The 56519-nt window shown below is 64.6% G+C and carries 57 protein-coding genes, 1 tRNA gene and 1 pseudogene (2 of these 59 running past the window's edge); 19 read left to right on the plus strand and 40 right to left on the minus strand.

Annotated features, from left to right (window positions below; all coding sequences use genetic code 11):
* A pseudogene (locus YU3_RS36545) lies at window positions 1-1809 on the plus strand (DNA translocase FtsK) (it extends 640 nt beyond the left edge of the window).
* A gap of 26 nt (window positions 1810-1835) precedes the next feature.
* Here the strand turns inward: YU3_RS36545 and yihA are convergent.
* The 3 genes from yihA to YU3_RS0114295 form a co-directional block, all read right to left on the minus strand.
* Window positions 1836-2477, minus strand: coding sequence for a ribosome biogenesis GTP-binding protein YihA/YsxC (gene yihA, locus YU3_RS0114285; protein ID WP_027166894.1), 642 nt, complete (start codon window positions 2475-2477; stop codon window positions 1836-1838).
* Window positions 2478-2503: 26 nt separating this feature from the next.
* On the minus strand, window positions 2504-3142 hold the full coding sequence (locus YU3_RS0114290) for a CatB-related O-acetyltransferase (RefSeq protein WP_027166895.1): 639 nt from the start codon (window positions 3140-3142) through the stop codon (window positions 2504-2506).
* Between the two features lie 94 nt (window positions 3143-3236).
* Window positions 3237-3551: a hypothetical protein gene (locus YU3_RS0114295; protein ID WP_027166896.1), complete on the minus strand. Its 315-nt coding sequence runs from the start codon at window positions 3549-3551 to the stop codon at window positions 3237-3239.
* Between the two features lie 168 nt (window positions 3552-3719).
* On the opposite strand from YU3_RS0114295, the gene YU3_RS0114300 reads away from it, so the two are divergent.
* From YU3_RS0114300 to YU3_RS0114310, 3 genes are read left to right on the plus strand one after another with little or no spacing between them, the layout of a single operon-like run.
* Window positions 3720-4184: a MarR family transcriptional regulator gene (locus tag YU3_RS0114300; RefSeq protein ID WP_036258500.1), complete on the plus strand. Its 465-nt coding sequence runs from the start codon at window positions 3720-3722 to the stop codon at window positions 4182-4184.
* On the plus strand, window positions 4177-5463 hold the full coding sequence (locus YU3_RS0114305; protein WP_027166898.1) for an HlyD family secretion protein: 1287 nt from the start codon (window positions 4177-4179) through the stop codon (window positions 5461-5463). Before YU3_RS0114300 ends, YU3_RS0114305 begins: the two co-directional genes overlap by 8 nt.
* Window positions 5460-7004, plus strand: a complete 1545-nt coding sequence (locus YU3_RS0114310; RefSeq protein WP_027166899.1) for a DHA2 family efflux MFS transporter permease subunit — start codon at window positions 5460-5462, stop codon at window positions 7002-7004. Before YU3_RS0114305 ends, YU3_RS0114310 begins: the two co-directional genes overlap by 4 nt.
* 468 nt (window positions 7005-7472) lie before the next feature.
* Here YU3_RS0114310 and yidC read toward each other — a convergent pair whose 3' ends face one another.
* Genes yidC through rpmH form a run of 3 tightly spaced genes read right to left on the minus strand, consistent with a single transcriptional unit; the run spans window position 7473 to window position 9820 of the window.
* Window positions 7473-9302 (minus strand): membrane protein insertase YidC, encoded by a 1830-nt coding sequence (gene yidC, locus YU3_RS0114320; RefSeq protein WP_027166900.1) that lies wholly within the window; start codon window positions 9300-9302, stop codon window positions 7473-7475.
* 13 nt (window positions 9303-9315) lie between these two features.
* On the minus strand, window positions 9316-9669 hold the full coding sequence (gene rnpA, locus YU3_RS0114325) for a ribonuclease P protein component (RefSeq protein WP_027166901.1): 354 nt from the start codon (window positions 9667-9669) through the stop codon (window positions 9316-9318).
* A 16-nt stretch (window positions 9670-9685) separates the two neighbouring features.
* Window positions 9686-9820, minus strand: a complete 135-nt coding sequence (gene rpmH / locus YU3_RS39305; protein ID WP_008833937.1) for a 50S ribosomal protein L34 — start codon at window positions 9818-9820, stop codon at window positions 9686-9688.
* A gap of 254 nt (window positions 9821-10074) precedes the next feature.
* On the opposite strand from rpmH, the gene YU3_RS0114330 reads away from it, so the two are divergent.
* The 3 genes from YU3_RS0114330 (at window position 10075) to YU3_RS0114340 (ending at window position 12519) form a co-directional block, all read left to right on the plus strand.
* Window positions 10075-11568, plus strand: coding sequence for a HAMP domain-containing sensor histidine kinase (locus YU3_RS0114330; RefSeq protein WP_027166902.1), 1494 nt, complete (start codon window positions 10075-10077; stop codon window positions 11566-11568).
* 140 nt (window positions 11569-11708) lie between these two features.
* A tRNA-Arg gene (locus tag YU3_RS0114335) sits at window positions 11709-11785 on the plus strand.
* A gap of 203 nt (window positions 11786-11988) precedes the next feature.
* Window positions 11989-12519, plus strand: a complete 531-nt coding sequence (locus tag YU3_RS0114340; RefSeq protein WP_027166903.1) for a dihydrofolate reductase family protein — start codon at window positions 11989-11991, stop codon at window positions 12517-12519.
* Between the two features lie 47 nt (window positions 12520-12566).
* On the opposite strand, the gene YU3_RS0114345 is transcribed toward YU3_RS0114340, so the two are convergent.
* Window positions 12567-13745, minus strand: coding sequence for an MFS transporter (locus YU3_RS0114345; protein ID WP_027166904.1), 1179 nt, complete (start codon window positions 13743-13745; stop codon window positions 12567-12569).
* A 22-nt stretch (window positions 13746-13767) separates the two neighbouring features.
* Entirely contained in the window at window positions 13768-15063 is a 1296-nt protein-coding gene (locus YU3_RS0114350) for an FAD-binding oxidoreductase (RefSeq protein ID WP_245273504.1), read from the minus strand.
* A 206-nt stretch (window positions 15064-15269) separates the two neighbouring features.
* Between YU3_RS0114350 and YU3_RS0114355 the strand changes: the two genes are divergently transcribed.
* The gene (locus YU3_RS0114355; RefSeq protein WP_027166906.1) at window positions 15270-16175 is read left to right on the plus strand and encodes a LysR substrate-binding domain-containing protein; all 906 of its coding nucleotides are present in this window, start codon (window positions 15270-15272) and stop codon (window positions 16173-16175) included.
* Window positions 16176-16242: 67 nt separating this feature from the next.
* Here the strand turns inward: YU3_RS0114355 and YU3_RS0114360 are convergent, their stop codons facing one another.
* From YU3_RS0114360 to YU3_RS0114450, 18 genes are all read right to left on the minus strand, one after another.
* On the minus strand, window positions 16243-16965 hold the full coding sequence (locus tag YU3_RS0114360; RefSeq protein WP_051333944.1) for a DUF899 family protein: 723 nt from the start codon (window positions 16963-16965) through the stop codon (window positions 16243-16245).
* 199 nt (window positions 16966-17164) lie between these two features.
* The gene (locus YU3_RS0114370; protein WP_027166908.1) at window positions 17165-17362 is read right to left on the minus strand and encodes a hypothetical protein; all 198 of its coding nucleotides are present in this window, start codon (window positions 17360-17362) and stop codon (window positions 17165-17167) included.
* Entirely contained in the window at window positions 17363-18562 is a 1200-nt protein-coding gene (locus YU3_RS0114375; protein WP_027166909.1) for a glycoside hydrolase family 172 protein, read from the minus strand.
* A 22-nt stretch (window positions 18563-18584) separates the two neighbouring features.
* Window positions 18585-19418, minus strand: a complete 834-nt coding sequence (locus tag YU3_RS0114380) for a carbohydrate ABC transporter permease (RefSeq protein WP_027166910.1) — start codon at window positions 19416-19418, stop codon at window positions 18585-18587.
* Window positions 19411-20370 (minus strand): sugar ABC transporter permease, encoded by a 960-nt coding sequence (locus YU3_RS0114385; protein WP_245273505.1) that lies wholly within the window; start codon window positions 20368-20370, stop codon window positions 19411-19413. The genes YU3_RS0114380 and YU3_RS0114385 overlap by 8 nt, the downstream gene beginning before the upstream one ends.
* Before the next feature lie 60 nt (window positions 20371-20430).
* Window positions 20431-21777, minus strand: coding sequence for a sugar ABC transporter substrate-binding protein (locus YU3_RS0114390; protein WP_027166912.1), 1347 nt, complete (start codon window positions 21775-21777; stop codon window positions 20431-20433).
* A gap of 74 nt (window positions 21778-21851) precedes the next feature.
* A complete protein-coding gene (locus YU3_RS0114395; RefSeq protein WP_027166913.1) occupies window positions 21852-22856 on the minus strand; it encodes a LacI family DNA-binding transcriptional regulator in 1005 nt (334 codons plus the stop codon).
* 335 nt (window positions 22857-23191) lie between these two features.
* Entirely contained in the window at window positions 23192-23731 is a 540-nt protein-coding gene (locus YU3_RS0114400; RefSeq protein ID WP_027166914.1) for an NADH-quinone oxidoreductase subunit B family protein, read from the minus strand.
* 21 nt (window positions 23732-23752) lie between these two features.
* Complete coding sequence (locus tag YU3_RS0114405) at window positions 23753-25291, minus strand: NADH-quinone oxidoreductase subunit C (protein WP_245273506.1); 1539 nt, start codon at window positions 25289-25291, stop codon at window positions 23753-23755.
* A 5-nt stretch (window positions 25292-25296) separates the two neighbouring features.
* The gene (locus YU3_RS0114410) at window positions 25297-26748 is read right to left on the minus strand and encodes a hydrogenase 4 subunit F (protein ID WP_027166916.1); all 1452 of its coding nucleotides are present in this window, start codon (window positions 26746-26748) and stop codon (window positions 25297-25299) included.
* Window positions 26745-27407: a hydrogenase-4 component E gene (locus YU3_RS0114415; RefSeq protein ID WP_027166917.1), complete on the minus strand. Its 663-nt coding sequence runs from the start codon at window positions 27405-27407 to the stop codon at window positions 26745-26747. The genes YU3_RS0114410 and YU3_RS0114415 overlap by 4 nt, the downstream gene beginning before the upstream one ends.
* On the minus strand, window positions 27407-28363 hold the full coding sequence (locus YU3_RS0114420) for an NADH-quinone oxidoreductase subunit H (RefSeq protein WP_027166918.1): 957 nt from the start codon (window positions 28361-28363) through the stop codon (window positions 27407-27409). The genes YU3_RS0114415 and YU3_RS0114420 overlap by 1 nt, the downstream gene beginning before the upstream one ends.
* Window positions 28354-30369 (minus strand): hydrogenase 4 subunit B, encoded by a 2016-nt coding sequence (gene hyfB / locus YU3_RS0114425; RefSeq protein ID WP_027166919.1) that lies wholly within the window; start codon window positions 30367-30369, stop codon window positions 28354-28356. Before hyfB ends, YU3_RS0114420 begins: the two co-directional genes overlap by 10 nt.
* Complete coding sequence (locus tag YU3_RS0114430; protein ID WP_027166920.1) at window positions 30369-30677, minus strand: helix-turn-helix transcriptional regulator; 309 nt, start codon at window positions 30675-30677, stop codon at window positions 30369-30371. The genes hyfB and YU3_RS0114430 overlap by 1 nt, the downstream gene beginning before the upstream one ends.
* A 152-nt stretch (window positions 30678-30829) precedes the next feature.
* Entirely contained in the window at window positions 30830-31417 is a 588-nt protein-coding gene (locus YU3_RS0114435) for a TMEM175 family protein (RefSeq protein WP_051333945.1), read from the minus strand.
* A gap of 125 nt (window positions 31418-31542) precedes the next feature.
* Window positions 31543-32178, minus strand: coding sequence for a Pr6Pr family membrane protein (locus YU3_RS36550; protein WP_036258571.1), 636 nt, complete (start codon window positions 32176-32178; stop codon window positions 31543-31545).
* A gap of 138 nt (window positions 32179-32316) precedes the next feature.
* Window positions 32317-33213: a sigma-70 family RNA polymerase sigma factor gene (locus YU3_RS0114445; RefSeq protein WP_027166922.1), complete on the minus strand. Its 897-nt coding sequence runs from the start codon at window positions 33211-33213 to the stop codon at window positions 32317-32319.
* A 43-nt stretch (window positions 33214-33256) separates the two neighbouring features.
* Window positions 33257-33577: a hypothetical protein gene (locus tag YU3_RS0114450; protein WP_027166923.1), complete on the minus strand. Its 321-nt coding sequence runs from the start codon at window positions 33575-33577 to the stop codon at window positions 33257-33259.
* 149 nt (window positions 33578-33726) lie between these two features.
* On the opposite strand from YU3_RS0114450, the gene YU3_RS0114455 reads away from it, so the two are divergent.
* The gene (locus tag YU3_RS0114455; protein ID WP_027166924.1) at window positions 33727-34092 is read left to right on the plus strand and encodes a VOC family protein; all 366 of its coding nucleotides are present in this window, start codon (window positions 33727-33729) and stop codon (window positions 34090-34092) included.
* Between the two features lie 31 nt (window positions 34093-34123).
* Here YU3_RS0114455 and YU3_RS0114460 read toward each other — a convergent pair whose 3' ends face one another.
* The 5 genes from YU3_RS0114460 to YU3_RS0114480 all read right to left on the minus strand — a co-directional run bounded on the left by YU3_RS0114460 (window position 34124) and on the right by YU3_RS0114480 (window position 39419).
* Entirely contained in the window at window positions 34124-35782 is a 1659-nt protein-coding gene (locus tag YU3_RS0114460; RefSeq protein ID WP_027166925.1) for an FAD-binding dehydrogenase, read from the minus strand.
* A 37-nt stretch (window positions 35783-35819) separates the two neighbouring features.
* Window positions 35820-36806, minus strand: coding sequence for a Gfo/Idh/MocA family oxidoreductase (locus YU3_RS0114465; protein ID WP_027166926.1), 987 nt, complete (start codon window positions 36804-36806; stop codon window positions 35820-35822).
* 376 nt (window positions 36807-37182) lie between these two features.
* Window positions 37183-37758 (minus strand): YceI family protein, encoded by a 576-nt coding sequence (locus YU3_RS0114470; RefSeq protein ID WP_027166927.1) that lies wholly within the window; start codon window positions 37756-37758, stop codon window positions 37183-37185.
* Window positions 37759-37827: 69 nt separating this feature from the next.
* On the minus strand, window positions 37828-38397 hold the full coding sequence (locus tag YU3_RS0114475) for a cytochrome b (RefSeq protein ID WP_027166928.1): 570 nt from the start codon (window positions 38395-38397) through the stop codon (window positions 37828-37830).
* Window positions 38398-38528: 131 nt separating this feature from the next.
* Window positions 38529-39419 (minus strand): LysR family transcriptional regulator, encoded by an 891-nt coding sequence (locus tag YU3_RS0114480; protein WP_027166929.1) that lies wholly within the window; start codon window positions 39417-39419, stop codon window positions 38529-38531.
* A 96-nt stretch (window positions 39420-39515) separates the two neighbouring features.
* Between YU3_RS0114480 and YU3_RS0114485 the strand changes: the two genes are divergently transcribed.
* On the plus strand, window positions 39516-40511 hold the full coding sequence (locus YU3_RS0114485) for an aldo/keto reductase (RefSeq protein WP_027166930.1): 996 nt from the start codon (window positions 39516-39518) through the stop codon (window positions 40509-40511).
* A gap of 124 nt (window positions 40512-40635) precedes the next feature.
* On the opposite strand, the gene YU3_RS0114490 is transcribed toward YU3_RS0114485, so the two are convergent.
* The 8 genes from YU3_RS0114490 to infC form a co-directional block, all read right to left on the minus strand.
* Window positions 40636-41238: a nucleotidyltransferase family protein gene (locus YU3_RS0114490; RefSeq protein ID WP_027166931.1), complete on the minus strand. Its 603-nt coding sequence runs from the start codon at window positions 41236-41238 to the stop codon at window positions 40636-40638.
* A 48-nt stretch (window positions 41239-41286) separates the two neighbouring features.
* Window positions 41287-43695, minus strand: a complete 2409-nt coding sequence (pheT, locus tag YU3_RS0114495; protein WP_027166932.1) for a phenylalanine--tRNA ligase subunit beta — start codon at window positions 43693-43695, stop codon at window positions 41287-41289.
* The gene (locus YU3_RS0114500; protein WP_027166933.1) at window positions 43692-44129 is read right to left on the minus strand and encodes a GFA family protein; all 438 of its coding nucleotides are present in this window, start codon (window positions 44127-44129) and stop codon (window positions 43692-43694) included. Before YU3_RS0114500 ends, pheT begins: the two co-directional genes overlap by 4 nt.
* Window positions 44126-45223, minus strand: a complete 1098-nt coding sequence (gene pheS / locus YU3_RS0114505) for a phenylalanine--tRNA ligase subunit alpha (protein WP_027166934.1) — start codon at window positions 45221-45223, stop codon at window positions 44126-44128. Before pheS ends, YU3_RS0114500 begins: the two co-directional genes overlap by 4 nt.
* A 159-nt stretch (window positions 45224-45382) precedes the next feature.
* Window positions 45383-45784, minus strand: a complete 402-nt coding sequence (gene rplT / locus YU3_RS0114510; RefSeq protein ID WP_006201247.1) for a 50S ribosomal protein L20 — start codon at window positions 45782-45784, stop codon at window positions 45383-45385.
* Between the two features lie 92 nt (window positions 45785-45876).
* Window positions 45877-46080, minus strand: coding sequence for a 50S ribosomal protein L35 (gene rpmI, locus YU3_RS0114515; protein WP_027166935.1), 204 nt, complete (start codon window positions 46078-46080; stop codon window positions 45877-45879).
* Between the two features lie 184 nt (window positions 46081-46264).
* Window positions 46265-46912 carry an isoprenylcysteine carboxylmethyltransferase family protein gene (locus YU3_RS0114520; protein WP_027166936.1) on the minus strand — a complete coding sequence of 216 codons (648 nt, stop codon included), beginning with the start codon at window positions 46910-46912 and terminating at the stop codon, window positions 46265-46267.
* 150 nt (window positions 46913-47062) lie between these two features.
* Window positions 47063-47599 (minus strand): translation initiation factor IF-3, encoded by a 537-nt coding sequence (gene infC / locus YU3_RS0114530; protein ID WP_010912915.1) that lies wholly within the window; start codon window positions 47597-47599, stop codon window positions 47063-47065.
* Window positions 47600-47812: 213 nt separating this feature from the next.
* Between infC and YU3_RS0114535 the strand changes: the two genes are divergently transcribed.
* The 4 genes from YU3_RS0114535 (at window position 47813) to YU3_RS0114550 (ending at window position 51304) form a co-directional block, all read left to right on the plus strand.
* Window positions 47813-48583, plus strand: a complete 771-nt coding sequence (locus YU3_RS0114535) for an alpha/beta hydrolase (RefSeq protein WP_027166937.1) — start codon at window positions 47813-47815, stop codon at window positions 48581-48583.
* 2 nt (window positions 48584-48585) lie between these two features.
* Window positions 48586-49728 (plus strand): benzoate/H(+) symporter BenE family transporter, encoded by a 1143-nt coding sequence (locus YU3_RS0114540; protein WP_027166938.1) that lies wholly within the window; start codon window positions 48586-48588, stop codon window positions 49726-49728.
* 116 nt (window positions 49729-49844) lie between these two features.
* Complete coding sequence (locus YU3_RS0114545; protein WP_027166939.1) at window positions 49845-50324, plus strand: DUF2852 domain-containing protein; 480 nt, start codon at window positions 49845-49847, stop codon at window positions 50322-50324.
* Window positions 50325-50545: 221 nt separating this feature from the next.
* On the plus strand, window positions 50546-51304 hold the full coding sequence (locus tag YU3_RS0114550; RefSeq protein WP_027166940.1) for a M48 family metallopeptidase: 759 nt from the start codon (window positions 50546-50548) through the stop codon (window positions 51302-51304).
* Between the two features lie 96 nt (window positions 51305-51400).
* On the opposite strand, the gene YU3_RS0114555 is transcribed toward YU3_RS0114550, so the two are convergent.
* Window positions 51401-51619 (minus strand): hypothetical protein, encoded by a 219-nt coding sequence (locus YU3_RS0114555; RefSeq protein WP_027166941.1) that lies wholly within the window; start codon window positions 51617-51619, stop codon window positions 51401-51403.
* Window positions 51620-51729: 110 nt separating this feature from the next.
* On the opposite strand from YU3_RS0114555, the gene YU3_RS0114560 reads away from it, so the two are divergent.
* The 5 genes from YU3_RS0114560 to YU3_RS0114580 all read left to right on the plus strand — a co-directional run.
* Window positions 51730-52389, plus strand: a complete 660-nt coding sequence (locus tag YU3_RS0114560; RefSeq protein ID WP_027166942.1) for a phosphoribosylanthranilate isomerase — start codon at window positions 51730-51732, stop codon at window positions 52387-52389.
* Between the two features lie 83 nt (window positions 52390-52472).
* Window positions 52473-53723: a tryptophan synthase subunit beta gene (trpB, locus tag YU3_RS0114565; protein WP_027166943.1), complete on the plus strand. Its 1251-nt coding sequence runs from the start codon at window positions 52473-52475 to the stop codon at window positions 53721-53723.
* A gap of 2 nt (window positions 53724-53725) precedes the next feature.
* Entirely contained in the window at window positions 53726-54565 is an 840-nt protein-coding gene (gene trpA, locus YU3_RS0114570; RefSeq protein WP_027166944.1) for a tryptophan synthase subunit alpha, read from the plus strand.
* Between the two features lie 95 nt (window positions 54566-54660).
* Complete coding sequence (accD, locus tag YU3_RS0114575; RefSeq protein WP_027166945.1) at window positions 54661-55587, plus strand: acetyl-CoA carboxylase, carboxyltransferase subunit beta; 927 nt, start codon at window positions 54661-54663, stop codon at window positions 55585-55587.
* A gap of 293 nt (window positions 55588-55880) precedes the next feature.
* Window positions 55881-56519, plus strand: the beginning of a protein-coding gene (locus YU3_RS0114580; protein WP_027166946.1) for a folylpolyglutamate synthase/dihydrofolate synthase family protein. It continues 687 nt past the right edge of the window; the window shows 639 of its 1326 coding nt (coding positions 1-639); its start codon is at window positions 55881-55883; its stop codon lies off the right edge, out of view.

Here is a 56519-nt window from a genome sequence, read left to right on the forward strand (position 1 = left end):
CGTCAGTGATCCCGAGACAGCAGCCGAGCCAACCGCGCCCCGCTCTCATGAGCGACGCGACATCGTTCTACCGCGTCATCGAATGGCGCTCCGACGCGATGCTTCCGAACGCTGCGCCGGCTGCTACTCCCGCCGTTCAGCCCGCTCCTGCAGAGACTGCGCCGGCCTCTCATGCGGTGAGCGCCGGGACCGGCAAATCGACCGCCAAATCCAAGCCCTCCCTGCCGATCGCCGGCGCGGTCGTGCCGCCGTCCGCTTCCATCGGCTACGAGCTTCCTTCCGAGGACCTTTTGCAGATGCCGCCGGAAGGCCAGGGCTTCTACATGTCGCAGGAGCGGATGGAGCAGAACGCCGACCTGCTTGAAAGCGTACTGGAGGATTTCGGCGTCAAGGGCGAGATCATCCATGTCCGGCCGGGTCCGGTCGTCACGCTCTACGAATTCGAGCCGGCTCCGGGCGTGAAGTCCAGCCGCGTCATCGGGCTCGCCGACGACATCGCCCGCTCGATGTCGGCCATTTCGGCGCGCGTCGCTGTGGTGCCGGGCCGCAATGTCATCGGCATCGAGCTACCCAACGAGACGCGCGAAACGGTCTATTTCCGCGAGCTGATCGGCTCGGCGGGCTTCCGCAATACCTCCTGCAAGCTGGCGCTCGGCCTCGGCAAGACGATCGGCGGCGAACCGGTCATCGCCGAGCTCGCCAAGATGCCTCATCTGCTGGTGGCCGGCACCACCGGCTCCGGCAAGTCGGTCGCCATCAACACCATGATATTGTCGCTGCTCTACCGCATGAAGCCGGAGGAATGCCGCCTCATCATGGTCGATCCCAAGATGCTTGAACTCTCGGTCTATGACGGCATCCCGCATCTTTTGACGCCGGTCGTCACCGATCCCAAGAAGGCCGTCACAGCGCTGAAATGGGCGGTGCGCGAGATGGAGGACCGCTACCGCAAGATGGCGCGCCTCGGCGTGCGCAGCATCGACGGCTACAACCAGCGCGCGGAAAGTGCCCGCGACAAGGGCGAAGTCGTGGCCATGCAGGTGCAGGTTGGTTTCGAGAAGGGCACCGGCGAGCCGCTGTTCGAGGAGCGTGCCATCGACCTCTCGCCCATGCCCTACATCGTCATCATCGTCGACGAGATGGCCGACCTGATGATGGTGGCCGGCAAGGAGATCGAAGGCGCCATCCAGCGGCTGGCGCAGATGGCGCGCGCCGCCCGGCATCCATTTGATCATGGCCACGCAGCGTCCCTCGGTCGACGTCATCACCGGCACCATCAAGGCCAATTTCCCCACCCGCATCTCCTTCCAGGTGACGTCGAAGATCGACAGCCGCACCATCCTGGGCGAGCAGGGCGCCGAGCAGTTGCTCGGCCAGGGCGACATGCTGCACATGGCCGGCGGCGGGCGCATTTCGCGCGTACATGGCCCCTTTGTGTCCGACGTGGAGGTCGAGCACGTCGTGGCGCATCTGAGAGCGCAGGGGCGCCCCGAATATCTCGACACGGTCACCGCCGACGAGGAAGAGGGTGAGGAAGCGGCGGACGCTGGCCCGGTCTTCGACAAAAGCGCAATCGCCGAGGAGGATGGCGACGCGCTCTATGAGGAAGCCGTCAAGGTGGTCAAGCGCGACAAGAAATGCTCGACTTCTTACATCCAGCGCCGTCTCGGCGTCGGCTACAACCGCGCCGCCTCGCTGGTCGAACGCATGGAGAAGGAGGGCCTGGTCGGCACCCCCAACCATGTCGGCAAGCGCGAGATACTCACCGGCCGGCGCGATCGTGAGCCTGGACGCGACGAGACGGATTGATCGGGGCGGTCCCCGGCAGGGCGGCGTCAGCCGCCGTTCGCCACCAGGGCGATTGCCGCGCGCAATTCGTCGAGACCCGCGGCTTTCTCCGATGACGTCGCCAGCACCACGGGGAACGCCGCCGGCCGCTTCTTGATCTTGGCCAGCGTCTCCTCGATCAGTCTCGGCACGCCGGCCGCCTTGATCTTGTCGGTCTTGGTCAGCACTACCTGGTAGGAGACCGCCGCCTTGTCGAGCAGGGTCAGCACTTCCTCGTCCTTGGCCTTGATGCCGTGGCGGGCGTCGATCAGCACATAGACGCGCTTCAGCGTGACGCGGCCTTGCAGATATTCGTAGATGAGTTTCGTCCACTCATCGACCTTTTCCTTAGGCGCGCTGGCATAGCCGTAGCCCGGCATGTCGACCAGCGCCATCGGCGGCAGGTCGGCGCCTTCGCCGGAGAACCCGTCCGGCACGAAATAGTTGAGTTCCTGCGTGCGGCCCGGCGTGTTGGACGTGCGCGCCAGGCCCTTGTGCCCGACCAGCGCGTTGATCAGCGACGACTTGCCGACATTGGAGCGGCCGGCGAAGGCGATCTCCGGCGGGCCTTCCGGCGGCAGGAATTTCATCGACGGCACGCCGCGGATGAAGATCCACGCGCGCGTGAACAGCTCCGGACTTATTGCAATTTCGCTCGTGGATTTGTCGGGCGCGTTCAAACCGCTGCCTCCAGCCTGGAAATATCGGCGCCGCGAATGGCGTTGAGGTTGCGGCTGATCTTGTCGACCGGCCAGTCCCACCAGGCTGCCTTCAAGAGCCGCCGCACCGTGAATTCGTCGAAGCGCATTTTCACCACCTTGGCCGCGTTGCCGGCCACGATCGCATAAGGCGGCACGTCGTGCGTGACAACCGATTTCGCCGCCACGATGGCGCCATGTCCGATATTGATGCCTGGCATGATGACCGCATCCATGCCGATCCACACGTCATTGCCTATGGTGGTGTCGCCGCGGATCTCCTTCGACCAGGTCTCCGGGTCAAAACCTTCCTCCCAGCCATGACCGAAGATGTTGAAGGGATAGGTCGAGAATCCGGACATGGCGTGGTTGGCGCCATTCATGATGAAGCGCGCTCCCTCCGCGATGGCGCAGAATTTGCCGATGATCAGCCTGTCGCCGATGAAGTCATAGTGATGCAGAACGCATTTCTCGGCGAATTTGTCGGGGCCGTCGGGATCGTCGTAATAGGTGAAGTCGCCGATCTCGATGTTGGGCGCGCTCACCAGCGGCTTCAGGAAGCCGACGCGCGGATGCATCGCGACGGGATGCTTGATGTTGGGGTTGGGTCCGGTCAACGCGGTCCCTCCAGGGTTCGCAGGCATGTTATGGCGCAGCGGGCGATGGCGGCGCGCGATCAAACTAACGTGATCCGCCTGTAGCACCAACCGTTCAGTGGCTGCCGCGGCAGATCACGATCGGATTGGAAAGGGCGCTGTCGAACCCGCTGCCCTGATAAACCTGGACGTTCGACGCTCCGGGCGGCAGCGAGAAGCTGCCCTCGACGATCTTCTGCTCGCCGGTCATCGTGTGGAGAGCCCAGCTGAAAGTGCAGAATTGCGGCGGCGCCTTGCGTTGCACGTGGCTGCAGTTGAGCTGCGCGCCACCCAGCATTGCCGCCCCGCCGCAGCTCACCGCGTCCTTCGCGGCGACCGGAAAAGCGTATCCTATCAGGATCGCGAGGAGGGTGGTCTTGAGCCGGTTCATCGTCTTGCCCTTGCCGCAAAATAGGCTGGTCCAGCGGGGGTTCTGGCCCATGCGATATTTTGACCATGCGCCTTAGTCGGTCTTGCAGACCGCGTCCAGTCGGATTATGTGCATGATGATAATAAGCATGCTCACGAAAGTTTGTTCGCCGACTCCGAAGTTTCTCCCATGCCCTCCTCGCCAAATATCAGCTTCGTGCTGCACGATGTCGCGCGCCTGCTCAGGAAGCGGTTCGAGCAGCGGTCGCGCGCCTTCGGGCTGACCCGCGCGCAATGGCAGGTGCTGGCCTATCTTTCGCTGCATGAGGGCATCCACCAGAACAAGCTGGCCGACCTCATCGAGATCATGCCGATCACGCTCGCACGGCTGCTCGACAAGATGGAAGCGCGCGGCTTCATTGAGCGCCGGCCCGATCCCGCCGACCGCAGGGCGTGGCTTCTCTACCTGACCCTGAAGGCCCATCCGCTCATCGAAGTGATGCGCAGCAACGGCCAGAAGACGCGCGAGGAGGCCTTCACGGGCCTGTCCGCGGACGCGCAGCGCCAGCTGCTGCAGACCCTTTGCCTGATCAAATCCAATCTGCTCGAGGCCTGCGCCCAGCCGGCCGTCGACCGGGAGAAAGTCCATGTCTGAAGGAACCTCACCCAGAAAGCCCGCCGACGAGGAAAGCGAAAGAGTAAGCGACCAGGTCATCCGCCTGGACAGCCAGCGCGAGCACAGGCGCGGCGGCGGCAATCCTGCGATCGACGATGGCGAGCTGGAAAGCCCCGTCGCCCCGGAGCCGGCGGCCGAAGCTCCCTCGACGCAGCCGAAACCGGCTTCTGTCACTGTAGCTCCGCCGGCTCCCGTCAAGCCGCGCCGCAGCCTCACCCGGCCGATCCTGTTCGCGCTGCTCCCGGTCGCGCTTGTGGCCGGCGGCTACTACTATGTCGTCGGCGGCCAGGTCATGACCACCGACAACGCCTATATCCAGGCGCAGTCGCTTGGCGTTTCGACGGATGTCTCCGGCACCGTCGACGAGATCGACGTGCATGACAACGAGGCGGTGAAGAAGGGCGATGTGCTCTTCCGTCTGAGGCCCGCCTCTTTCGAGACCGCGCTCGCGGGCGCCAAGGCGCAGCTCGGCACGGTGCGCAACCAGGTGCTGACGCTGCAGGCGAGCTACCAGCAGTCGCTGGCATCGATAGACCAGGCCGAGGCCGACATCCCCTACTACGAGTCCGCCTTCCAGCGTCAGCAGGACCTGCTCAAGACCTCGACCGCCTCCAAGGCGACCTTCGACAGCGCCCAGCACGACCTCGTCGCCGCCCGCCAGAAGGTGATCGTCGCCAAGGCGCAGGCGCAGGCCATGCTTGCCCAGCTCGGCGGCGACGCCAGCCAGCCGGTCGAGAAGAACCCGTTCTACCTGCAGGCCCAGTCGGCAGTGGACGATGCCCAGCGCAACCTCAACGACGCCGTCGTCAAGGCGCCGTTCGACGGCATCGTCACCAATGTCGACGCGCTGCAGGTCGGCAAGTACCTGCCGGCGTCGCAACCGGCCTTCAGCCTGGTGTCGTCGACCGACATCTGGATCGCCGCCGAGCCGAAGGAGACCGAGCTCACCTATGTGCGGCCCGGGCAGAAGGCGACGATCAGCATCGACGGCTACCCGGGCGAGGTCTGGCACGGCACGGTCGGCTCGATCAGCCCTGCTTCGTCGTCGAGCTTCTCGCTGCTGCCGGCGCAGAACACCAGCGGCAACTGGGTCAAGGTCGTGCAGCGCATTCCGATGCGGGTGACGATCAATGATCCCGAAGGCAAGCCGCCGCTGCGCGGCGGCATGAGCGCGGTCGTCGGCATCGACACCGGTCATGCCCGCGGCCTGCCCGATTTCGCCACCGACCTCCTCAAGCGCTTCGGACCAAACTCATGACCACGGCTTCCGCGACAGGCGCGCCCGTGGTCGCCAATCGCGGCGCCATTACCGCTTGCGTGATCCTGGCGGTCATCATGCAGGCGCTGGACACCACCATCGCCAATGTGGCGCTGCCCTACATCCAGGGCAGCGTCTCGGCGAGCGCCGACCAGATCAACTGGGTGCTCACCTCCTATATCGTCGCCGCCGCCGTGATGACGCCGCCGTCGGGCTATCTCGCCAATCGTTTTGGCCGCAAGCGGATCCTGCTGGTGGCGATCACCGGCTTCGTGGTGGCCTCGGTGCTGTGCGGCTTTGCCCAGTCGCTGCCGCAGATCGTCGGTTTCCGCCTGCTGCAGGGCCTGTTCGGCGCGGCCTTGGTGCCGCTGTCGCAGAGCATCCTGCTCGACATCTACAGCGTCGAGGAGCGCGGCTCGGCCATGGCGCTGTTCGGCGTCTCGGTGATGGTCGGGCCGGTGCTCGGCCCGGTCATCGGCGGCTGGCTGACGGAGAACGTCTCCTGGCGTTGGGTCTTCTACATCAACGTGCCGATCGGCATGCTTGCCTTCGCCGGCGTCTCGATGTTCGTCCAGGAAACCAAGCTCGACCTCAAGGCCAGGCTCGATTGGCTGGGCTTCGGCATGCTCAGCATCGCCATCGCGTCGCTGCAGATGTTCCTCGACCGCGGCGAGCAGCTCAACTGGTTCTCCTCGGCCGAGATCATCGTCGAGGCGCTGGTCTGCGCGTCGGCTTTTTACATCTTCATCGTCCACACCTTCACCGCGCGCGACACCTTCGTGAACCCGCGGCTGTTCCTCGACCGCAACTTCGCCGTCGGCATGGTGTTCATCTTCATCATCGGCATCACCTATCTCGCCTCGCTTGCGCTGATGACGCCTTATCTGCAGACGCTGATGGGCTATCCGGTGGTGACGGCCGGCATCGTCATGGGGCCGCGCGGCCTCGGCACCATGGCCTGCATGTTCCTCGTCGGCCGTCTTGTCGGCAAGGTCGACACGCGCTGGCTGCTGTTCATCGGCCTCGCGATCACCGCCTGGGCGATGTACGACATGACCGGCTGGACGCCGGATGTCTCGCAGTGGACGATCATCAGCACCGGCTTCATCCAGGGCGCGGGGCTCGGCTTCCTGTTCGTGCCGCTCACCACCATCACCTTCGCCACGCTGGCGCCGGAGCGGCGCGCGGAAGGCACCGGCCTCTACAATCTGTCGCGCAACATCGGCTCCAGCGTCGGCATCTCGGTCGTCACCGCGCTTTTGACGCAGAACCAGCAGATCAATCACGCCAGCATCGCCACCTATGTGACGCCCTACAACCAGGCGTTCAGCGATCCGGCGGTCTCACAGGCGCTGAGCCCTTACACCGGCGCCGGTCGCGCCGCGCTCGACGGACTGGTGACGCTGCAGGCGACGATCATCAGCTATGTCGACGACTTCAAGCTGATGATGATCCTGTCCTTGGCCGCCATCCCGCTGGTGCTTCTGCTGCGCAAGCCCGGCACGCCGGCCAAGATCGATCACGGCGCGGTCATGGAATAAAGGACCGGGGTCCCGCCGCGCGGGACCCCGGCCTGCCGGGCGGCCTCCCAAACACCGGCGTCGTTGCGCCGGAAGCCGCCGCGGCTTTTGGGGAGGACGAAAATTATACGAAGCGGGCCGGCGCGGAGTTTCAGGAGCCCCTAATAATCTGCCGAAAATCATTCTCGCCCCCGGTGTGTCGAGGGCAATCACGTGTGGGTTTATCGGCGAACGCCAACGCAACGCAGCCGATCAAGGCTTGCCGGTTATCTGAAGCTCAGAAAGCCATACGCGATCGCCTTGTCCGAATGGCGCGGACGTTGGAGATCGGCCGAACCCCTCGTGACGTCGTCATCCTCGGGCTTGACCCGAGGATCCATTCCGCGACCTTTGCCGCATCAATCGCGAAGGTTGGCGCTGTCCCGTCGGCATCTCCAACGAAAAACCCCGGCCGATGGCCGGGGTTCGCTTTGGAAGATCGGGTTCCGGCTACTCCGCCGGCGATGGTTTCTTGCGGAACAGCGCCGCCAGATTGTCCCATAATTCGATCTTGGCACCCTGGCGCTTCATGATCACGCCCTGCTGCAGGATCGACAGCGTGTTGTTCCAGGCCCAGTAGATGACCAGGCCGGCCGGGAATGAGCCCATCATGAAGGTGAAGATCACCGGCATCCAGGTGAAGATCGCTGCCTGCGTCGGATCCGGCGGCGCCGGGTTCATGCGCATCTGCAGGAACATGGTGATGCCCATGACCACCGCCCAGGCACCCATATGCGGCAGGAAGGCGGGCGCCGCGAATGGCAGCAGGCCGAACAGGTTGAAGACCGATGTCGGGTCGGGCGCCGCCAGGTCGTGGATCCAGCCGAAGAACGGCGCATGCCGCATCTCGATGGTGATGTAGAGCACCTTGTAGAGCGAGAAGAACACCGGGATCTGCAGCGCCACCGGCCAGCAGCCGGCCAGCGGATTGATCTTCTCGGTCTTGTAGAGCTCCATCATCGCCTGTTGCTGCTTCATCTTGTCGTCCGCGTATTTCTCGCGGATCTCGACCATCTTCGGCTGCACCTTCTTCATGTTCGCCATCGAGGCATAGGACTTGTTGGCAAGGGGGAAGAAGATGGCCTTGACGATGACGGTGGTGGCGAGGATCGCCAGGCCGAAATTGCCGAAGAACTTGTAGAGCGTGTCGATGAGCCAGAACATCGGCTTGGTGATGAAATAGAACCAGCCCCAGTCGATCATCAGGCTGAACTGGCGGATATGACGGTCGGCCTCGTAGGCATTGATCGTCGAGACTTCCTTCGCGCCGGCGAAGATTTCGGACTCCACCGTCGTCGACTGTCCGGGCGCAACGCTGATCGCGTCGGAAAGGTAGTCGGACTGGTAGCTGTGCGAGTGGGGACCGTCCTTGAACTCGAAATAGGAGAATTTCGGCTGGAAGGGCTGCTTCTCCGTCGGGATGAGCGTCACGGCCCAGTACTTGTCGGTGATGCCGAGCCAGCCATTGGTCGACTTGCTGGGCGTGTATTCCTTGTCCTTCTCGATCTTGGCGTATTTGTACTCCTGCAGCCCTTCGCTGCCGGTCACGCCGATCAGGCCCTCATGCAGCACGTAGGTGCTGGCGACGGCCGGCTTGTCGAAGCGGGTCACGCGCCCGTAATTGTACAACGAGACGGCGGCCGTTCCCGAATTCTGCACCGTGTCGGAAACGGTGAACATGTAGTTGTTGTCGATCGAGATGGTGCGCTTGAACGTCAGGCCCTTGTCGTTGGTGAAGCTCAGCGTCACCGGCGTCGACGGCGTCAGCGTCGGATTGCCGTCGACGCTCCACACCGTATCGGCGCCCGGCACCTTGCCTGTCGCGTCGTTGCCGACGAAGCCGATCTCTGCGAAATAGCCGTTGGGCAGCGAGGACGGGTTGAGCAGCTCGATCTCTGGCGAGTTCTTGTCGACCGTCTCATTGTAGTGCTTGAGCTTCAGGTCATCGAGGCGCGCGCCGGTCAGGTTGATCGAGCCCTCGAGGCTGGGCGTGTCGATCTTGACGCGCTTGCTCGCGGCAATCGCCTGGTCGCGGCTGGCCGCCGTCACCGCATCGCCGCCGGGCGTGGTCGGAATGGCGCCGGGCGCAGGGGCCGGCGTTCCGGCCGCGCCTGGATTGGTTCCTTGCGCTTCCTTCTTCGTCGCCTCGACGCGTTGCTGCTCGATGCGGGCCTGCTCGCGCTGCTGCTCCACGCGCGGGTTCATGTAGAACACCTGCCAGAGCGTCAGGATCAGCACCGACAGCGCGATGGTGATGAAGAAATTGCGGTTGGTTTCCATCGAAAGCCCTGGCCTATCGTGTTCCGCGCAGCCGGCGGGAAAGTTCGGCCTTCAACTGGCCGAACGGAGTGGCAAGCACGTCTTCGCGCCCGACGATCACATAGTCATTGCCGGGCGTCATGTCATCGGCGGCATGGACGCGCACGGCTTCCCTCAGCCGACGCCGGACGCGGTTGCGCACCACGGCGTTGCCGACCTTCTTGGTGACGGTGTAGCCGACGCGCGGCGCAAGGTCATCGCCGCGGTCGAGAACTTCAACGAGAAAAAGCCGTCCGCGGCGTTTCTCGCCGCCGCGCACAGCCAGAAAGTCCGCGCGTTTCAGAAGCCGCCCGGGAGCGTATCCCTTTGGCTTGCCGGTTGCGGGCAACGATCTCGTCTTCCGTTCAGGCGCTGAGCCGCTTGCGGCCGCGATTACGGCGGGCAGCAACGACACCACGGCCACCCTTGGTAGCCATGCGGGCACGGAAACCATGCCGGCGCTTACGGACGAGCTTGGACGGTTGGTAAGTACGCTTCATTTGTTTTAATACCGCGGGGTGCGGCCCTTCTTGATTCTGTCACTCTGTAACAGGAGCTTTGCCAGGCCGGCTTAGGCGCGATCGAAACCGCGCCGGGACGAATGGCCCGAGCGTGAGCGGGCTTATAGAAAGAAGGGTTTTGGAAGTCAATCCGCCCCGCCGCGGGGCAATTTTTCGCGGGGTGACGATGAAATTGGCAAAAAAGCCGCAAATCGCATAACCTTGACCGATCAAGCCTTTGTGAATGCGCGTCAATGACGAGTGAAACTCTGTCCACGAATGAGCAGGCAACTCCGGCGGCGGCGAACTCCACGCGCCGGGTGCCGCTGTCGCGCGGCCTGTCGACAAAGCTTCTCCTGCTCACCATCGCCTTCGTGCTGCTGGCCGAAATCCTGATCTTCCTGCCCTGGATCGCCAGCTACCGGGTCAATTGGCTGAAGGAGCGGTTGAGCACCGCCGCCGCCGTGTCGATCGTGCTGCTGCAAGGCGAGCCCAATTCGCTGTCGCACACCGCCCAGAACGACGTGCTGATGGCGATCGGCGCCAAGGCGATCGCTGTTCGCGACGGCGGCGTCTCGCGGCTGCTCGTCGTTTCCGACATGCCGCCCCAGGTCGACGAGCATATCGACATCACCAATGTCGGCCTGGTCAACGGCATGACCGGCGCGCTCGACACCTTGTTCTTCGGCGGCAAGCGCATGCTGCGCGTCTTCGGTCCGGTCGGCGACAGCGACAAGGAATTCGAGCTGATCATGCCCGATTACCGTTTGCGCGACGCCATGCTCAGATATTCGCGCAATGTCGCCGTCGTCTCGCTGCTCATCTCGCTCTTCACCGCCATGCTGGTCTATGCGGCGATCGACCTGATCATGATCGGGCCGATCCGCACCATGACGCGCTCGATCCTGTCTTTCTCCGAGGCGCCCGACGATCCCGGCCGCGTCATCCGCCCCGGCGACCGCGCCGACGAGATCGGGGTGGCCGAGCGTGAGCTGTCGCTGATGCAGGACCGGCTGCAGAAGATGCTGTCGGAGCAGAAGCATCTGGCGGACCTTGGGTTGGCCGTGTCGAAGATCAATCACGACATGCGCAACATCCTGGCGTCCGCGCAGCTGATGTCGGATCGCCTGCGCCACGTGAAGGATCCGACCGTGCAGTCCTTCGCGCCGAAGCTTTTGCGCGCGCTCGACCGCGCCGTGGCCTATTCGGAGGGCGTGCTCGCCTATGGCCGCACGCAGGAGCCGGCGCCGTCGCGCCGGCGCGTGCGGTTGCGCCAGCTGGTCGACGACGTGCACGGCCTGCTCGACATCGAGGACAGCATCGAGTTCATCAACGCCATCGAGCACGCCTTCGAGGTCGACGCCGATTCCGACCAGCTGTTCCGCGTGCTCACCAATCTCTGCCGCAATTCCGTGCAGGCGATGGCGGCCGATACCGAAAGCGCGGTGGTGCGCCGGCTGGCAGTCGGCGCCGAGCGCCATGGCAGCGTCAGCCGTATCACCGTCACCGACACCGGTCCCGGCCTGCCGCCCAAGGCGCGCGAGAACCTGTTCGCCGCCTTCCGCGGCTCGGCGCGCAGCGGCGGCACCGGCCTCGGCCTGGCGATCGCCCATGAGCTGATCCGCGCCCATGGCGGCGCGGTCGAGCTTGTCGAATCGATCGGCGGCCGCACCGTCTTCGCCGTCACCATCCCCGACCAGCCGGTGCGGCTCGATCAGGCGCGCGGAAGTTTGCGCCGACCAGCGTAGGCGATCCAAACAAAATACCTGCGACAAAACTTTTGCCGGATCGGCTTGCTTTTCGCAAATTCAGTCGTTAGGGAACACACCACATCGCGGCCGGCCATCTCGACCGGTTCGCGGGGCCTGTGTCACACACGGCCTATTGCGCGCCCGTAGCTCAGCTGGATAGAGCACCAGACTACGAATCTGGGGGTCAGGAGTTCGAATCTCTTCGGGCGCGCCAATAATCTCGAAAACATCCGTTCGCGCCGCATCCACGAGGTCGACACTCCAAAGGTTTGCTCGACAGGATGATCCGCTTGGCGCGAGCGGACGGGGTTGCTCATGCGCGCTCCAAAAACCAATTGCAAAATAGATCGGTCGATCTAACCTGAACTGATTGCATAACGCAATCAGATTGCGCGAATGCCATGTTAGGGACAGGCAATGGCCAAGCTCGTGTTCGGAATGAACCAGTCGCTGGACGGTTACGTCGATCACATGGCGTTTGGGCCGAGCCCCACACTCTTCCGCCACTTCATCGAGGACGCGCAGAGGCAGGCCGGCAGCATCTACGGCCGCCGTATGTACGAGATCATGCGCTATTGGGACGACGATCATCCTGAATGGGATGCCGAGCGGCTTGCCTACGCGGCGGCGTGGCGGCGCCAGCCGAAATGGGTCGTCTCGCGTTCGTTGCAATCTGTCGGCCCCAACGCCACGCTTGTCGAGGGCGATCTCGAGGGCGTGATCCGCAAGCTGAAGGCCGGACGCGACGGTGAGATCGAAGTCGCGGGCCCGGACCTGGCGCGAAGCCTTACTGACCTCGGCTTGATCGACGAGTATCGGATCTACCTGCATCCCGTCGTGCTTGGCCACGGCAAGCCCTATTTCGCCGGACCTCGGCCGCCGCTCCGCCTGATGGCCAGCGATCGGATCGGCGAGGATGTGCTCAGGTTGACCTACGTTCCTGCCTGATCTCGACAGTCCCCGCGCCACCGCCCGGCAGAAAATTCGTAAGGGTCTCAGCTTGCCTGCGGTGCCGTTCGGGCCTGCACGAGCAGCCAGCGTTCGAACCCCCACAAAAGGATCGGACACGCCGCAAGAGCGGCCGAGCCGAGGCCGAGGGCCGCGCCTGCGCCGCCAGTCCAAAGCGCAAGTCTGCCGCCAAGCCAAGGCGCGATCAGCATCGTGGCGTAGTAGACCGTGTAGAAAAGTCCCATTCCCAGCGCTCGTGTCGCCGGCGCCAGCACCCGCGCCGGCAGGCTCATGATCGATCCGGCTGGGAGCCCGCAGACGAGGCCGAGCGCAACCAATGTGGACGGCACGGGCGAGCCCCGCCACAACAGCGCAATCAGTGCAGCGAAAGCGAGGCAGCTTGCGACAAGCAGCGCGTTGCGGCTTCCCGCACGGTCCGCGAGGTAGCCTCCGAGCGGAACCGAAAGAGCCGCGAGCCACAGCACGATGCTGACAGCCGAGCCGGCGGCGGCGGTCGACCAGCCGCGCTCGACCAGCATCGATGGCGCGAAACTGAAGATCATGGCGAAGCCGACATTGTAGAAAGCCCATATCGAGCCGGCCAGCAGCACGGCCCGGACGGCCGGCTTCGCAAGCCGCGCGGTTTCCACCGAAACCGGGGCGGTGGATTGGTCGGGCCGCTGATAGAAAAGCCCCACCAGCGCCACCGCCACCGCGATGAGCGCCATCACCGCGAGCTGGGTCCCCGCTATGCCGAATTCCGTTTGGATCAGCGGCAGCGCAATAAGCGTCAGGGCAATGCCCAGCGGCCATGAGTTGATGAAGATCGCCATTGCCGTGGCGATCTGCCGGCCGGCGAACCAGTCGACGATCATCTTGGTCATCAGCACGTTCAGCAGCACGCCGCCCATACCGGAGATCAACCTGCCGGTGATCTGTGCGTTCCATGAAGACGAGGCGTACAGCAGGATTTCCCCCGTCAGCATCAGGGCCAGGCCGGCGAGCACCGTCGCTTTGTCGCCGAAACGCTTGCCGATCGCGCCGCCGGGAAGCGCGAGCGCGACGCCCGGCGCGAAATAGAGGCCAATGAGCACGCCGATATCGGCGAGGTTTGCGTTCAGGTCCTTGCCCAATTCCGGCGCGACGGCGGCAACACTCTGGAACTGCACCGCCATCGCCGTGCGGGCGACAAACAGCACAGCAAGGATCGTCCAGCGACTGCGCACGCTTCCCCCACGGACTTTCGAATTATCCAGGCCTGATATTCTGGTTCAATCGGAAGAAATTGGTCGGGTCGTATTGCTTCTTGATTGTGGCGAGGCGCGCATAATTGGCGCCGTAGGCATCACGCACGCGCTCGTCACCCTCATCGCCGAGATTGTTGGCATAGACGCCGCCGGTTGAGAATGGCCTGGCCGCGTTCCACAGGTCGCGTGCCCAGTCTATATTTGCCGCGTCGTCGGCCGGATCGTCCCAGATCGCGATCGGAAAGCAGTCAAGCGCCGCATCGCGGTTGGCGTAGGGCGAGTGCGACGCGGGCACGCGGGCAATCGCGCCGCCGACCTGCTGGAAAACCAGCAGGGAGGAACGGTTGGGAGCCCTCGCGTAAGCGTCGAGCAGCGCCTCGATCGCGCCATCGCTGATCTCGCGCATGAACTGCGCTTTCCAGTAATAGCGTCGTCCGCGTGGAAAGACGCTGTCGGCCGCCGATTGGATCTGGAGATAGGGGATGGGCTGAAGGCGGCTGTCGATGGGGGATCCGAATTTCATCAGCGGCGCGACGACAGGTTCGCCCGCTTCGGGCGACCCGGCATAGCAGGCCGAGATGGAGAAGGCACGCTCGCCGGAGGGCAGCGTGACGAGCGCGGCATCGACGCTCACCTCGTCCGGAGCGTCACTTGAGAATTTGTCGTAAAACCGCATGGCCTCGCGCGCATGATCGTAGGCGTGCAGCACCGAGCCCACGAGAAGCGCCGGGCCGAGCGGGTGCAGCCGGTATTCAAACGCCGTCACGATGCCAAAATTGCCGCCGCCGCCGTGCAAGGCCCAGAACAGGTCGGGATGCTCGCCGGCGCTTGTCCGCAGCAGCCGTCCGTCGGCGGTGACGATCTCGGCCGCGATCAGATTGTCGCAGCTCAGGCCGTGCTTTCGCCCGAGCTTGCCGATGCCGCCACCCAGCGTGAGGCCGGCAATACCGGTGTCGCCGTTCACGCCCATGGTCGTGGCAAGGCCGTGCGCCTGTGTGGCCGCGTCGAACTCGGCGAGGGTCAGGCCGGCTTCGGCCCTGGCGGTGCGGCGCCGCGGATCGACGGCGATCTTCTTCATGCGCGATAGATCGATCACCATCCCATCGTCGCACACGGACAGGCCGGCGACGTTGTGGCTGCCGCTGCGAACGGCCACGATCAAGCCTTGCGCCCTGGCATGCGTCACGGCACGGACGACGTCATCGGGACTGATGCAAAACACGATTGCAGCGGGCCGTTTGTCGATCGCCCCGTTCCAGACCTTGCGCGCCTGGTCGTAGCCGGCGTCCGTCGGCAATACGACTTCGCCCTGTATGCCCTGCCGTAGCTGTTCGATCGTTGTGTCCGGGGAAACGGATCGGCCCGATTGCGCTTCGCTCTGTCGTGGGATCCCCATCGTCGTCGCCCTCGGTCCTGAAAGGGACACGGTCTCACAGGGCATCGCTTTCCGCAAAAGCGAAATTCTTCGCTGCTGGATGAGAAGAATTCATCTACACTGCCGGCATGGGAAACCGCCCGCCGCTGCGCGCTTTGCACGCCTTCGAGGCCGCCGCCCGGCACGGCAGCTTCAAGGCCGCGGCGGCGGAGCTCGGCGTGACGCCGACAGCGATCAGCCACCAAATCCGCCTGCTGGAAGAGATATGCGGTCGCACGCTGTTCCAGCGCCGGCCGCGCCCGCTTGTGCTGACCAGCGCCGGAGCGCGGCTGTTCCCGATCGTCCGCAATGGCTTCGATGTTCTCGCCAGCTCCCTTGCCGCGGTCGCCGAGCCGGATGTTCAAGCGCCGTTGCGGGTGACAAGCCCGAACGCCTTCGCCAGCCGATGGCTGGTGCCTCGGTTGCCGAAATGGCGGCAGGCCAACCCGGCCGTGCCGTTGGAGATCATCGGGACGGACGCGCTGCTCGATCTGCGCGCCGGCGCCGCTGACGTGGCGATCCGCTACACACGGCGCCCGCCTGTGGGCTTTGCGGGGCAAGAGCTGTGCCGTGATTCCTTCTTTCCCGTTTGCAGTCCAGGGCTGCTGGCCAGCGACGGGCGGGCGATCGAGCGCGCCGCCGATCTCCTGCGCTATCCGTTGATCCATTTCGACTGGATGAACCGGGATCCGGACGCTCCCACCTGGCGCCGATGGCTGGCGACGGCTCGTTCGATCGATCCTGAGCTGATCCCGGACAAAGCCTGGGATTTGAGCTTCCGCGAGGAACTGCATGCGATCGATGCGGTCGTCGCCGGGCAAGGCATCGCGATCCTGAGCGACGTCGTGGTCGGCCGCGAGCTGGAAAACGGCGCGCTCGTCAAGGCGCATCCATTGTCCCTGCCGGGCTACAGCTTCTATGTCGTGTGGATGCAGCACAGTCCGCGATCGGCGGTGATGGAAGCCTTCCTGGCGTGGATGAGAACCGTCATCTGAGACTGACGAACCTTGGGATCAGGCGCACCGGGCGCGGAGCCTTCAATTCGCACAGAGCCCGTGCCCGTTAGTAGGTGATCTTCGGGTACCAGTTGGTGCCGCGGCCTTCCGGCGTCCAGTCCAGGACGTTCCACAGCATCATCAGGTCCGGCTCGGTTGCCGGGTCCTTGCCCGGATCGGCCGACTCGAAGCCCAGCTCCGCGCCCCAGAAGTGCCGGATGGTCCCGTCGCGCCGGGTGAAGACATTCTCGGCGGCGGTGTCCGTCCCATCGTCCATGATGGCGTGGTAGTCCCGGCTGAAATTCCCGTTGACGTCGGCATAGAGCGGCAGGTTCTTCCAGCCACGCTCCACCTTGAAGGCGATCTGCCGCTCGATGGACGAAAGACCGACGACCGCGAGGGCGATCCGCTGGCGGACGTGATCGGCGTTGCCGTCCAGGCAGCTCAGGAGCGCGGTGCACATGGGGCAAGGGCGCTGGCGCTTGGGGCCGTACATCCAGTTGTAGACGAACAGGGTGTCCTTATCGCCGAAGAGCGCCTCGAAGCCAACGGGATTGGCGCCGGCCACGCTACTGGCTTCGCCCATGAACTGATAGTCGCCCTTCACCTCGCCACCAGGCGGCAAGGCGCGACGCTGGGCGGCGACGCGCGCGATGTGGCGTTTGAGTTCGATCTCCTCGGCCAGCAGGGCCTCGCGCGCCTTTCGGTACTCGGCGCTTTCGTTCGGCTGGCGGGCGCGGTTCTTGTGAGCGATCGCAGTGGTGGATTGCAGGGCGGAACCGTCGTTCATGGCATCGTCTCCCAGTTCAAACCCCTTCAACTGGCGACCCGCCTTAGGGTTCCGTCTGGAATGAACCACTCTGCGAGGAGGTCCGGGTCGAACTTGTCCAACCGAAGCGCCGCCCATGCGGTCGACGATTGGGCGATGCTTTGCATGGGAGACCCAGGATGGATCGGACGTGATGGCTCTTCCGGAACCATCTCGACAGTCATCCCGCCTCCTTCTTCGCGAGCCCCTCAAGGATGTGATGCGGCAGGATCGGCACCTCGCGCACGCGGATGCCGACTGCGTCGTAGATCGCATTGGCGATCGCCGCGGCGACGCCGGTGGCGCCGAGTTCGCCAATACCCCTGGCGCCGATCGGGCTCGCGTGAGGATCGAATTCCTCCGTCTGCCAGGCGATCACTCACTCCCGCATCGAGGCGGCGCTTGCCGCTTCCCAGCTCTCGTAAGGGCGGCGGAAGGTGGGGATGCGCTCGGCGGCCGGCGGCAGCGGCGCGAACGGCTTGTGCGGCTCGGCCTGGTACCAGAAGGCGACCGACGAGATGTCATCGGCGCGCCGGTTGGCGTGGCCGTGCTCGATACTGACGCGGATGCGCTTCCGGAAGATCACCGGATCCTCGATATGCCAGCGGTAAAGCGTGACGGGCTCGGTCCAGTTCGGGCCGCCGGCGGCGATGATGCCGTGATAGGGCGCGGAATAATCCTGCGTCGGGCACCAGGCGGTGTTGAAATAGTCTTCCGTGCCGGTGCCGTGCAGCGTCGGCGGCCAGGCGTCGTTGGCGCCCGGCGCGCTTTCGCCGCGTGGCTCGATGAGCGCTGCCTTGGGGCCGATGCGCGGGTCGGGCTTGCGCACCGTGTCGGGCACCGAAAGGCCGGGCTCGCCGTCGATGAAGATCATGTCGTCGCCCTCGCCGTACCAGTCCCACAGCGCGGAGCGGCGGCGCGAATAGACGCTGTAGAGCACGCCGACATAGTGGCCGCGGCCCTCGGCTTCGAGGATCGTGTAATTGTCCTTGCCGTCCGCGGTCTCGCCTCCGAACAGAAACTGCTCGTTGGTGAGGCCGGTCTCCGCCATGCCCTCGGGCCGCGCCTGGCGGTACTGCGCGTGGAAGCGCCCGAAGCCGTCCTCCAGCCGCTCATGCAGCTCGAGGTCGACATAATAATAGAACAACAGATCGTCCTCGGCCTCGTTGGTGATCGTCATCTTCATGCCGGCCGCGAAAGGCATCGGGAAATAGCAATTGAAAGCCTTACCGTCCTCGGGGCTTGCCTGCACGGGCAGGCTGGCGAAGTTTTTCGTGCGGGCGTGACCCATGCCGAAGAAGTCGCCGACCGGAGTCTCGACGCTTGGGTGCTCCTCGCCGTCCCAGTAGGCGCGCAGCACGATCTTGCGCAGAAAGCTTTCGCTCTTGCAGGCAAGCGTAGCCCAGATGTGGGTGACGATGCCGGCGCCTTGATATTCGGCGATAGTCACGGTCTGGCCCGGCTCGATGTGCAGGCGGTCGTCATTGCCGCCGGTGCGGTCGTAGCTGGAAAAGCGGCGCGTGCTTGCATCGCGCAGCTTGGCGAGGCCGCGCAGCGGCGAAAGTCCGGCTTGGGTCATCTGTCGTTCCTATGCTTGTTATTCACTTGAGGCCGCTGGTCTTGATGGATTCGGTGATCTGCCGCTGGAAGATCACGAACAGCACGAGCATCGGCAGCGCCACGATGGTCGAGGCGGCCATGACATAGTTCCAGGCGCCGGCGTACTGGCTCTTGAAATTGACGATCGCCACCTGGACGACCCAGAGATTGGTGTCGGAGGCGACGGTGAGCGGCCACAGGAAGGCGTTCCAGTTGGCGAGGAAGAACAGGATCGCCAGCGCCGCGAGGATCGGCCGGCTGAGCGGCAGCACGATCGACCAGTAGATGCGCCAGCGGCCGGCGCCGTCCATGATCGCGGCTTCCTCCAACTCGCGCGGCAGCGAGAGATAGTATTGCCGAAGAAGGAAGATGCCGAAGGCGTTGAAGATCGAAGGCACGATCAGGCCGGCATAGGTGTTGATGAGGCCGAGCGCCTTCACCAGGATGAACAGCGGCACGATGATGACCGGCAGCGACACCAGGAAGGTCGAGAACATCGCGAGGAAAATGAAGTCGCGGCCGGGGAAATGGAGCCGCGCCAGCGCGTAGCCGGCCATGGAGTGGAAAAACAGCGCGACGATTGTGACGGTCGCCGACATGAAGAAGGAATTGGCGAGGTAGCGCAAGAACGGCACTTCGGTCAGCACGTAGAGGAAATTGCCGAGCGTCGGCGAGACCGGCAGGAAGTTCGGCGCGAACACTTCCGGCGCCGGCTTGAAGGCGATGACCAGCATCCAGACCAGCGGGAAAATGGTCATCAACGCAAGCACCGCCGAGATCAGCATCCACAGCAGGCGCAGGATGTGGGCGGAGCCGGCCGAATGCGTGCTAGTCATGGTCAAAACGCCCGCCGCGGGTGAGCGCGAACAACAACAGCGTGACCAGCATCAGCATCACGACGAGCAGCGAGGCCATCGCCGAGGCATAGCCAAAGGCGCCGAGTTGGAAGGCCTGCTTGTAGATGTAGACGATGAGCGCCGCGGTGGCGTTGACCGGGCCGCCATTGGTCATGACGTAGATCAGGTCGAAGACCTGGCCGCCGGCCGCCGCCATCACGATCGAGACCAGCAGGACGAAGAAGCTGGTCGGCCTGAGCAAAGGCAGCGTGATATACCAGAAGCTGGTGACCGGCCCGGCGCCGTCGATCTTCGCCGCCTCGTAATATTCGCCCGGAATATCCTGCAGGCCGCCGAGGAAGATCAGCATGTAAAAGCCCATCATGAACCACACGCTGACGGCCACCAGGGTGATCAGCGCCAGGTTCGGATCGCCGAGGAACGAGACCGGGCCCCAGCCGATCGCGGCGGCGAGCCGGCCGATCGCGCCGACCTTCTCGACAAGCAGGATCTGCCAGACCAGCGCCACCACGACCAGGCTCACCATCTGCGGGGCGAAGAACATCGCGCGGATCACGGTCGCGAAGCGGCCGCCGCGTTGGACGAGCAGCGCCAGGCCGAGCCCCGAGACATAGAGCGCCGGCACCAGCATGACGGCATAGAGCACTGTGACCCTGAGCGCGGACCAGAACAGCGGGTCGTGCCACATGCGCGCGTAATTCTTGAAGGCGACGAACTTGTAGGAGCCGAAGCCGTCGACCTCGAAGAAGCCGATGCCGAGCGCGAGCAGCATCGGCAGGCCGACAAAGACGAGCAGCCCCAGCGCGTCTGGCAGCACGAAGAGATAACCGGCCAGCCAGTCGCGGCGGTTCCTGCGCGAGATCACGGGGCGGTCTTTCGCGGTCGTGGAGGCCAAGGTGGTGGAGGGATAGGTCATGTCGGATCGGCCCATTGGCGAGCCCTCTCTTGCCTGGAGTGCAAGAGAGGGCTTCGATGCGAATTCTCCTGAAGGCTAAAGAATAGGCGCTCCCGAGTAGCTGGCGAGGAAGGCGTCGAGCTGCTGGCTGGCGGCCGTCGCTGTCTGCTGCGGATCGGCGCCGCCCAACTGCGCGGCCTGGATGGCATCCGAGATGATCTTGTAGACTTCGGGCGGCACGCGCGGCTCGGCGCGGGTGCCGGGATGGACCTCCTTGGAGAAGACGCCCATCTTGCCGTTGGTGAAGGCGGCACCGCCAGCCGCAAGCGCGCTGTTGCGCGGTGGCATGTCGCTCTTGGCCACCGTGCACCAGTCGACGACCCGCTGGATCGAGTCCTGATCCTTCGAGGCGAGTGCCCAGGCACAGAACCGAGCAGCCGCTTCCGGGTTCTTGCCCTTGGCGTTGGCGACGAAGGCCCAGCCGCCGCCGACCGTCACATATTTGCCGTTGGCGGGCGTCGGCAGCTTGAAGATGCCGTAGGGCATGTTCTTGGCGTTGTTGTCCATCGCCGAGATGCCCCAGACGCCGACATTCTGCATGGCGCAATAGCCGGCGCCGAGATTGGCGACGATGTCGAAGCCGCCGCTCAGCACCTGGCGCGGCGCCGCGCCCGATTTGATGGCGTCCTGCCAGAGCTTCAGCGCCTGGACGGTCGCCGGCGAATCGAAGGCGCTCTTGCCGTCCTTGCCTTGGAACTCGCCGCCGCCCTGCCACAGGAAGGGATACCAGGTGAAATTCTGATAATAGCCTGGCGTCGTCTCGAACAGCACGCCGTAGCGGTTAGGCGTGGTAAGCTTCTTGGCTACCTCCAGCAGCTCGTCCCAGGTCTTGGGCACGTCGTTCTCGTTGAGCCCCGCCTCCTCGAAGGCCTTCACCGAATAGTAAAAGGCCATCGGCTCGACCTCCATCGGCACGCCGTAGATCTTGCCGTCGACCATGCGGTTGGCGATCACGCTCTCCGGGAAATCGGCCTTTGCCACATCGTCGATGTAAGGCGTCAGGTCCGCCAGCACGCCGCCATTGTAGTAGCGCAGGAAGTCGCCAGGGCTGATGATGAAGATGTCGGGGCCTTCACCGGAAGCGAAGGCGGTGGAGAGCTTCGAGCCATTCATGTACTCGCTGTTGGTCACATATTCGAGCTCGACCTTGACGTCATGGCTGGCGTTCCAGCCCGCCACCATGTCCTCGAACCATTTCACCTGCGGCTTCACGTCGCCGCCCGGCGCGTAGAATTGCCAGAACTTCAGCGCCGCGCCCTGGGCGCGGGCGATACGGTTGATGAAAGGCAGGCCGGCTATGCCGCCGGCAAGGGCGGCACCCCCTTGCAGGACGCGTCGTCTGGTCAGGCCGGATTTGGCTGGCGAAGTTTGTCGATCGGTCACAGTTTCCTCCCTGTTGATCGTCTGTGTTGAACTTTCGAGGCTGGCGGTTTTCGCCGGCCGGTGATTCGATCTCCTCACGCCGTGTCGAAGGGGTGGAGGAAGGATGGCACCGTCACCGTGCGCGGCTCGCCCTGATAGGCGCCGGACAGCCTTTCGAGCAGCATGCACGTCGCCTCCCGGGCCAGATTGGCCGGGCTGTTGCCGACGCGGGTGAGGCGCGGGCGTACATATTCGAGCTGCGGCAGGTCCTCGAACACCGCCACCGCGATGTCGCGGGGGACCATGATGCCGCGGTCGTGGAAGGCAGCCAGCGCGCCAGATGCCATCAGATAATTGGCGAAGAAGATGACGCTCGGCAGCGGATCGCCGTGCCGTTCCAGCAGCCATGCCACCGCTTCGACGCCGGAAGGCGGCAAATAGGAGCCGGTGAAGCGCAATTCAGCCAAGGGCGGCGCGCCATTGTCGGCAAGCCCCTTCTCGAAACCTTCGGCGCGCTCCATCGCCTCCCGGAACGAGGTCGGCCCCGTTACATAGGCGACGCGCCGGTGGCCCTTGCGCGCCAGATACTCGCCCATCAGATAGCCGCCGCCGAAGTCGTCGAGCCTGACGCTGTCGACCGCGCGATTGGGCAGGTTGCCGATAAAGACGGTCGGAATGTCGATGCCGATTAGCGCGTGGTGCATGCCGTGCAGCGCGAAGTCGCCGACGATCAGCCCGTCGACCCGGCGGTGCCTGATCTGGCGCAGATATTCATGGCCGTGCTCCTGGCTATGGCCGCCGGGCACGTCGGTGTTGAAGATCAGCATGTCGAGGCCGACAGCCTCGAACTCGGACTGCGCGGCCTTGACCATCTCCGGATAGAACGGGTTGCGGATATCCGGAATGAGCATGGCCACCGTGTTGGTGCGCCCGGTTCGCAGGCTCCGCGCCTGCGGATTGGGCGAATAGCCGAGCTCCGCGATCGCCTTCTCGACGCGCTCGCGCAGCGACTTCGACACGCGATCGGCATGGTTGATCACATGCGAAACGGTCGTCCGCGACACGCCTGCCCGCTCGGCAACTTTGGAGATCGTGCTCATAGAACGGCATGATTATGCCATGTGAATGCATTTGCAAATCGATTTTTTGAGAAAATTGAAGACACCGATTTAATGCATGTCGCCCAGAAGTGTGCTGCGGTTCTGGGACAACGACATGCATCAAAACAAAGATTTAAAGCGCGTCGCCTGATTCCGTTTCAGCGCGACGCGCTTTAGAGCCAGCGCAGGCACGGAACCGGTTAGGCTGCGCCGCGCGGCTCGCCATTTCAGATCATGTGGAACGGCCGGCGGTGGAAACTCAGACGGGACAATGCCTGCCGGGAAGGGGCAGAGCCAAGCGTCGACAGGTCTTAAAGAAACGATGGCATCGATGCTCAGTCTCGCTGAGCGCGCACCTTCCCGTTTGCGCCGTCGAGCAGCGCGATCAATCCCTTGAGGATCTCGATCGGCGCCGGCGGGCAGCCAGGGATGTGCAGGTCGACGGGCACCACGTCCGACACGCCGCCGACGACGGCATAGCTGCCGGCGAAGCAGCCGCTGTCCTTGGCGCAGTCGCCGAGCGCGACCACCCATTTCGGATCGGGCGTCGCGTCAAAGGTCCGCCTCAGCGCCTCGCGCATGTTCTTCGTGACCGGCCCGGTGACCAAAAGCACGTCGGCATGGCGCGGCGATGCCACGAAGCGGAAGCCGAAGCGCTCGATGTCGTAGAAGGCGTTGTTGAGCGCGTGCATTTCGAGCTCGCAGCCGTTGCAGGAACCGGCGTCGACCGCGCGGATCGACAGGCTCCGGCCCAGCCGCTTGCGGGCAACGCCGTCAAGCGCGCGCGCCAGCTCGTCGACGGCCGCGTCGCTGACTTGCGGCGCGCGCTCGGTCAGGGGCGGGCGGATCAGGCTTTCGAAGAGCAGTTTTCGCATGACGGTGTGCCTTGGCCCAGCCTAGAGGTCGTGGCCGGAATAGGAGCAGTTGAACGATTTGTTGCAGATCGGGAAGTCGGCGATGATGTTGCCCTCGATCGCCGCTTCCAGCAGCGGCCACTGGAACCATGAAGGGTCGCGCAGGTGGCAGCGCTCGATCAACCCGTCCTCGCCGATGCGCAGCCAGACCAATATGTCGCCGCGAAAACCCTCGACCAGCGCCATGCCCTCGCGCGGTCCATCCGCGGCATTGCCTGCCGTGGCGACGTCGACGCTGATCGGGCCGGTGGGCAGCCGCCCGAGAATCTGCTCGACCAGCGACAGGCTCTGCTCGACCTCGCGCACGCGGATCCAGACGCGGGCGTTGACGTCGCCCTCCTGCAGCACCGGCACATCGAAGGCGAGCTCGTCATATGGCGCGTAGCCTGGGGTGCGCCGCGCATCGAAATCGCGGCCCGACGCCCGCCCGACATAGCCGCCGGCGGCATATTGCCGGGCAAGCTCGACCTTGAGCCGGCCGGTCGCCACCGTGCGATCCTGCAGCGAGGCGGTGTTGTCGTAGAGTTCCACCAGATGCGGGAAGCGCTGCCTGATCTCCGCGACCAGCGATCGGATGGCGTTGGTCCCCGCCTCGTCCAGATCGCGTGCCGTGCCGCCGGGCAGGATGCGGTCGCGCATCAGGCGATGGCCAAAAGCCGCGTCGGCGGTGCGCAGCACGCGCTCGCGCAGCACGCCGCAATGCGCATGCATGATCGCGAAGGCGGCGTCGTTGCAGATGGCGCCGATATCGCCGAGGTGATTGGCGAGGCGCTCCAGCTCGGCCATCAGCGCCCGCAGCCATATCGCGCGCGGCGGTGGCGTGACGCCGAGCGCCGCCTCCACCGCGCGGGCAAAGGCCAGCGAATAGGCGACCGTGCTGTCGCCTGAAGTGCGGCCTGCAAGTCTTGCGGCACGGTCGATGGAAGCGCCGGCCATCAGGCCTTCAATGCCCTTGTGCACATAGCCCAGCCGCTCTTCCAGACGCACCACCGTTTCGCCGCCGGCCGTGAAGCGGAAATGTCCCGGCTCGATGATGCCGGCATGCACCGGCCCGACCGCCACCTGGTGGAGGCTTTCGCCGTCGGCAGCCAGGAACCGGTAGGAGGAGGCGGCCGCCGATCCCCCGGGCTGCGTCGCCAGCGGGTGACTGATGCCCCATTGGCCGTGGTCGAGCCAGCGGCGGGTATCGGGCAGGCCTTGCGGCGCCAGGCCGAAGAGGTCCGCCGCGGCGCGTTCCAGCCGCAGGGCCGGCGGATGGTACTGGCCGACCGAAGGGTAGCGGCCGCCGCGGCAATCCAGGCTGATCACGCCGATGTTCAACGCTTCGTCGAGGAGCGCCATGTGCACTTTGTCAGGCTCCCCCCACAGGCCGAGCAGGCTCCAGCGGCCGTCGGCGAGCTGCTCGACGGCAAGGTTCCAGACCTTGGGGGCCACCACGGCGCGCCGCCAGGGCGCGTGATGCTCGACCTGGCGATCGGCCTCGATGAGATCGGCGAGTGCTGGCACGCGTTTCCTCACCATGCGCCTTACCCCAGTATACCGGCGACATGCTGGAACCACGCGACCAGCGGCGCCGGCAGATAGATGCCGGCGGCAAACACCAGAGCGAGGTGCGAATACATCGGCACGTAGGACGCCTCGACCGGCGCCATGCCGCCGCGCGGCTCGCCGAAGGCGACGCCGGTCAGCCGCAGCAACAGCGCCCCGAAGGCGATGAGCAGCCCGAACACCAGCGGGATAGCCAGCCACGGATGCCTGGCGAAGGTCGAGCTGACGACCAGGAATTCACTCATGAAGATGCCGAGCGGCGGCAGGCCGGCTATTGCCACAACACCGATGACGAGCGCCCAGCCAAGCCCCGGATGGCTTTCGGTCAGCCCCCTGATCTCGGAAATCTTCTGCGTGCCCTTGACCTGCGCGATATGGCCGACGGCGAAGAAGATCGCCGATTTGGTCAGGCTGTGCATGACCATGTGCAGCAGGCCGGCGAAGTTGGCGAGCGGGCCGCCCATGCCGAAGGCAAAGACGATGATGCCCATATGCTCGATCGAGGAATAGGCGAACAGGCGTTTGATGTCGCGGCGGCGGTAGAGCATGAAGGCTGCGAAGATGAGCGAGGTCAGCCCCATCGTGACCATCAGCGGTCCGGGGCCGATCGCCTGCGGGTTCGCCGCGAGCAAAAGCTTGAAGCGCAATACCGCGTAGAGCGCGACGTTGAGCAGCAGGCCCGACAGCACCGCCGAGATCGGCGTCGGGCCTTCGGCATGTGCATCGGGCAGCCAGGCGTGCAGGGGTGCGAGCCCGACCTTGGTGCCATAGCCGAGCAGCAGGAAGATGAAGGCGACGCTGAGCAGGGCCGGATCGAAATGCGCTGCCTTCTCGATCAGCACCGACCAGACCATGGCGTTGGTGCCCTCGCCGACGACCGGCTGCGCGGCCATGTAGACGAGGATGGTGCCGAACAGCGCGAGCGCGATGCCGACGCTGCCGAGGATGAAATACTTCCACGCCGCCTCCAGCGCCTCATGCGTGCGGTAGATGCCGACCATCAGCACCGTGGTCAGCGTGGCGAGCTCCACCGCGACCCACATCAGGCCGATATTGTTCGACACGAAGGCCAGGTTCATGCCGAACATCATGATCTGGTACATCGCGTGGTAGAACCGCAGGTTGGGCGCGGTCAGCCGGCCGGTTTCCAGCTCATGCCCGATATAGGACGCGCTGAACACGCTGGTGGTGAAGCCGACGAATGTGTTGAGCACGATGAAGACGATGTTGAGGTCGTCGATCAGCAGATATTGTCCCGGCGCCGGCCGTTCCGTGACGAACAGCGACAGCGCCGCGAGCAAGGTGAGCAGGCTGGCCGCGACGTTGACGGCCGCCGTCATGCGGTAGTTCGGCATTGTCGCCAGGACAGCCGCGGCGCCGGCTGGGATAAAAAGGATCGCGGCCACGGCGTCGAAGGAAAACCCGGTCACCGGCGTTCTCCCCGGTAGTCGTCGAGCGCGCCGACATCGACCGAATCGAACCGCTCCCGGATGCGGAACAGGAAGACGCCGATGACGATGAAGGCGATCAGGATCGAGAAGGCGACGCTGATCTCGACCACCAGAGGCATGCCCTTGGCGCCGGTGGCGGCCAGCACAAGGCCGTTCTCCAGCGACATGAAGCCGACGACCTGGCTGACGGCGTTGCGGCGGGTGACCATCACCAGCAGTCCCAGCAAGATGATCGACAGCGCGAAGGCCAGATCCTCTCGGGCCAGCGGGTCGGCCTCGGGCGTCACCCGAAGCATCAGCACCATGGACAGTGTCACCAGGCCGATGCCCGCCAGCATGGTCGGACCGATGCCGACGGCGGTCTCGATGTCGCGGTGGATGCCGAGCCGCTGGATGATGCGATGCAGCCCGACGGGAATGACGATCGCCTTGAAGACCAGCGCGATCCCGGCTGTGATGTAGAGATGATGCGCGTCCTGGATATAGGCCTGCCAGGCCACCGACAGCGCAAGCACGACCGCATGCAGCGCAAAGACGTTGATCAGCGCGAACAGGCGATCCTGGTAGAGCATCATGAAGGAAATCAGCACCAGGCTGCCGGCGAGCAGATGGGCGATGTCGAAGGTGAGACCGCTCATCACAGGCTCCGCGAGACGAACAGCAAAAGCGTGCCGAGCAGCGCCAGCATCAGCGCCGCGCCGAGGAAGTCCGGCACGCGGAAGACACGCATCTTGGCGACCGCCGTCTCGAACACGGCAAGCAGGATGGCAAGCACCGCGAGCTTGCCGAGATAGGCGGCTGCGCCGATGGCAAGCGATCTCGGCCCGGTCGCCGCGCTCTCCAGCCCCCAGGGCAGGAAAACGCAGGAGATCAGCGACATGTAGAGCAGGAGCTTGAGGAAGCTGGCGAGCTCGATCATCGCCAGATGACGGCCGGAATATTCCAGGATCATCGCCTCATGCACCATGGTGAGCTCCAGATGCGTGGCCGGATTGTCGACCGGTATGCGCGCATTCTCGGCGACCGCCACCATCACCAGGGCGATCAGCGACATGCCGAGCGACACCCGCAATCCGACCTGCGGCGAGCCCATGAAGGCGGCGACCGTCGAAAGCTGCGTGGCGCCGGCGACGAGCGCCAGGCTGAATACGATGAGCAGCATCGCGGGTTCCGCCAGCGATGCGATCATCACTTCGCGGCTGGCGCCGATGCCGCCGAAGCTGGTGCCGACATCCATGCCGGCCAGCGCCTGGAAGAAGCGCGCGCTGCCGAGCAGCGCCACGATGACGATGAGGTCGGCGGCCCAGCTGAATTCGAGGCCGGTGGCGAATGTCGGGACGAGCGCCGCCGCGACCCAGGTGGCGGCGAAGATCAGGTAGGGCGTCACGCGGAACAGCCAGGACGCGTTGTCGGCCAGCACGACCTCCTTGCGCATCAGCCTGACGAGATCGCGATAGGGCTGGATCACCGAGGGCCCCTGCCGCCGCACAAGCCTTGCCTTCACCTTGCGCACGAAGCCGATCAAAAGCGGTGCCAGCAGAAGCACCGACAGCATCTGCGCGCCCTGCACGGCCAGATCGAAGATCACGGCCATAGCGCAAGCACCAGGAGCAGGATGACGAGGTAGAGGAAGACCAGCGTCAGGTAGCGGCGGATGGTCAGGAATTGCAGATGGTTCAGCCGCTCGGTGGCGAAATCTATCGCGCCGGTGATCGGCTGGTAGAAAATCTCCCAGGTCACATCGTGCATATCCACCTTGAGGCGGGCCGGCTCGAGGGCGCCCGGCGCCGGCATTTCCACCGTCTCGCGGGCGCGGAACGCGAAGCCGCCGAAGACGCGGCGAATGGGCTGCGCGAAACTGACGGCCGTGTATTGCGCGGCCGGCACCGCGTCCGCGAAGCCGCATCCCCATGCAATGCCCCGGCGCAGCGCATGCGAGGCGAAGCGGTGAATGAAGAAGGCCGCCAGCGACGCCGAGATGGCGATGAAGACGAACACCAGCAGGCCGTTATAGGAGCTGCGGCTCTCGGCGATCGGTACGATCGACAGCCACGGCTCAGCCATCTGCACCGGCATGCGGTCGCCGATGAGCGAAAGCGTCACCGGCGACAGGCCGTCGATGACGAAGCCGGGCAGAATGCCGGCGAGCAGGCAGAAGGTGGCAAGCACGGCCATCGCCGCCAGCGACCAGCGGTCGACCTCATGCGCCCGCTCCACCGCCGCCGACCGCGCCCGGCCAAGGAAAGTGATGCCGAATGCCTTCACGAAGCAGGCCGCTGCCAGCGCCGCCGACAGCGCCAGCATGCCGCCGACCGCGGGCACGATGACTTTCAGCCCCCATTGCGGCAGCTCGGGGCTCAGCAATATCGCCTGGAAGACCAGCCATTCGGAGGCGAAGCCGTTGAAGGGCGGCAGCGCAGAGATCGAGACGCAGCCGACGAGGAAGACGAAGCTGGTCACCGGCAGGCGGTGGATGAGGCCGCCCAGCTTTTCCATGTCGCGTTCCCCGGTCGCCGAGAGCACGGCGCCGGCGCCGAAGAACAGCAGGCTCTTGAAGAAGGAATGGTTCAGCACGTGGAACAGCGCAGCGGTGAAGGCCAGCGCCGCCGCCGACGGCATGGCGTTCGCCTTGAAGGCCAGCGCAAGGCCGAGGCTGGCAAAGATGACGCCGATATTCTCGATGGTCGAATAGGCAAGCAGCCGCTTGAGGTCTTTTTCCATCAGCGCGTGGAGGATGCCCAGGACCGCCGTCACGCCGCCGATGAGAAGCACAGCAATGCCCGACCACCATGCCGGCTCGCCAAGCAGGTCAAACACCACGCGGATGAAGCCGTAGATGGCGACCTTCGTCATGATGCCGCTCATCAGCGCCGAGACGTGGCTGGGTGCTGCCGGATGGGCAAGCGGCAGCCAGGCATGCAGCGGCACCAAGCCCGCCTTTGAGCCGGCACCAAGCAGCATGAGAACCAGCACCGCGCCGGCCGCGAACCGGTCGGGATGCGCCGTCCGCATTGCGTCGAACGCATAGGTTCCCGCCGGCCCCGCCAGCAGGCCGAAAGCAAGCAGCAGCGCCATCGTGCCGAAGCTTGCCATCACCAGGTAGATGGTGCCGGCCCGTCGGTTGGCCTCGTCGCGGTGGTGCGCCATGACCAGCGCCCAGGAGGCGAGCGACATGAACTCCCAGGACAAGAGGAAGCTGAAGGCGTCGTTGGCCAGCACGACGAGGTTCATGCCGGCGAGGAATGCCGGATAGAACGGCAGCACGCGATGCGGCGCGGATTCGTGCCGGCCGTAGCCTAGACCGTAGAGGCTGGTGATTGCGCCGCCCAGGTTGACGACGACGAGAAAGAACGCCGACAGGCCGTCGAGACGGAACCGTGCGCCGGTCCAGGGCAGGCCGAGCGGCAACGTTATGGCGGACACCTCGCCGGGATTGCCGGCAAGATGACCGGCAACGGTGACCAGCAGGGCGGCCGAAATGACAAGCGCGGCGCCATAGACCAGACGCGTCGCGGCGGCGTGCCGGCTGGCGGCCGCGGCCAATATGGCTGTTCCCAGAAGCGCGGCAGGGCCACACAGCAGAAGGGCGACCGTCGAAATCACGGCAGGCGCCCGCCGGATTCGGTATCGCCATCGGATTCGAGCGCCTTGGCGGGATCGACACCGGCCTTCAGCCGCACGCCGCGCCCGCCGCCCTGGCTGGCCGCGCCTTCCCCGATCAGTTCGATGCCGGCCGCCTCGAGCGCCGCGATCAGCTTCATCAGCGAATCGACATTGCCCCGGATGATCGAGTTGCTGGCTTCCATGCGCTGGATCGTCGGCACCGACAGGCCGGACAATTCGGCAAGCCTGCGTTGATCGATGCCAAGCAGCGATCTTGCTGCGCGCAATTGCGGTGCGGTTATCACCGACGACTCTCTTGTTCAGTTCTGAGATATGAGGTCTCGGTAGTTTAACCTACATAAAAATGTTTTATCGTCAAGGATTGATGTTTGAAACATCTATGTTGATGGCGACGCGGCAGCCCGCCGGAGGCGCACCGCAAGATGTCGCAAGGCTGTCAGCCCGGTTTCCGCGTTCCCGGCGCTTCCGGCCGCAGATACACCGCCAGGCAGCAGCAACAGATCACCAATCCGGCGATCGGGTATCTGAGCGCGATGAGTGCCGCGAACCCGAACAGGCAAAGCGTTGCGATCGAGCGGAGGCGCATGGCCTTGCGGACGCCGGGCGGAATGACGTCGGCCGGCATCGGCTCGATCAGCTCGCGGATGAGGAAGATGTAGGTCAGGTTCACCAGGAAGAAGACGCCGGCATAAAAGGCGACAGGCTGTGGTGAAAGCTCGCTGACCGCCATCCAGGCGGTGGCCAGCGGCAGCAGCGAAACAGAAAACAGATGCGCGAAATTATACCACATCAGGCGAGCTGAGGCTTCTTTGGCATGGCGCAGCAGATGATGGTGGTTCGCCCAGACGATAGCGATGAAAAGGTAGCTTACCCCATAGCTCAGCCATGTCGGCCAGAGGCCAAGCAACGCCACGAAGGTCGGGATTTCCGGCGGCCGCAATTCCAGCACCAGCACAGTGATGAGCACGGCGAACACCCCGTCCGAAAAAGCGTTCAGCCGTTCGAGTCCTCCAGAAGGAAGCATGTGACCATCCCGTCGCTGGTGCCATTGGCGAGTATAGCTCCGCTTGCCGAAATTACGCTTGCAGATGCCGATGTCTTCTGTGCGAAAAATCGTCGATGAACCTGCTGAGGGCGTCGGCGGCCCGCTTACGCCGCTGTGATTCGGCCGAGCCGCCGGTCGAGCCAGACCAGCACTTCCCCGGCCACGACGAAGCCAAGTGCGATCAGAGCGCTGTTGGTCAGGGTTTGCGCCCAGCCGATCCGGGCGGCGTCGATGAACGGATAGGGATAACGCCCTTCGAAAGACCCGCGAACCAGGGCATAGACGAGATAGCCGAGCGGGTAGAGAGCCCACAGAAGCGGCGCGTGGCGGTTCAGCGTTCCCTTGCGGACGAAGGCCAGCCAGAAGATGGTGGTCAGTGCCGGCGTCACCCGGTGCAGCAGGACGTTGGCGACCTGCGAGCCGCCGGTCAGCTCCTTCAGGCCTTGCAGCAGAAGGCCGTAGACGACGCCGACGAGCAGGATGTTGAGCAACGTCGCGCCAAGCAGCCAGGGCGTCGCGAACCGCGCCTTCGCCGCGACGCCGGTGAACACGACCGCGACCAGAAGATTGGTGGTGATCGTGAAATAGCCGAGCAGCGTCCAAAGCACGCCGGGCCATGATGCCGGCCCGTCGGCGAGAGCATGGAAATGCACGCCGATCCCGATCCAGGCCGCCAGCGCGACAAGCCCGGCGAAGAGCCGCGCCGGGACGCCGTGCGTTTCGAGATCGACCTTCGTCATGACCTCGTGTCCGTTCTGCTCCGATGCGGATTTATAATGCATGTCGCCCAAAAGTGCGCAGCGGTTTTGGGAGAACGACATGCATCAAAACAAAGACTAGGCGCGTCCGTGGCGAGAGCAAACCCGGCCCGGATCCCGTCATGCCCGCTCGCCGGGGACGACGAGGATTTCGGCCTCCGCGACGCAGTACGGCGCGTGCCGGAAATCGCGGATGCGGACGACTTCATCACCCCGCCATCCGATCAGCATGAAGCCGCGCACCGCATTGTCCGCCTGCGGATTGCGGATCAGGATCGCCGGCTGTGCCTCGACAAAGCCGAGCGACAAGGCCCAGTCGCTGATACGGTCGTAGTTGCCGAAATAAGTCGAGGCTTCCTTCTTGCCGCGCAAGCGGGTCCGGTTGACGACGTCGACCTGGACGTCCTCGGCGATCAGCGCCCTGACGCCATCGAAATCGCGGGCGTTGAACAGGTCGATATAACGGCGCAGCCGGCGCTCTTCCTCCGGATCGAGCTTCGGCATGGTCATGTCGTCCGGCATCGCCGCCAGCGCCTTCAATTCCGCCCGGCCGCGATGCAGCGCCGCCTTGGTGGCTGCAAGCGTCGCGCCCGTCACCGCGCAGGTCTCGAACAGGCTGAGACCGAGCACATCAACCAGGATGACGGCGCTGCGCTGCGCCGGCGTCAACCGCATGAAGCTGCGCAGGCTCGTTGCCGCCGCCAGTCTTGCCTCCGCGCTGGCGGAGAGGTCCTCAACCGTTGTCATGTCGGCCTCGGTGATGCGGGAACGCTCCCGCTGGCGGCGGCGCAGATGGTCCTGCGCCGCGTTGTGGGCGATACGGAACAGCCATTGCTCGGGGCGTTCGACGAGAGCGCCGCCATCATGGGCGGCAAGCGCCTTGACCACCGCATCCTGGACGATGTCCTCGCCCTCGATCGCCGAGCCGGCCATGCGCGCCGCGTAGCGGTGCAGTTTCGGCCGCAGGCCGACGAGCATGGCTTCAAGTTCCGCGCGGTCGAATTTTGCTGGGCTCATCGTCCTCGTTCTCTTGATCGCCGGCTCGTGGGCCGCGCCCGGGTCAGGCCGGCACGGCTTCGTCGGCCTTGGCCAGCATACGATAATTGCCGACGATCTTCGCCGCCGACCTGGCAAGCGGTGTCGAACGGCGCTCGGCATGATTGGCGCCGAAGGCCTTGAAAGCGTCGAGTTCGGTTAGCGCCGAGCTGTCCTTGTCGTAGCCGACAATATGGACGAATTCGCCATTCTCCAGCTCCAACACCAGATAGCGCACCGATTGCGGCTGCGTTTCATCCAGCGTCTCGAATACCGCCGCCACCAGCGCCCGGTTCTCGGCGATGCTGGCGTCCTTCACGCCGTAGCGGATGAGATTGTAGGTCATGGTCGTCTCCTGGTTGGTGGGTCTGCGTGAAGAAGACGTTCCGCATTGCCGAAAAGATTCTCACCGGCTGGCGAATCTTTTTGCTGGCCGACACCGTCTTAGACGCGTGGAGGCCGCACCCGCGGCTTCCACGATGAGGAGAGACATCCATGCATATCCAGTTTGCCGAACTTCCGGTGTTCGACCAGGACCGCGCCCGGGCGTTCTACACCGACAACCTTGCGTGCCACGTCATAGCCGACCAGTCGATGGGGGATGGCGGCTGGCGCTGGGTAGAGCTAGCGTTCCCTCACGCGGTCACCAACCTGCATTTCATCAAGCGCGCCGATGCAGCGCCGAGCGCGGAGCCGGTGCTCGTCCTGGTCGACGATGATGTCGAGGCAAGGGTAGCATCACTGAAGGCCAAAGGCGTCGAGATCATCACCGAGCCGCAGGAAGCGCTTTGGCAGCCGGGCCGCATTGTGGCCGAGTTCCGCGACAGCGAAGGCAACCGCATGATGCTGGCCAGTCGGTAGCAACTCGACTTGCGGTCGCCGGTCCATGCGGTCAGCCAACCGCCTTTGCCGCTGCCCTTCCGGCACTGCGGCCGGAAAAAATGCAGCCGCCGAGGAAGGTGCCTTCCAGCGCCGCATAGCCATGCACGCCGCCGCCGCCGAAGCCCGCGACTTCGCCAACAGCATAGAGCCCTGGCACCAGTTGCCCCTCGGCATCGAGCACGCGGCTGTCGAGGTCGGTCTGCAGCCCGCCCAGCGTCTTGCGGGTGAGAATGTTGAGCCGCACGGCGATCAGCGGACCGTTGGCGGGATCGAGCATCCTGTGCGGCTTGGCGGTGCGGATCAGCCTGTCGCCGAGATAGGCGCGCGCGCCGCGCAGCGCGGTGATCTGGGCATCCTTGGAGAACGGGTTGTCGAGCTGCATGTCGCGGGCGCGGATCTCGCGCTCGACCTGAGCCACCTCCAGCAGCGGCTCGCCGCCGGCCAGCGCGTTCATGCGTGCCACCAGCCCGGGAAGGTCGGCCTCGACGATGAAGTCCTCGCCCTTTTCCATGAAGGCTTTCACCGGGCCGGGAATGCCGCTCGTCGCGCGTCCCAGCACCTGCCGCCAGCTTTTGCCGGTGAGGTCGGGGTTCTGCTCCGAGCCCGACAGCGCGAACTCCTTCTGGATGATCTTCCTGGTCAGGATGAACCAGGAATGGTCGAAGCCGGTGCCCATGATGTGGCTGAGCGTGGCTAAGGTGTCGAAGCCCGGATAGAGCGGCACCGGCAGCCGCTTGCCGCGCGCGTCGAGCCAGATCGAGGACGGGCCGGGCAGGATGCGGATCGCGTGATCGGTCCAGGCCGGCGCCCAGTTCTTGATACCCTCGACATAGTGCCACATGCGGTCGCGGTTGATGACCATCCCGCCAGCCGCCTCGGTGATCCCCAGCATGCGGCCGTCGACATGGTCCGGCACGCCGGTGATCATCCGCTTCGGCGGCGCGCCGAGGCGCTGCGGCCAGTTCCTGCGCACCAGCTCATGGTTGCCGCCGATGCCGCCCGAAGCGACGATCACCGCTTGCGCGCTGAGCGCGAACTCGCCGCTCACATCGCGCGCGCTCTTGCGGCCGCGCTCGACGCTGCTCGGCTCCAGCGCATCGCCGCGCACGCCGGTGACGGTGTTGCCGGTGCGGACAATCTCGTTGACCCGGTGGCGGAACTTGAACTGCACAAGCCCGCGCTTTTGCGCCTCGCGCACGCGCAGGACGAAGGGCTCCAGCACGCCGGGGCCAGTGCCCCAGGTGATGTGGAAGCGCGGCACCGAATTGCCGTGGCCGGAAGCATTGCCGCCGCCGCGTTCGGCCCAGCCAACCACGGGGAAGAACTTCATTCCACGCTCGATCAGCCAGGAGCGTTTCTCGCCGGCGGCGAAGCCGACATAGGCTTCCGCCCATTTGCGCGGCCAGAAATCCTCGGGACGGTCGAAGGCGGCGGTGCCCATCCAGTCCTCGAGCGCGAGGTCGTGGGAATCGCGGATGCGCATGCGCCGCTGCTCAGGCGAATCGACCAGGAAGAGCCCGCCGAACGACCAGAAGGCCTGACCGCCAAGCGACTGCTCCGGCTCCTGGTCTACGATGATGATCTTCTTGCCGGCCTCGGCCAGCTCTGCTGCGGCAACGAGGCCCGCCAGCCCCGCGCCGACAATGATCACGTCCGCGTCGTCAGCCATGGTTTCGCTCCCCTCAGGACGGCCGTTGGCGGCCCTCTCAGACCGGCTCCCAGCCATCCTTTTCGCCGGCGCGGAAGATGGCGTCGATGACCTTCTGGTTGAGCACCGATTCCTCTAGGGTGAAGACGCGGTCCTTGCCGCCCTGCGCGGCGCGCACGAAGGCTTCGCATTCCAGCCGGTACTGTTGCGTGCCGGGGAAGCGGAACACCTGCGCCTCGGTATGGTTCTGGTTGTGCAGCTCGATGCGGTGATGCTCGTAGAGCCCGGCGTTGAACGGCCCAAACACCTCGATGAAACCCTTTTCGCCGTGGAACACCATCACCTGGCGCGCCGCCATCTGCGTCGACAGATAGAAGGACAGTTCGAAGTCGCCGAAATCGGCGCGGATCGAGGAGTAGATGTCGGTGCCGAAATTCTTGTCGCGCTCGATCGTCGCCTGCACGCGGAGCGGCTCCTTGCCGGTCGAAAAACGCGTCGACACCGTCGGATAGACGCCGATGTCGGGCAGCGCGCCACCACCGAGATCGAGCTGGTTGCGCATGTTCTTGGGGTCGACATTGTAATAGGAGAACGCGCCCTGCACGTGGCGCAGCCGGCCGATGGCGCCGCTGGCGATGAGGTCACGCACCTTGATCCATTGCGGGTGGTAGACGACCATGAAGGCCTCGCAGACGAGCACCTTCTTGCTGTCGCGCAGCTTGATCAGCGGCGGGATGTCCTTGGCGTCGAGCGCCAGCGGCTTCTCGACCAGCACATGCTTGCCCGCCTCGATCGCCTTCGCCGTCCACTCGACATGCTGCGAGGTGGGCAGCGGAATGTAGACGCCGTCGACCTCCTTCGAAGCAAGCAGCTCCTCATAGGAGCCGAAGGCATGACGGGCGCCGAAACGCTCGCCCAAAGCCTTGGCCTTCGACAGGTCGCGGCTGGCGATCGCCGAAAGCACGCCGTTTTCCGAATCCACGATTGCCGGCAAAAGTTGCTCGCGGCCGATCTTTGCCGTCGACAGAACACCCCATCGGAACATCATGCTTCTCCATGTCGATTACATCGATGGAGGTGTGCCCCAATTCCGGAGAAAAGCCAATGCGGGACACTCCGTGCAGCTTGGCCCATGCGGTGTCTTATGTAGCGCTGGTCGACCCCCACTCCGTCTCGGCTTCGCCGAGCCACGTCTCCCCCGATCGACGGGGTAGAGGAAGGCGCGCCACGCTTCTTGCCGTCAACGCTCGGCCAGCAACGCGCCCTTCCTTTCCCTCCGGAGGGGGAAGGTGGCGCTGCGAAGCAGCGACGGATTGGGGGAACCACGTGGCAATCAAGCCTCGGCCTGATCAGTCACGCCAGTCACAGAACATGAGTTCGTTGCGTAGCCCGCCTTGCCGGGGCGAGGAAAGGCGCTGTGCCTACCCCCTTTTCCCCATCAGCGTCATGTCGAAGTCGACGACGTTGGAATAGAGCGGCGTGCCGACGTTCATGCCGTAGCGCGACCTCAGCACCTTGCCGGTGACATGGAACTTGATGGTCCCGCCCTTCAATCCGCCGAGCTCGGCCGTGAATTTCTCCGGAAACGTCTTGCCGCGCGCCGTCAGCCGGCCGGTGACCAGCGCCGTCGTGTCGCCGGTGCGGGTCACGCTGGTCGAGCGGAACTGGATTTCGGGATTGTTGGCGGCGTCGAACACCGCGTCGGAGCGCAGGAAGGCGTCAATGCGGCCCTGGCCGGTGCCGACGCTTTCGGGATAGATGGTGAGGTCGACCTTCGAGCGGCCGACATCGCTGTTGTCGATGCGGATCGTGCCCTTGAAGCGGCCGAAGGCGCCGTCGAAGCCGCCGCCGCCGGCCTTGCCGATGCTGAAACGGATCGAGGAGCCCGACGGGCTGATCGTGTAGCTGCCGGCGGCGTCGCCGAGAGCGACGGCCGCGTAGACAGGCATGACAAGGCAAGCGGCGAATGCCGCCAATCCGAGAATACGCGCATGCATGGGGATGGTCCTTTTCCTGAGGCAGCGCCTTGCTGTCATCTCGCCCCACCAACGAATGATGGGCCTGTTCTATTCCCCGTCTGACGAAGGCGTGATCATGCGTGTGAGCACATTGTCGCGCAGCAAGAAGTGATGGCGAAGTGCCGCCGCCACATGCAGCGCCACCAGCGCGATGCCGGCATAGGCCAGGTACCAGTGCGCGGCCGACCAGAAGCTTTCCGCGGCATCGGATTCGGCAAGCGGCAGGTTGGGCATGACGAACTGGTTGAACGGCATCGTCGGGATCTCCAGCGTCGAGACCGAGACCAGGGCCCAGCCGGAGAGTGGCAGGGCGACCTGGAAGGCATAGAGCGCGAAATGCGCCAGCGGTGCCGCTCGCCGCTCCAAGGTTCCAACCGACGGCGGGAGTGCCGGCGCCGCGTTGCCGAGCCGCCAGGCAATACGCAGGATGATCAGTCCGAGCAGCAGGAAGCCGAAGGATTTGTGCAGCTGGATCAGCTCGAAAGACATCCGCTGGCTTTCGATCCGCGCCATGACGAAGCCCAGCACGAACTGGCCGATGAAGATGATGCCGATCAGCCAATGGAGGATGATCGTTGGCCAGCCATAGCGGGTTGGGGAGTTGGTGATGGACTGCATGCGAGACGAACGAAGCTGGCGCTGGCTTTCTTCCACCCTCCCCCTTGTGGGGAGGGTCGGCGCGAAGCGACGGGGTCCTCTTCACAAAAATCTATAAGCGATAGCCCTGCAACAAAGGGGGAGGGTGGGACTCACCCGCTCACCTTGAAGAAATCCACGAAAGCCCTGAGTGCCGGCCGCATTTGGCGGCGGCTCGGATAGTAGACGAAGAAGCCGTCGAAGGCCGGGCACCAGTCCTCCAGCACACGCACCAGCCTTCCGTCGGCGAGCGGCGCCCTCACATAATCCTCGAAGACGAAAGCAAGCCCTGCCCCGTCGATCGCCGCCTGGGCGATCAAATGGTCCTCGTCGAGGATCAGTGGTCCCTCGACGGCCATCTCGATCTCTTCGCCGCCCTTCTCGAACTCCCAGCGATAAAGGATGCCGCTCGAAAACCGGAAGCGGATGCAGCGGTGGCCGGCCAGCTCACGCGGATGGCGCGGCCTCGGCATCGTCGCGAAATAGGACGGTGCGCCGACCACCCCGCCGCGGATGTTCGGCCCGATGCGCACCGCGATCATGTCGCGCTGCAGGCTCTCGCCGAGCCGCACGCCGGCGTCGAACCCGCCTTCGACCACATCGGTGAAACGGTCCTCGATGATGATCTCCAGCACGATATCCGGATAGGCAGCGGCGAAGGCGCCGAGACGCGGCGTCAGCACCAGATGCGCGGCGGTGCGCGGCACGCTCAGCCGCAAATTGCCGGCCGGCCGGTCGCGGGCCTCGACCGCCGTTTCCAGCGCCAGGTCTATCTCGGAGAGCGCCGGCCGCAGCCGCTCGAGCAATTGCGCGCCTTCTTCCGTAGGAGCGACGCTGCGCGTGCTACGCGCCAGAAGCCGCACGCCAAGGCGCGCCTCCAGGCTGGACACGGCGTGACTGACCGCCGAGGGCGCAATGCCGAGCTCGCGGGCGGCGCCGCGGAAGCTGGCGCATTGAGCGACTGTGGCGAGCACGGCGAGCTGGGAGAGGTTCGTTCGGTTCATTGATCTATTTTATAGACCAAGCCGTGCAAAAGAGACAGAATTATCGAACGCGTTGCGAGGCGCTATCTCTCCCTCATCGCAACAAGGAGATGCGCCATGAAAACCCGCAAACTTGGAACTGAACTGAAAGTCTTCCCCGTCGGCCTCGGCTGCATGGGCATGAGCTTCGGCTATGGCGGCCAGCCGGAGGCGGAAGCCATCGCCACGCTGCGTCGCGCCGTCGAGATCGGCGTCACCTTCTTCGACACGGCCGAAGTCTACGGCCCCTTCGAGAACGAGATCCTGCTCGGCAAGGCGCTGAAGCCGGTGCGCGATCATGTCACCATCGCCACCAAGTTCGGCTTCAAGATTTCCGAGCACGGCACAGGCACCGACCGCATGGTCGGCGTCGACAGCCGCCCCGAGCACGTCAAGGCGGTGGCGGAAGCCTCGCTGAAGCGGTTGGATACCGACGTCATCGACCTCTACTACCAGCACCGGGTCGACCCCAACGTGCCGATCGAGGACACGGTCGGCGCCATGGCCGAGCTGGTGCGCGAGGGCAAGGTGCGGGCGCTTGGCCTGTCGGAAGTGAGCGGCGCGACACTGCGCCGGGCGCATGCCGTTCACCCGATCGCCGCCGTGCAAAGTGAATATTCGCTGTGGAGCCGCGATCCGGAGGACGAGGTCTTCGCCGTCTGCCGCGAGCTCGGCATCGGCTTCGTGCCCTACAGCCCGCTCGGGCGTGGCCTGCTCACCGGCGCGATCGGCAAGCCCGAGGCGCTGGGTGCGGATGACTGGCGCCGCACCTTGCCGCGCTTCCAGGCCGAAGCCATGGAAGCCAACAACGCCGTCATCGCCACGCTGGAGAAGCTGGCGGCGCAAAAGGGCGTGACACCGGCGCAGCTGGCGCTCGCCTGGGTGCTGCACCAGGGCGATTTTATCGTGCCGATCCCCGGCGCGCGGAAAATACGCCATCTCGAGCAGAACACGGCGGCGGCCGGGATCGAGCTGAGCCCGGCGGAAGTCGCGGCGATCGGCGACGCGCTGTCGCCCGACAAGGTGGTCGGCAAGCGCTATACAGAGGAATTGCTGGCGCTGGTGAATGGGTAAACTTCGATCACCACAGATATCAAAAGGGCGCTTCGGCGCCCTTTTCTCTGCGCGACATCTGATCTCCCCCCTTGCGGGGGAGATGCCCGGCAGGGCAGAGGGGGGTGCCTCGCGCCTACAGATCCTACCAAGGCACAACACTAATCTCTGCCCAGCACTCCCGCGCCCGCTTCCCCTTCGCCTCATGCGTCCGTTGATTATCCAGCACCCGGTTCGGCACGATGCGGAACGAAAAAATGTCATCGAGCCCGAACGGCGCCACGAGATCGAGACGCCCGTCGGTGCCATACCGCACCCCGACCGCGTGCGTCTTCGATGCAAAGTAGCTCACCGACTCGCTCGCGCTCGCATAGCGCGGGCACTCCTGCCCGAATTTCTGCGGATACCACAGATGCACCCGCGCCTGGTTGCGCACCTCGACGGGCAGCTTCAGTCCCTCGAAGTGCCTCGCCGCCCGGCGGATCACCGCGTCCTCGGCCTCATAGGAAAGGTCGGCGTCGTCGAAATAGAACAGGTCGACATCCTTGATGCCGTAGCCCGGGGGCTTGCCGGTCAGATGGTTCCAGACGCTGTTGTAGAGCGCGCCGGACACCACAAGCCAGTCCGGCAGCGCAAGCGCCCGTACCCGCGCCAGCATCTCGGCCAGCAGCGGGTCCGCCGCGACGATCCTCAGGAACGCCGTACGCTGTTCTTCAAAAGGCAGGCCGGAATAGCGGAGATGACGCATCGCCCTTTGGAGAGCGATTCGCCATGCGCCGGCAATCCCAAGAAAGCCTTATGCCCTCAGCACGCCGCCCGTCTGCTTGTTGACGTTGTCGACGATGCGCTTGGCCAGCGCCTCGAAGTCCTCGTCGGTCAGTGTCTTTTCGACCGGCTGGATCGAGACCTCGATGGCGATCGACTTCTTGGCCGCACCCAGCGATGCGCCTTCGAAGACGTCGAACACCGAGACGCCGGTGACCAGCTTCTTGTCGGCGGCCAAAGCTGCCCGCACCAGCGTGCCGGCCTCGACCGACTTGTCGACGACGAAGGCGAAATCGCGCTTCACCGCCTGGAAGGGCGACAGCTCCAGCTTCGGCTTGGTGCGCGTCGGCTTGGCCTTCGGCTCCGGCACGGCATCGACGAAAACCTCGAAGCCGCAGAGCGGGCCTGATACGTCCAGCCCGTCCAGCGTCTTAGGATGAAACTCGCCGAAGGTGCCGAGCACCATCTTCGGCCCGAGCTTGATCGTGCCGGACCGGCCAGGATGGTACCAGGCCGGGCCGCCGGGTTCGATCTGCAGCCGGTCGACCGGCGCGCCGCAGGCTTCGAGTGCCGCGATGGCGTCGGCCTTGGCGTCGAACACGCCGACCGGCCCGGGATTGCCGGCCCAGCTGCGGCCCGAGCCGTCGAGCTTTGCCGTGCCGCGCCGCACGCCGGCGGCGACACGCCGCTGCTGGTCGGCGGCGTCGCCCTCATAGGTGCCGGAGACCTCGAACAGTGCAACGTCGCCGATGCCCTTGTCGGCATTGCGTTGCGCGGCCGCGATCAGCCCGGGCAGCAGCGAAGGCCGCATGTCGGACATATCGGCGGCGATCGGGTTGGCGAGCTTGAGCGCAGTCTGGCCGCCGCCGAACAGCTCGGCGTGCCTGGCCGGGATGAACGACCAGGTGATGGCCTCCATCATACCGCGCACGGCAAGCGCGCGCTTGGCCGCACGGGTGCGCACCTGCAGCGTGGTCAGGATCTTGCCATTGACGGCGTCATGCGAGGTCAGTGGCTGCGGCGCGATATTGTCGACGCCGTGGATGCGCATCACTTCCTCGACAAGGTCGGCCTTGCCGTCGACATCCGGCCGCCAGGAGGGCACCTTCACCTCAACGGCGTCGCCCGAACTGCGCAGCTCGAAGCCAAGGCGGGTCAGGATAGCGAGGGCTTCCTCCCTTGGCACCTCGATGCCGGTCAGCCGCTTCACTTCCGAAAGCGGGAAGAAGACGATCTTCGGCTTGTGGCCGGCATAGCCGGCAACCTCGATTTCGGAAGGCGTGCCGCCGCAGAAATCCAGCACCAGCTTGGTCGCCAGCTCGATGCCCGGAACCATGAATTCGGGATCGACGCCGCGCTCGAAGCGGTAGCGCGCATCGCTGATGATGCCGAGCGCGCGGCCGGTGCGCGCCGTGGTGATCGGGTCCCACAGCGCCGATTCGATCAGCACGTCGGTGGTGTTCTCGTCGCAGCCCGAATGCTCGCCGCCCATGATGCCGGCGATCGATTCGACGCCATTGTCGTCGGCGATCACGCACATCTCCGGCGTCAGCGTGTATTCGCGCCCGTCGAGCGCCAGCACTTTTTCGCCGTCCTTGGCGCGGCGAACCACGAGGTTGCCGGCGACCTTGGCGGCGTCGAAGACATGCAGCGGCCGGCCGCGGTCGAAGGTGACGTAGTTGGTGATGTCGACCAGTGCGCTGATCGGACGCAAGCCGATGGCGATCAGCCGCTGCTGCAGCCATTTCGGCGAGGGGCCGTTCTTGACGCCCTTCACCAGCGTCAGCGCGAAGCCGGGGCAGAGCTCCGGCGCCTCGATCGTGACCTTGACCGGGCACAGGCCGTTGCCGGCATGCGGCATGATCGCGCCGCCGGTGAGACGGCCCAGCCCGCTCGCCGCAAGGTCGCGCGCGATGCCGTAGACGCTGGTGGCATCCGGGCGGTTCGGCGTCAGATTGATCTCGATGACCGGGTCGTCGAGATGCGCGTAAGCGGCGAAGCTGGTGCCGACCGGCGCATCTTCAGGCAGGTCGATGATGCCGTTATGCTCGTCGGAGATTTCCAGCTCGCGCTCGGAGCACATCATGCCGTGGCTCTCGACGCCGCGGATCTTGCCGACCGAGAGCGTAACGTCGATGCCGGGAACATAGGTGCCGGGCGCCGCGAAGGCGCCGATCAGGCCGGCGCGGGCGTTGGGCGCGCCGCACACGACCTGCACCGGCGGCTTGCCGTCGCCGGTATCGACGCTGAGCACGCGCAGACGGTCCGCGTCGGGATGTTGCACGGCGGTCAGCACCCTGGCGATGACGAAGGGTTTCAGGCCGGCCTTGTCGTCCACATGTTCGACTTCGAGGCCGATCGCGGTCAGCCGCTCGACGATCTCGGCAAGCGAGGCGTCGGTCTCGAGATGGTCCTTGAGCCAGGAGAGGGTGAATTTCATCGTTCTGTTCCGTCTGGTCCTTGCCCATTGGATCTAGGCACACTGGTCTTCAAATGGCGCGGCAGGTCGTCGGGCATATGCAGGAAAGGCAGCTGCTCGCGCACATAGGCATGCAGGGTCGGCCGGAAGTAAGCCGGCATATCCATGGCGCCAAGCATGAAATAGATCTGGTCTTCCAGCCGCTCGTCGACATAGGCGATTGGCGAACCGCAAATGCCGCAGAACGAGCGCGTCACCGGCCCATTCTCGTACATCTTCAGTGCCTTGCCGGTAAAGGCGACCTGATCGGCCATGAAGCCGACAAAGGCCGACACCGGCGCACCTGTCGCGCGCCGGCAGTCGCCGCAATGGCAATAGCTGATGTGGTGCGGCTCGGCTGACGCCTCGAACCGCACCGCACCGCAGCGGCAGCCCCCGGTATGCGGAGCGGTCACGTGCTCAAGCCCCCGAACAGCGTCGGCAGGTCGAGCGGCCTGAAACCGTAATGCGACAGCCAGCGCACGTCGGCGTCGAAGAAGGCGCGCAGGTCCGGCATGCCGTATTTCAGCATGGCGATGCGGTCGATGCCCATGCCCCAGGCGAAGCCCTGGTACTCGTCGGGATCGAGCCCGCCGGCGCGCAGCACATTGGGGTGCACCATGCCGCAGCCCAGGATCTCCATCCAGTCGGAGCCCTCGCCGAAGCGCACTTCGCCCGGACGCGAGCGGTCGCACTGGATGTCGACCTCGAGGCTGGGCTCGGTGAACGGGAAGAAGGACGGGCGGAAGCGCATCTTGACCGCCGGCACCTCGAAGAAGGCCTTGCAGAACTCCTCCAGCACCCATTTCATGTTGGCGACGTTGGCTGATTTGTCGACCACGAGCCCCTCGACCTGATGGAACATCGGCGAGTGGGTGGCATCGGAATCCTGCCGGTAGGTCTTGCCGGGGATGACGATGCGGATCGGCGGCTTCTGCTTCTCCATGGTGCGGATCTGCACGGGCGAGGTGTGCGTGCGCAAAAGCTTGCGCTCGCCCTTCTCGTCCGGCTGGAAGAAGAAGGTGTCGTGCATCTCGCGCGCCGGATGCCCTTCCGGGAAATTCAGCGCGGTGAAATTATAGTAGTCGGTCTCGATGTCCGGGCCTTCGGCGATCGCGAAGCCGAGGTCGCCGAAGATCGCCGCGATCTCGTCGATCACCTGGCTGATCGGATGGATGCGCCCGCGCTCGGCCGGCGACTGGCGAACGGGGAGCGTGACGTCGACCGTCTCGGCCGCCAGACGAGCTGCGATCGCCACATCCTTCAGCTCCGCCTTGCGCGCGGTGAGCGCTTCGGTGACGCGGTTCTTCAGGCCGTTGATCGCCGGGCCCTTCACCTGCCGTTCCTCGGCGCTCATGGCACCGAGCGTCTTCAGCATTTCGGAGACCGAGCCCTTCTTGCCCAGCGCCGAGACGCGCACCGCCTCGATGGCAGCCTCGTCCGAGGCCGCCGCGATATCGGCTAGCAACGAGCCTTCCAGGGCTTCAAGATTTCCAGCAGTGGCGTTCACGGCGAAATTCTTTCTATCAGGTGGCTGGCATCAGCATGCGTTACGATCTTCGCTCCGCGGTGCCATTTTGGTTACATCAGGGGCCAAAAAAGAACCCGCGCCAGCAGAGCCAGCGCGGGTTCCCCAAATCAGTATTGCGAATGCTTGGGAAGCGCTGGCTTAGGCGACAGCGCTCTCAAAAGCGTTCGGCGTGGTGTTCTTCAGATATTCGAGCGCGACCTTGGCCTTGGCGACCAGCGCGGCGAAAGCCTGCGGCTCGTGGATGGCCATGTCCGAAAGGATCTTGCGGTCGATCTCGATGCCGGCCTTGTTGAGGCCGTCGATGAAGCGTCCATAGGTCAGGCCGTGCTCGTGGGTCGCGGCGTTGATGCGCTGGATCCACAGCGCGCGGAACGAGCGCTTGCGGTTCTTGCGGTCGCGATAGGCGTATTGCAGCGACTTCTCCACCGCCTGCTTGGCGATGCGGATGGTGTTCTTGCGGCGGCCGTAGAAACCCTTGGCGGCTTTCAGGACCTTCTTGTGCTTGGCGTGGGAGGTGACGCCTCTCTTTACGCGTGCCATGTCATGATCTCCTTAAAAGCAATTCCAGGAAAAGTGCCTAGCGGTTTTCCGTTCGGAATTGCGTAAAACAAATACGTTCCGGTGCCGAGTGCTCAGAGGCCGTTCGGCAGAAAATTCTTGATGACCTTCTTGCCGTCCGGTTCAGCCAGAACCATCGTGCCGCGGGCATCGCGAATGAACTTGTTGGAACGCTTGATCATGCCGTGGCGCTTGCCGGCGGCAGCCGACAGCACCTTGCCGGTGGCGGTAATCTTGAACCGCTTCTTAGCGGCCGATTTGGTCTTCATCTTGGGCATTTTGCTACTCCGTATTGGTGGCGCACCATCGCGCTTCTTGTCTCGCTTCGGGCCGACCAAAGCCCGAAAAGCAAATGAAACCGCCACGGCATGCCCTGCCGGGCGGTTTTCTTGGAACGGCGGTCCTATAGATCAAAGACGGCCTGTGCGCAACACCCGAAGCCGTGCGACGCTCTGTCCCCGATCAGGGAAGCGTGAACCACACCGGTAACATCCCCGACTGCTGCATGCCGTCGATCAGCTCGAACGCCGGCAACGCGACCAGGAACACCAGCCCGTCGAGCAGCGTGTTCAAGAGCAGGCGCGGCTTGAAGCTGCCGGTATCGCCTTCCTTGTAGAGCGTCAGGTTCGGGAAGAAGCGCGGCACCTTGGCGAGATAGGCCTGGTAGGGCGCGCCGAGCACTTCCTTCAGATACCGCTCCTCGCGCAGGATGACGATGTGGAACGCACCGGCGCATAGCAGCGCGAAGAGAATGATGCCTGAAAACGAGCCGATCTGCGCGCCGACGCCGGCTGCAGCCACCGTCGAGAACAGATAGAGCGGGTTGCGGGTGATCGAATAAGGACCGCCGGTGACCACTTCGGAGGATTTGCGCCCGCCGATATAGAGGGTCGACCACAGCCGCCCGACGATGCCGAGAAAGATCAACAGCACGCCGAACATCTCGATCGTCTCGTGCATCGGCGTGTCCGGCGCAAAGGAAGACTGGCCGAACAGAAGGGCGGCAAACAGCACCACGACCAGCACGGCCAGCACGACCCGGCGCATATGCTGGTAGCCGCCAAGACCTTCCGTTTGCTTGGCTGGCGGAGATTTCACTTCATCGGCCATAAGGAACCCGATCGTCGATTTGCACGCGATCGAGGAACTCGATCGTCGATTTGCACGCGATCGGAAAAGCCGATCGTCGATTGGCGATCGGATAGAAAACAGGCGCCCCGCCGATCGTCGGGACGCCTTGCACCATGATTTTGGCGGGATTTAGCGCGGCGCCAGAACCATCATCATCTGGCGGCCTTCGAGCTTCGGCTCCGCCTCGACCTTGGCGATGGTCGCCACTTCCTCGCGCACCTTGTTCAGAAGCTGCATGCCGAGCTCCATGTGCGCCATCTCGCGGCCGCGGAAGCGCAGCGTCAGCTTGACCTTGTCGCCTTCCTCGAAGAAGCGCCGCACGGCCTTCATCTTGGTCTCGTAGTCATGGCTGTCGATGTTCGGGCGCATCTTGATCTCCTTGATCTCGATGACCTTCTGGTTCTTGCGCGCTTCGGCCGCCTTCTTCTGGTTGGCGTATTTCAGCTTGCCGAGATCGAGGATCTTGACGACCGGCGGCACCGCGTTGGGTGATATCTCGACGAGATCGAGCCCGGCCTCTTCGGCGAGCAGCAATGCGTCGTTGATGGAAACATCGCCGCGGTTCTGGCCTTCGGCGTCGATGAGCTGGACCCGGGGAACCCGGATGTCTCGATTGGAGCGCGGGCCGTCCTTGGTGGGCGCCGCTGCTTTAAAAGGTCTGCGAATGGTCGTGGTCTCCTCGGCCGTTTCGTTCAGGGTTCGGTAGATTCAAATCGCTGGACGCGCCTATGTGGTGAGCGCGCGGCCGGAGTCAATAGCATAGGCTTTGAGGAAAATCACCTGTTCGCTTGCCTTTACCTGCACCAAGCAAAGAAACGCCGCGAGCACTTTTCGTTGAACCACCGCATGTGCCAAAAGACCGGCGAAAGGAACGACGTCATGGCCGCCAGCGCTCCAGTTTTCATTGATGTGGACGGATCGAGCATCGCCGTCAGGCAGACGCCCGGCGCCGCGCCCGGCGTGGTCTGGCTCGGCGGCTACAAGTCCGACATGCTGGGCACCAAAGCCGAGACGCTTGCTGCCTGGGCCGTCCGCGAGGGCCGTGCCTATCTGCGCCACGACTATTCCGGCCATGGCGAGTCGGGCGGCGAATTCGCCGACGGCACGATCTCCAGATGGCTGGCCGAGAGCCTGGCCGTCTTTCGCCGGTTCAGCCACGGCAAGCAGGTCCTGGTCGGTTCTTCGATGGGAGCGTGGATTGCGCTGCGCATGGCGCAGGAACTGCGTGGGGCCGGCGAGGATCGCGTTGCCGGCCTGGTGCTGCTCGCCCCGGCGCCGGATTTCACCGTCGAGCTGATCGAGCCGGTGCTGACCGACGCGCAGCGGCGCGAGCTTGAGGAAAAAGGCTTCTTCGCCGAGCCGTCCGATTACTCGGACGAGCCTTATGTCTACACGCGCGCGCTGATCGAGGACGGCCGCGCCAACCGGGTGATGACCGGGCCGATCGACACCCACTGTCCGGTGCACATCCTGCAGGGCCTGGTCGACCCGGACGTGCCTTCGGGTCATGCCTTGAAACTCGCATCCATGCTGCCGGCCGACGACGTGACGCTGTCGCTGATCCCCGACGGCGATCATCGCCTGTCCCGTCCCGAGGATCTCGAAATGCTCAAGCGAGCCGTAGCCGACATGGTCAGGCGGGCCGCCTGAGAATGCGCATCTCCATCCCGATATCAGCCTTCGTCGCGGCGATCGTCGGCTTCGGTGGCACTTTAGCCATCGTCATCGCCGCCGCCAGGGCGGTCGGCGCGACGCAGGTCGAGACCGCAAGCGGCGTGACGGCGATCTGCCTCGCCATGGCGATCGAATGCCTGTGGCTGTCCTGGCGCACGAAAATGCCGGTCATCACCGCCTGGTCGACGCCTGGTCTCGCGCTGGTCGCCGCCTCCAGCGGCTTCACCATGCCCGAAGCCGTCGGCGCCTTCATCGTCACCGGCGTTCTTTTGATCGCCACCGGCCTGTTCAAGCCATTGACCAAGCTGATTGCGCGCATACCGGCTTCCGTCGCCTCCGGCATGCTGGCCGGTATCGTCGTCACGTTCGCCATCAATGCGGTCAAAGCCGTTCCGGCCGACCCTTGGCTGATTTTGCCGCTGATCGCTGCCTTTTTCGTCATCCGCCTGTTCAATCCGGCGCTGTCGGTGCTGGCGGTTCTGGTTGGCGGCGGGCTCGCCGCCTTCCTCACCGGCCGCGTCGGCGGCCTGCCGGCGCCGGAACTGTCGACCCTGACGCTGATTGCTCCAAGCTTCACCGTCAAGGCGATCATCGGCCTGGCGCTGCCGCTCTACCTCGTCACCATGGCTTCGCAAAACCTCTCCGGCCTCGCCGTGCTGCGGGCGGCGGGCTACGACCCCGAACCTGGCCCGCTGATCGGCGTCACTGGCCTGTTTTCGCTGCTGTCGGCGCCGTTCGGCGCCGGTGCCACCAATCTGGCGGCGATTTCGGCGGCAATCTGCACCGGCCCAGACGTGCATCCCGACCCCGCCGAGCGTTGGAAGACGGGACCGTTCTATGCCCTGGCCTACCTGCTCTTTGCCGTCTTCGGCGCTTCGCTGGTAGCGATCTTCGCCGTCCTGCCGCAGAGCCTGATCGTGCTGGTCGCCGGGCTGGCGCTGATGGCGGCTTTAGCCAACGCCCTGTCGATCGCGCTCAGGGACGAGGCCGAGCGCATGCCCGCTACCATCACCTTCGCCGTCACGGCTTCGGGGCTTACGCTCTTCGGCGTCGGCGCGGCATTCTGGGGCCTTGTCGCCGGAATGGCAGTGCTTTTCCTTGAGAAACTCAAAAAGCGATAATCATTTCAATCGCTTCGCCGGTTTTGGCCGGACTTGCCTTGAATCGCCGATTTCGCCTTCCCATTTCGATTCCACGCAGCCGGTTTGGCTGTCTCCAACGGAAGGATTGGGAGAAAATGAACACGAGTGCATTGATCCGTCCGGCCTGGACGCCGGCCACCATCGCGCTGATGGTCATCGGCTTCATGGTGTTCTGGCCGCTCGGCTTCGCCATGCTCGCCTACATCATCTGGGGCGATCGGCTCGAAGGCTTCAAGCGCGACGTCAACCGCGCCACGGACGGCATCTTCGCCGGCTGCCGCCGCGGTTCCGACAAGGCGGCCCGCTGGGGCCACGGCTCGGCCCGCACCGGCAACGTCGCCTTCGACGACTGGCGCGAGAAGGAGCTCGAGCGCCTCGCCGAGGAGCGCCGCAAGCTCGACGAGATGTTGACCGAGTTCGACGACTACGCCCGCGAACTGCGCCGCGCCAAGGACCAGGAAGAGTTCGACCGCTTCATGGCGAACCGCCACAAGTCGAGCGCGCCGACCGCCACCGGCTCGACCGACAAGCCCGCTCCGAAGCGCGGCAAGGGCACGAACCTGCTCGACGACTGAGATCCCGCGACAGATCTTAGGCTGATCAAACGGCGTCGCGTCTAGCGGCGCCGTTTCTTTTTTGTTCTAAAGGCAATCCAGGAAAACTGCGTAGCGGTTTTCCGTCCGGAATTGCAAAAAATAAGCATTTGGAGCGGACCAGCGCCCTTTTCGAAGCTGAACCGCTCTAAGTGTGACTTCCCTCCACTGGCCGTTTTTTTCGAATCGCGTATCGTCCAGCCATGACCCTCGGCTTCTTTCGCAATCTGACCAAGCCAAAGCCCACGCCTGTCGTGGAGCGCGAGCATTGCGTCGCCGGCCGCACGCTGCCGCTGAAAATCGTCGAAAGCGCCAGGGCCCGGCGGCTCACGCTGCGCATCGATTCCGGCGGCCAGGGCCTGCGCGTCACCGTGCCGCCCGGCCTGCGTCGCGGAGAGGTGGAGAAATTCCTCGACCGCCACCAGGACTGGCTGGAGCAGCGGCTGGCCAAGGTGCCGACGAGGCCCCAGGTGCGCCCGGGCATCAGGATCCCGATCCGCGGCGTGCCGCACCGCATCGTCCACGAGCCCTCGAAGCGCGGCACCGTCGCCATCTCGCGCGACGAGCGCGGCCCGCTCTTGATCGTCCATGGCGAGCGCATCCATTTGCCGCGCCGCATTGCCGACCATCTCAAGCGCGAGGCCAAGAAGGAGATCGAGAAGCTGGTCGTCAAGCACACCGAGGCGATCGGCAAGCGCGCCAAGGCGATAAGGTACAAGGATACCTCCAGCCGCTGGGGGTCATGCACCTCGGAGGGCAATCTCTCCTTCTCGTGGCGCATCATGATGGCGCCGCCGCCGGTCATCAATTACCTGGTCGCGCATGAGGTGGCGCATCTGAAAGAGATGAACCACGGCCCGAAATTCTGGAAATTGTGCGAGAAGCTCTGCCCCGACACCGACCGCTGCAAGGACTGGCTGAAGCGCAACGGCGGCGCTCTGCAGGCGATCGTGTTTGAGTAGCTTGCTGGCAGGCGACAAGTATCTGCCGTAGCGATCCGTCACACCCCCCTCTGCCCGGCAGGGCAGAGGGGGGTGCTGTCCCGCCAACCTCTCCGCTCAGTCGTCATTCGCCGCATTCAGCTCCTCCGGCCTCAATCCCTCCTCGCCCGGATGCGGCCAGGGCAAAAAGTTCCGGTCAAACGTATCGCTGCCGAAATACTCCAGCGCCCGGTGCGCCTCGGCGCCGTTGAAGGCGGCCTTGTCCATAAGATGCGCGATTACCTCGCGCGCCTGCGCGATCTTTTGCTTCAGTTCGGCGACGGTTCGGTCGGCCATGGTTATCGTGCTCCCGCCTGTGGTTCCTATATGAAGGTAGTGTTTTCCGCAGAGCCGGCAACAGCATGCTTTTTCTCGACTCTTCGGCCGTTTCGTGCCAATCCCGCGCCATGACGCTCGACATCAAGATCTGCGGATTGAAGACCGACGCCGCGATGGCCGCCGCGCTTGCCGGAGGCGCCAGCCATGTCGGCTTCATTTTCTTCGCCAAGAGCCCGCGTTACGTCGAGCCGGCCGAGGCCGGCCGCCTGCGCGAAGCCGCGCGCGGCAAGGCCTTGGCGGTTGCCGTCACCGTCGATGCCGATGATGCGTTTCTGGATGAGATCGTCGCAAAAATGCAGCCGGATATGCTGCAGCTGCATGGCGCCGAAACGCCGGAGCGGGTGGCGGAGCTCAAGGCCCGCTACGGCCTGCCGGCGATAAAGGTGTTCTCCGTCAGCGAGGCGGCCGATCTCGAGCGGTTGAAGCCGTTCATCGGCATCGCCGACCGTTTCATGTTCGACGCCAAGCCGCCGAAGGGATCGCAACTGCCGGGCGGCAACGGCGTCGCCTTCGACTGGCGCATCCTCGCCGGCCTTGACGCCGGCGTCGAATACATGCTTTCCGGTGGGCTCAACGCCGCCAATATCGGCGATGCCCTTCGGCTTGCCAATCCGCCCGCAATTGACATTTCCTCGGGCGTGGAAAGCGGGCCTGGCGTCAAGGATCCGGCGCTGATCGAGCAGTTTTTCCGGGCCGCCAGGGCCGCGCGCGACGACCGCGCCGCCTGACGAGCCTTCAAACCCGAGCATGTCCCGGAAAAGTGGGAACCGGTTTTCCGCGAGGACATGCTCTTAAGCCAAGGAGATCGGCGATGAACAAGCCGGCTATGCCCAATTCCTTCCGCACCGGGCCCGACGAGCAGGGGATGTTCGGCATTTTCGGCGGTCGTTTCGTCGCCGAAACGCTGATGCCGCTGATCCTCGATCTCGAACGGAACTGGAACGAGGTCAAGAACGATCCGGATTTCAAGGCCGAACTGCAGAACCTGTCGACCCACTATGCCGGGCGGCCCTCGAAACTCTATTTCGCCGAAGGCCTGACGAGGCATCTTCGTGAGGTTTCCTCGGCGAAGGGCCTCGGGGGCGGCGCCAAGGTCTATTTCAAGCGTGAGGACCTGAACCACACCGGCTCGCACAAGATCAACAACTGCCTCGGCCAGATCCTGCTCGCCAAGCGCATGGGCAAGAAGCGCATCATCGCCGAGACCGGCGCCGGCCAGCATGGCGTCGCCTCGGCCACCGTTGCGGCCCGCTTCGGCTATCCTTGCGTGGTCTACATGGGCGCCACCGATGTCGCCCGCCAGAGCCCGAACGTGTTCCGCATGAAGCTGCTCGGCGCCGAAGTGCGGCCGGTCACCGCCGGCCACGGCACGCTGAAGGACGCCATGAACGAAGCGCTTCGTGACTGGGTGACCAATGTCGAGGACACCTATTACCTGATCGGCACCGCCGCCGGCCCGCATCCTTATCCGGAGCTGGTGCGCGACTTCCAGTCGGTCATTGGCACCGAGGCGCGCGCGCAGATCCTCGAACAGGAAGGCCGGTTGCCCGATACCATCATCGCCGCCGTCGGCGGCGGCTCCAACGCCATCGGCCTGTTCCATCCCTTCCTCGACGACAAGGACGTTCGCATCATCGGCATCGAAGCCGGCGGCCGTGGCCTCGACGGCATCGAGCATTGCGCCTCGATGAGTGCCGGCAAGCCGGGCGTGCTGCACGGCAACCGCACCTATCTGCTGCAGAATGGCGACGGCCAGATCATGGACGGCCATTCGATCTCGGCCGGTCTCGATTATCCCGGCGTCGGGCCGGAGCATTCCTGGCTGCGCGACTCGGGCCGCGTCGAATATGTGCCGATCCTCGACGACGAGGCGCTGGAAGCCTTCCAGCTCACCACCCGCGTCGAAGGCATCATCCCGGCGCTGGAATCGGCGCATGCCATCGCCCATGCGATGAAGATCGTGCCTTCGATGGACAAGGACCAGATCGTCATCGTCAACCTGTCCGGCCGCGGCGACAAGGACGTGCATACGGTGGCCAACATGCTGGGCATGGAGATCTGACAATGACCACCCGCATCGACCGCCGCATGGCGAAGCTCAAGTCCGAGGGCCGTCCGGCTTTGGTCACCTACATCATGGGCGGCGACCCCGATTACGACACCGCCCTGGCCATCATGAAGGGGCTGCCGGTGGCAGGCTCAGACATCATCGAGCTCGGCATGCCCTTCTCTGATCCGATGGCCGACGGTCCGGCGATCCAGGCGGCGGGTCTCAGGGCGCTGAAAGGCGGCCAGACGCTGGCCAGGACGCTGAAGATGGCGTCCGAATTCCGCGCCGGCGACGACGAGACGCCGATCGTGCTGATGGGCTACTACAATCCGATCTACATCTACGGCGTCGACCGCTTCCTCGCCGACGCCAAGGCCAGCGGCATCGACGGTCTGATCGTCGTCGACCTGCCGCCGGAGATGGATGAGGAGCTTTGCATTCCGGCGCTGAAGGCCGGCGTCAACTTCATCCGCCTCGCGACGCCGACCACCGACGACAAGCGCCTGCCCAAGGTTTTGCAAAACACCTCGGGCTTCGTCTACTACGTCTCGATGACCGGCATCACAGGCTCCGCCCTTGCCGACACGGCAAAGGTGTCGGCGGCGGTCACACGTATCAAGGGCCATACGGCGCTGCCGGTCTGCGTCGGCTTCGGCGTCAAGACCGCCGAGCAAGCGCGGGTAATCGGCGCCTCGGCAGATGGCGTCGTCGTCGGCACGGCGATCGTCAACGCGGTCGCCAATGTGCTGGGCCCCAGGGGCGAGAAGACTGCCGATCCGGCCGAGGCTGTCGCCACTCTGGTCTCCGGCCTTGCCCAGGGCGTGCGTTCGGCCCGCCTTGCCGCCGCCGAATAGCCGGACTATTTGTTCGCTACGCAATTCAGGCCGGAAATCCGCCACGGACTTTTCCTGAATTGCTCGAAGTCTCTTCCAGGACAGGAGCCGAAGCCATGAACTGGATCACCAATTACGTCCGCCCGAAGATCAATTCGATGCTCGGCCGGCGCGCCGACATGCCGGAAAATCTCTGGATCAAGGATCCCGAGACCGGTGAGATGGTCTTCCACAAGGATCTCGAATCCAACCAGTTCGTCATCCCGGCTTCCGGCCATCACATGAAGATCTCGGCCAAGGAGCGGCTGAGGTACTTTTTCGACGACGGCAAATACGAGGTGCTGGAAAACCCCAAGGTCGTCCAGGATCCGCTGAAGTTCCGCGACGAGAAGCGCTACACCGATCGCCTGAAGGAGGCGAAGGCCAAGACCAGCCTCGAGGATGCGATCCTCAACGGCGCCGGCACCGTCGAAGGGCTGCCGGTCATCGTCACCGTGCAGGACTTCGCCTTCATGGGCGGCTCGCTCGGCATGGCCGCCGGCGAAGCCATCGTGCATGCCTTCGAGGTTGCACTGCAGCGCAAGCGGCCGCTGATCCTGTTCGCCGCTTCCGGCGGCGCCCGCATGCAGGAAGGCATCCTGTCGCTGATGCAATTGCCGCGCACCACTATCGGCGTCGACCGGCTGAAGGAAGCCGGCCTGCCCTACATCGTCGTGCTGACCAACCCGACCACCGGCGGCGTCACCGCCTCCTACGCCATGCTGGGCGACGTCCAGATCGCCGAGCCCGGCGCGCTGATCGGCTTTGCCGGCCCTCGCGTCATCGAGCAGACCATCCGCGAAAAGCTGCCCGACGGCTTCCAGCGCGCCGAATACCTGATGGAGCACGGCATGGTCGACATGGTCGTCTCGCGCCTGGAGTTGCGCTCCACCATCGCGCGGCTGCTGAAGATGCTGCTCAAGATGCCGGAAGCCGAGAAGCCGCGCGAGTCGGAGATCTTGCCGCCGGCGGTGGTCAGTGCCGAGGCGCGGCCGCAAGCCTGAGGCGAGATCGGCCCGACGCGACATCTTTCGCCGCGAACCGCGATTTGCGTCGCCTGCTTCGTGCTGTAGCTTTGATTTGCACATGGCCCGCTTGAAACCGATTCCCGGTTTCAGGGTCACGCGCTGAAGCAATTCCAGGAAAAGTGTGAAACGGTTTTCCGTCCGGAATTGCGTCAAAGAGAGAGCAATTCCAGGAAAAGTGTGAGACGGTCTTCCGTCCGGAATTGCGTCCACAAAAAAGAGAGAGCGGCTCTGCATTTCCATGAAATGATGAACCGCTCTAGGATTCCGCCATGACAACGCTTTCCGCCGAACGCGAAATCGAACATCTGATGACGCTGCATCCGAAAGGCTTCGACCTTTCGCTGGACCGCGTCACGCGGCTTCTCGAACGCCTCGGCAATCCGCAGGACCGGCTGCCGCCGGTCATCCACATCGCCGGCACCAATGGCAAGGGCTCCTGCGCCGCCTTCGCGCGCGCGCTGCTGGAGGCGGCTGGCCACCTCGTCCACGTCCATACTTCGCCGCACCTGGTGAACTGGCACGAGCGCTACCGGCTGGCGGCCGACGGCGGTGGCAAGCTTGTCGACGACGAGGTTTTTGCCGAGGCGATCGCACGCGTCGCCGAGGCCAATGCAGGTCAGAAGATCACTGTCTTCGAGATCCTCACCGCGGTCACTTTCATCCTGTTTTCGGAGCACCCGGCGGAGGCGGCGATCATCGAGGTCGGACTCGGCGGCCGTTTCGACGCCACCAATGTCATCGAGCGGCCGGCGGTTTCGGTGATCATGCCGATATCGATGGACCACGAGGCCTATCTCGGCGACCGCGTCGAACTGATCGCCGCCGAAAAGGCCGGCATCATGAAGCGCGGCTGCCCGGTGGTGATCGGCGCCCAGGAAAGCGAGACGGCGCTTCATGTGCTGATCGAG

Origin of the sequence: Mesorhizobium sp. WSM3224 (assembly GCF_000427725.1) — a bacterium.
Taxonomy (GTDB): Bacteria; Pseudomonadota; Alphaproteobacteria; order Rhizobiales; family Rhizobiaceae; genus Mesorhizobium.

Coding starts and splice junctions, on each gene's coding strand:
- YU3_RS0114295 (WP_027166896.1), bottom strand. CDS start 3,551: ATGAACCGGCTCAAGACCACCCTCCTCGCGATCCTGATAGGATACGCT.
- YU3_RS0114300 (WP_036258500.1), top strand. CDS start 3,720: ATGCCCTCCTCGCCAAATATCAGCTTCGTGCTGCACGATGTCGCGCGC.
- YU3_RS0114305 (WP_027166898.1), top strand. CDS start 4,177: ATGTCTGAAGGAACCTCACCCAGAAAGCCCGCCGACGAGGAAAGCGAA.
- YU3_RS0114310 (WP_027166899.1), top strand. CDS start 5,460: ATGACCACGGCTTCCGCGACAGGCGCGCCCGTGGTCGCCAATCGCGGC.
- yidC (WP_027166900.1), bottom strand. CDS start 9,302: ATGGAAACCAACCGCAATTTCTTCATCACCATCGCGCTGTCGGTGCTG.
- rpmH (WP_008833937.1), bottom strand. CDS start 9,820: ATGAAGCGTACTTACCAACCGTCCAAGCTCGTCCGTAAGCGCCGGCAT.
- YU3_RS0114330 (WP_027166902.1), top strand. CDS start 10,075: ATGACGAGTGAAACTCTGTCCACGAATGAGCAGGCAACTCCGGCGGCG.
- YU3_RS0114340 (WP_027166903.1), top strand. CDS start 11,989: ATGGCCAAGCTCGTGTTCGGAATGAACCAGTCGCTGGACGGTTACGTC.
- YU3_RS0114355 (WP_027166906.1), top strand. CDS start 15,270: ATGGGAAACCGCCCGCCGCTGCGCGCTTTGCACGCCTTCGAGGCCGCC.
- YU3_RS0114360 (WP_051333944.1), bottom strand. CDS start 16,965: ATGAACGACGGTTCCGCCCTGCAATCCACCACTGCGATCGCTCACAAG.
- YU3_RS0114375 (WP_027166909.1), bottom strand. CDS start 18,562: ATGACCCAAGCCGGACTTTCGCCGCTGCGCGGCCTCGCCAAGCTGCGC.
- YU3_RS0114380 (WP_027166910.1), bottom strand. CDS start 19,418: ATGACTAGCACGCATTCGGCCGGCTCCGCCCACATCCTGCGCCTGCTG.
- YU3_RS0114385 (WP_245273505.1), bottom strand. CDS start 20,370: ATGGGCCGATCCGACATGACCTATCCCTCCACCACCTTGGCCTCCACG.
- YU3_RS0114395 (WP_027166913.1), bottom strand. CDS start 22,856: ATGAGCACGATCTCCAAAGTTGCCGAGCGGGCAGGCGTGTCGCGGACG.
- YU3_RS0114400 (WP_027166914.1), bottom strand. CDS start 23,731: ATGCGAAAACTGCTCTTCGAAAGCCTGATCCGCCCGCCCCTGACCGAG.
- YU3_RS0114405 (WP_245273506.1), bottom strand. CDS start 25,291: ATGGTGAGGAAACGCGTGCCAGCACTCGCCGATCTCATCGAGGCCGAT.
- YU3_RS0114415 (WP_027166917.1), bottom strand. CDS start 27,407: ATGAGCGGTCTCACCTTCGACATCGCCCATCTGCTCGCCGGCAGCCTG.
- YU3_RS0114420 (WP_027166918.1), bottom strand. CDS start 28,363: ATGGCCGTGATCTTCGATCTGGCCGTGCAGGGCGCGCAGATGCTGTCG.
- YU3_RS0114435 (WP_051333945.1), bottom strand. CDS start 31,417: ATGCTTCCTTCTGGAGGACTCGAACGGCTGAACGCTTTTTCGGACGGG.
- YU3_RS36550 (WP_036258571.1), bottom strand. CDS start 32,178: ATGACGAAGGTCGATCTCGAAACGCACGGCGTCCCGGCGCGGCTCTTC.
- YU3_RS0114445 (WP_027166922.1), bottom strand. CDS start 33,213: ATGAGCCCAGCAAAATTCGACCGCGCGGAACTTGAAGCCATGCTCGTC.
- YU3_RS0114450 (WP_027166923.1), bottom strand. CDS start 33,577: ATGACCTACAATCTCATCCGCTACGGCGTGAAGGACGCCAGCATCGCC.
- YU3_RS0114455 (WP_027166924.1), top strand. CDS start 33,727: ATGCATATCCAGTTTGCCGAACTTCCGGTGTTCGACCAGGACCGCGCC.
- YU3_RS0114460 (WP_027166925.1), bottom strand. CDS start 35,782: ATGGCTGACGACGCGGACGTGATCATTGTCGGCGCGGGGCTGGCGGGC.
- YU3_RS0114465 (WP_027166926.1), bottom strand. CDS start 36,806: ATGTTCCGATGGGGTGTTCTGTCGACGGCAAAGATCGGCCGCGAGCAA.
- YU3_RS0114470 (WP_027166927.1), bottom strand. CDS start 37,758: ATGCATGCGCGTATTCTCGGATTGGCGGCATTCGCCGCTTGCCTTGTC.
- YU3_RS0114475 (WP_027166928.1), bottom strand. CDS start 38,397: ATGCAGTCCATCACCAACTCCCCAACCCGCTATGGCTGGCCAACGATC.
- YU3_RS0114480 (WP_027166929.1), bottom strand. CDS start 39,419: ATGAACCGAACGAACCTCTCCCAGCTCGCCGTGCTCGCCACAGTCGCT.
- YU3_RS0114485 (WP_027166930.1), top strand. CDS start 39,516: ATGAAAACCCGCAAACTTGGAACTGAACTGAAAGTCTTCCCCGTCGGC.
- YU3_RS0114490 (WP_027166931.1), bottom strand. CDS start 41,238: ATGCGTCATCTCCGCTATTCCGGCCTGCCTTTTGAAGAACAGCGTACG.
- pheT (WP_027166932.1), bottom strand. CDS start 43,695: ATGAAATTCACCCTCTCCTGGCTCAAGGACCATCTCGAGACCGACGCC.
- rplT (WP_006201247.1), bottom strand. CDS start 45,784: ATGGCACGCGTAAAGAGAGGCGTCACCTCCCACGCCAAGCACAAGAAG.
- rpmI (WP_027166935.1), bottom strand. CDS start 46,080: ATGCCCAAGATGAAGACCAAATCGGCCGCTAAGAAGCGGTTCAAGATT.
- YU3_RS0114520 (WP_027166936.1), bottom strand. CDS start 46,912: ATGGCCGATGAAGTGAAATCTCCGCCAGCCAAGCAAACGGAAGGTCTT.
- YU3_RS0114535 (WP_027166937.1), top strand. CDS start 47,813: ATGGCCGCCAGCGCTCCAGTTTTCATTGATGTGGACGGATCGAGCATC.
- YU3_RS0114540 (WP_027166938.1), top strand. CDS start 48,586: ATGCGCATCTCCATCCCGATATCAGCCTTCGTCGCGGCGATCGTCGGC.
- YU3_RS0114545 (WP_027166939.1), top strand. CDS start 49,845: ATGAACACGAGTGCATTGATCCGTCCGGCCTGGACGCCGGCCACCATC.
- YU3_RS0114550 (WP_027166940.1), top strand. CDS start 50,546: ATGACCCTCGGCTTCTTTCGCAATCTGACCAAGCCAAAGCCCACGCCT.
- YU3_RS0114555 (WP_027166941.1), bottom strand. CDS start 51,619: ATGGCCGACCGAACCGTCGCCGAACTGAAGCAAAAGATCGCGCAGGCG.
- YU3_RS0114560 (WP_027166942.1), top strand. CDS start 51,730: ATGACGCTCGACATCAAGATCTGCGGATTGAAGACCGACGCCGCGATG.
- trpB (WP_027166943.1), top strand. CDS start 52,473: ATGAACAAGCCGGCTATGCCCAATTCCTTCCGCACCGGGCCCGACGAG.
- trpA (WP_027166944.1), top strand. CDS start 53,726: ATGACCACCCGCATCGACCGCCGCATGGCGAAGCTCAAGTCCGAGGGC.
- accD (WP_027166945.1), top strand. CDS start 54,661: ATGAACTGGATCACCAATTACGTCCGCCCGAAGATCAATTCGATGCTC.